The sequence below is a fragment of the Marinitoga sp. 1138 genome, assembly GCF_013363265.1.
In the GTDB taxonomy this organism is placed as follows: Bacteria; Thermotogota; Thermotogae; order Petrotogales; family Petrotogaceae; genus Marinitoga; species Marinitoga piezophila.
In genome coordinates, this window is sequence record NZ_LBFA01000024.1 from 1 (window position 1) to 57,671 (window position 57,671).

The 57,671-nt window shown below is 30.6% G+C and carries 53 protein-coding genes, 2 tRNA genes, 1 pseudogene and 1 other annotated feature (1 of these 57 running past the window's edge); of the genes and pseudogenes, 42 read left to right on the forward strand and 14 right to left on the reverse strand.

Annotated elements, in window-relative coordinates; genetic code table 11:
- Positions 1–39: 39 nt before the first annotated feature.
- Positions 40–1,911 carry a DUF1858 domain-containing protein gene (locus XO11_RS08150; protein ID WP_175418479.1) on the reverse strand — a complete coding sequence of 624 codons (1,872 nt, stop codon included), beginning with the start codon at positions 1,909–1,911 and terminating at the stop codon, positions 40–42.
- 302 nt (positions 1,912–2,213) lie between these two features.
- Here XO11_RS08150 and rplU point away from each other — a divergent pair, with 302 nt between their 5' ends.
- The 9 genes from rplU (at position 2,214) to XO11_RS08195 (ending at position 9,592) form a co-directional block, all read left to right on the forward strand.
- On the forward strand, positions 2,214–2,525 hold the full coding sequence (gene rplU / locus XO11_RS08155; RefSeq protein WP_014297125.1) for a 50S ribosomal protein L21: 312 nt from the start codon (positions 2,214–2,216) through the stop codon (positions 2,523–2,525).
- Positions 2,526–2,533: 8 nt separating this feature from the next.
- A complete protein-coding gene (locus XO11_RS08160; protein ID WP_014297126.1) occupies positions 2,534–2,830 on the forward strand; it encodes a ribosomal-processing cysteine protease Prp in 297 nt (98 codons plus the stop codon).
- Positions 2,827–3,102 (forward strand): 50S ribosomal protein L27, encoded by a 276-nt coding sequence (rpmA, locus tag XO11_RS08165; protein WP_014297127.1) that lies wholly within the window; start codon positions 2,827–2,829, stop codon positions 3,100–3,102. Before XO11_RS08160 ends, rpmA begins: the two co-directional genes overlap by 4 nt.
- Before the next feature lie 12 nt (positions 3,103–3,114).
- Positions 3,115–3,645, forward strand: a complete 531-nt coding sequence (locus XO11_RS08170; RefSeq protein WP_041638581.1) for an ECF transporter S component — start codon at positions 3,115–3,117, stop codon at positions 3,643–3,645.
- 17 nt (positions 3,646–3,662) lie between these two features.
- Positions 3,663–4,109, forward strand: a complete 447-nt coding sequence (rplM, locus tag XO11_RS08175) for a 50S ribosomal protein L13 (protein WP_014297129.1) — start codon at positions 3,663–3,665, stop codon at positions 4,107–4,109.
- Positions 4,110–4,123: 14 nt separating this feature from the next.
- Complete coding sequence (gene rpsI, locus XO11_RS08180) at positions 4,124–4,531, forward strand: 30S ribosomal protein S9 (protein WP_014297130.1); 408 nt, start codon at positions 4,124–4,126, stop codon at positions 4,529–4,531.
- Positions 4,532–4,619: 88 nt separating this feature from the next.
- Complete coding sequence (gene dnaG / locus XO11_RS08185) at positions 4,620–6,344, forward strand: DNA primase (RefSeq protein ID WP_075780696.1); 1,725 nt, start codon at positions 4,620–4,622, stop codon at positions 6,342–6,344.
- Entirely contained in the window at positions 6,344–7,603 is a 1,260-nt protein-coding gene (gene rpoD, locus XO11_RS08190; protein ID WP_014297132.1) for an RNA polymerase sigma factor RpoD, read from the forward strand. The genes dnaG and rpoD overlap by 1 nt, the downstream gene beginning before the upstream one ends.
- 12 nt (positions 7,604–7,615) lie before the next feature.
- Positions 7,616–9,592 carry an ATP-dependent helicase gene (locus tag XO11_RS08195; protein WP_175418480.1) on the forward strand — a complete coding sequence of 659 codons (1,977 nt, stop codon included), beginning with the start codon at positions 7,616–7,618 and terminating at the stop codon, positions 9,590–9,592.
- 44 nt (positions 9,593–9,636) lie between these two features.
- On the opposite strand, the gene XO11_RS08200 is transcribed toward XO11_RS08195, so the two are convergent.
- Both XO11_RS08200 and arcA read right to left on the reverse strand, forming a co-directional pair.
- Positions 9,637–11,046, reverse strand: coding sequence for a basic amino acid/polyamine antiporter (locus XO11_RS08200; RefSeq protein WP_075780698.1), 1,410 nt, complete (start codon positions 11,044–11,046; stop codon positions 9,637–9,639).
- Between the two features lie 28 nt (positions 11,047–11,074).
- Entirely contained in the window at positions 11,075–12,289 is a 1,215-nt protein-coding gene (gene arcA / locus XO11_RS08205; protein ID WP_041638584.1) for an arginine deiminase, read from the reverse strand.
- 293 nt (positions 12,290–12,582) lie between these two features.
- Between arcA and XO11_RS08210 the strand changes: the two genes are divergently transcribed.
- The 10 genes from XO11_RS08210 (at position 12,583) to XO11_RS08255 (ending at position 25,548) form a co-directional block, all read left to right on the forward strand.
- Positions 12,583–15,003, forward strand: a complete 2,421-nt coding sequence (locus tag XO11_RS08210; RefSeq protein ID WP_014297136.1) for a hypothetical protein — start codon at positions 12,583–12,585, stop codon at positions 15,001–15,003.
- A 287-nt stretch (positions 15,004–15,290) separates the two neighbouring features.
- The gene (locus XO11_RS08215; protein WP_014297137.1) at positions 15,291–16,157 is read left to right on the forward strand and encodes a xanthine dehydrogenase family protein subunit M; all 867 of its coding nucleotides are present in this window, start codon (positions 15,291–15,293) and stop codon (positions 16,155–16,157) included.
- Position 16,158: 1 nt separating this feature from the next.
- Positions 16,159–16,629: a (2Fe-2S)-binding protein gene (locus XO11_RS08220; RefSeq protein ID WP_014297138.1), complete on the forward strand. Its 471-nt coding sequence runs from the start codon at positions 16,159–16,161 to the stop codon at positions 16,627–16,629.
- Positions 16,629–18,977, forward strand: coding sequence for a xanthine dehydrogenase family protein molybdopterin-binding subunit (locus XO11_RS08225; protein WP_075780699.1), 2,349 nt, complete (start codon positions 16,629–16,631; stop codon positions 18,975–18,977). The genes XO11_RS08220 and XO11_RS08225 overlap by 1 nt, the downstream gene beginning before the upstream one ends.
- Before the next feature lie 99 nt (positions 18,978–19,076).
- Positions 19,077–20,324, forward strand: coding sequence for a uracil-xanthine permease family protein (locus tag XO11_RS08230; RefSeq protein WP_041639044.1), 1,248 nt, complete (start codon positions 19,077–19,079; stop codon positions 20,322–20,324).
- Entirely contained in the window at positions 20,317–21,048 is a 732-nt protein-coding gene (locus XO11_RS08235) for a DUF2877 domain-containing protein (RefSeq protein WP_014297141.1), read from the forward strand. Before XO11_RS08230 ends, XO11_RS08235 begins: the two co-directional genes overlap by 8 nt.
- Entirely contained in the window at positions 21,011–22,552 is a 1,542-nt protein-coding gene (gene fdrA, locus XO11_RS08240) for an acyl-CoA synthetase FdrA (protein WP_014297142.1), read from the forward strand. The genes XO11_RS08235 and fdrA overlap by 38 nt, the downstream gene beginning before the upstream one ends.
- Positions 22,549–23,952: a DUF1116 domain-containing protein gene (locus XO11_RS08245; RefSeq protein ID WP_014297143.1), complete on the forward strand. Its 1,404-nt coding sequence runs from the start codon at positions 22,549–22,551 to the stop codon at positions 23,950–23,952. The genes fdrA and XO11_RS08245 overlap by 4 nt, the downstream gene beginning before the upstream one ends.
- 12 nt (positions 23,953–23,964) lie before the next feature.
- Positions 23,965–24,759 (forward strand): cyclase family protein, encoded by a 795-nt coding sequence (locus XO11_RS08250; RefSeq protein WP_014297144.1) that lies wholly within the window; start codon positions 23,965–23,967, stop codon positions 24,757–24,759.
- 66 nt (positions 24,760–24,825) lie between these two features.
- On the forward strand, positions 24,826–25,548 hold the full coding sequence (locus XO11_RS08255; RefSeq protein ID WP_014297145.1) for an N-acetyltransferase: 723 nt from the start codon (positions 24,826–24,828) through the stop codon (positions 25,546–25,548).
- A gap of 99 nt (positions 25,549–25,647) precedes the next feature.
- On the opposite strand, the gene trxB is transcribed toward XO11_RS08255, so the two are convergent.
- The 7 genes from trxB to XO11_RS08290 form a co-directional block, all read right to left on the reverse strand.
- A complete protein-coding gene (gene trxB, locus XO11_RS08260) occupies positions 25,648–26,601 on the reverse strand; it encodes a thioredoxin-disulfide reductase (protein WP_014297146.1) in 954 nt (317 codons plus the stop codon).
- A 3-nt stretch (positions 26,602–26,604) separates the two neighbouring features.
- A complete protein-coding gene (locus tag XO11_RS08265) occupies positions 26,605–27,285 on the reverse strand; it encodes a thioredoxin family protein (RefSeq protein WP_014297147.1) in 681 nt (226 codons plus the stop codon).
- A 20-nt stretch (positions 27,286–27,305) separates the two neighbouring features.
- Entirely contained in the window at positions 27,306–27,665 is a 360-nt protein-coding gene (locus XO11_RS08270) for a PadR family transcriptional regulator (RefSeq protein ID WP_014297148.1), read from the reverse strand.
- Between the two features lie 158 nt (positions 27,666–27,823).
- Positions 27,824–30,256 carry an HD domain-containing phosphohydrolase gene (locus XO11_RS08275; RefSeq protein WP_014297149.1) on the reverse strand — a complete coding sequence of 811 codons (2,433 nt, stop codon included), beginning with the start codon at positions 30,254–30,256 and terminating at the stop codon, positions 27,824–27,826.
- Between the two features lie 12 nt (positions 30,257–30,268).
- Complete coding sequence (locus tag XO11_RS08280) at positions 30,269–31,927, reverse strand: GGDEF domain-containing protein (RefSeq protein ID WP_014297150.1); 1,659 nt, start codon at positions 31,925–31,927, stop codon at positions 30,269–30,271.
- 10 nt (positions 31,928–31,937) lie between these two features.
- Positions 31,938–32,954: an alpha/beta hydrolase gene (locus XO11_RS08285; RefSeq protein WP_014297151.1), complete on the reverse strand. Its 1,017-nt coding sequence runs from the start codon at positions 32,952–32,954 to the stop codon at positions 31,938–31,940.
- Positions 32,944–33,927 carry an alpha/beta hydrolase gene (locus tag XO11_RS08290; RefSeq protein WP_198029610.1) on the reverse strand — a complete coding sequence of 328 codons (984 nt, stop codon included), beginning with the start codon at positions 33,925–33,927 and terminating at the stop codon, positions 32,944–32,946. Before XO11_RS08290 ends, XO11_RS08285 begins: the two co-directional genes overlap by 11 nt.
- A 48-nt stretch (positions 33,928–33,975) precedes the next feature.
- On the opposite strand from XO11_RS08290, the gene XO11_RS08295 reads away from it, so the two are divergent.
- The 9 genes from XO11_RS08295 to rpsO all read left to right on the forward strand — a co-directional run bounded on the left by XO11_RS08295 (position 33,976) and on the right by rpsO (position 40,892).
- Entirely contained in the window at positions 33,976–34,965 is a 990-nt protein-coding gene (locus XO11_RS08295) for a hypothetical protein (protein ID WP_014297153.1), read from the forward strand.
- A gap of 39 nt (positions 34,966–35,004) precedes the next feature.
- Entirely contained in the window at positions 35,005–36,228 is a 1,224-nt protein-coding gene (gene pepT, locus XO11_RS08300) for a peptidase T (protein WP_014297154.1), read from the forward strand.
- Positions 36,229–36,397: 169 nt separating this feature from the next.
- On the forward strand, positions 36,398–37,534 hold the full coding sequence (locus tag XO11_RS08305; RefSeq protein WP_014297155.1) for a sodium ion-translocating decarboxylase subunit beta: 1,137 nt from the start codon (positions 36,398–36,400) through the stop codon (positions 37,532–37,534).
- 28 nt (positions 37,535–37,562) lie between these two features.
- The gene (locus XO11_RS08310) at positions 37,563–37,784 is read left to right on the forward strand and encodes a ferredoxin family protein (RefSeq protein ID WP_014297156.1); all 222 of its coding nucleotides are present in this window, start codon (positions 37,563–37,565) and stop codon (positions 37,782–37,784) included.
- On the forward strand, positions 37,777–38,937 hold the full coding sequence (locus XO11_RS08315; protein WP_014297157.1) for a 2-oxoacid:acceptor oxidoreductase subunit alpha: 1,161 nt from the start codon (positions 37,777–37,779) through the stop codon (positions 38,935–38,937). Before XO11_RS08310 ends, XO11_RS08315 begins: the two co-directional genes overlap by 8 nt.
- 134 nt (positions 38,938–39,071) lie before the next feature.
- Entirely contained in the window at positions 39,072–39,368 is a 297-nt protein-coding gene (locus XO11_RS08320) for a stage V sporulation protein S (RefSeq protein ID WP_014297158.1), read from the forward strand.
- A gap of 17 nt (positions 39,369–39,385) precedes the next feature.
- Entirely contained in the window at positions 39,386–39,640 is a 255-nt protein-coding gene (locus XO11_RS08325; RefSeq protein ID WP_014297159.1) for a hypothetical protein, read from the forward strand.
- Complete coding sequence (locus XO11_RS08330; RefSeq protein WP_014297160.1) at positions 39,618–40,502, forward strand: DUF1385 domain-containing protein; 885 nt, start codon at positions 39,618–39,620, stop codon at positions 40,500–40,502. The genes XO11_RS08325 and XO11_RS08330 overlap by 23 nt, the downstream gene beginning before the upstream one ends.
- A 114-nt stretch (positions 40,503–40,616) precedes the next feature.
- Positions 40,617–40,892, forward strand: coding sequence for a 30S ribosomal protein S15 (gene rpsO, locus XO11_RS08335; RefSeq protein WP_014297161.1), 276 nt, complete (start codon positions 40,617–40,619; stop codon positions 40,890–40,892).
- 31 nt (positions 40,893–40,923) lie between these two features.
- Here the strand turns inward: rpsO and XO11_RS08340 are convergent, their stop codons facing one another.
- The 4 genes from XO11_RS08340 to XO11_RS08355 form a co-directional block, all read right to left on the reverse strand.
- Positions 40,924–42,213, reverse strand: coding sequence for an amidohydrolase family protein (locus XO11_RS08340; RefSeq protein WP_175418481.1), 1,290 nt, complete (start codon positions 42,211–42,213; stop codon positions 40,924–40,926).
- Complete coding sequence (locus tag XO11_RS08345; protein WP_175418482.1) at positions 42,207–43,520, reverse strand: dihydroorotase family protein; 1,314 nt, start codon at positions 43,518–43,520, stop codon at positions 42,207–42,209. Before XO11_RS08345 ends, XO11_RS08340 begins: the two co-directional genes overlap by 7 nt.
- A 19-nt stretch (positions 43,521–43,539) precedes the next feature.
- On the reverse strand, positions 43,540–44,535 hold the full coding sequence (locus XO11_RS08350) for an ornithine carbamoyltransferase (protein WP_014297164.1): 996 nt from the start codon (positions 44,533–44,535) through the stop codon (positions 43,540–43,542).
- A 64-nt stretch (positions 44,536–44,599) separates the two neighbouring features.
- Positions 44,600–45,796 carry a YgeY family selenium metabolism-linked hydrolase gene (locus XO11_RS08355; RefSeq protein ID WP_014297165.1) on the reverse strand — a complete coding sequence of 399 codons (1,197 nt, stop codon included), beginning with the start codon at positions 45,794–45,796 and terminating at the stop codon, positions 44,600–44,602.
- 223 nt (positions 45,797–46,019) lie between these two features.
- On the opposite strand from XO11_RS08355, the gene XO11_RS08360 reads away from it, so the two are divergent.
- From XO11_RS08360 to XO11_RS08425, 14 genes and pseudogenes are all read left to right on the forward strand, one after another.
- Entirely contained in the window at positions 46,020–46,706 is a 687-nt protein-coding gene (locus XO11_RS08360) for a cytochrome c biogenesis CcdA family protein (RefSeq protein WP_014297166.1), read from the forward strand.
- Positions 46,707–46,711: 5 nt separating this feature from the next.
- Positions 46,712–47,383 (forward strand): thioredoxin fold domain-containing protein, encoded by a 672-nt coding sequence (locus XO11_RS08365; RefSeq protein WP_175418483.1) that lies wholly within the window; start codon positions 46,712–46,714, stop codon positions 47,381–47,383.
- An 84-nt stretch (positions 47,384–47,467) separates the two neighbouring features.
- Positions 47,468–49,054 (forward strand): annotated as a pseudogene (locus XO11_RS08370) (AAA family ATPase).
- An 18-nt stretch (positions 49,055–49,072) separates the two neighbouring features.
- On the forward strand, positions 49,073–52,039 hold the full coding sequence (locus XO11_RS10750; RefSeq protein ID WP_175418484.1) for a DEAD/DEAH box helicase: 2,967 nt from the start codon (positions 49,073–49,075) through the stop codon (positions 52,037–52,039).
- Between the two features lie 120 nt (positions 52,040–52,159).
- Positions 52,160–52,235, forward strand: a tRNA-Thr gene (locus XO11_RS08380).
- Between the two features lie 25 nt (positions 52,236–52,260).
- A tRNA-Tyr gene (locus tag XO11_RS08385) sits at positions 52,261–52,347 on the forward strand.
- Positions 52,348–52,383: 36 nt separating this feature from the next.
- Positions 52,384–52,548, forward strand: coding sequence for a 50S ribosomal protein L33 (rpmG, locus tag XO11_RS08390; protein ID WP_014297169.1), 165 nt, complete (start codon positions 52,384–52,386; stop codon positions 52,546–52,548).
- 70 nt (positions 52,549–52,618) lie between these two features.
- Positions 52,619–52,846, forward strand: a complete 228-nt coding sequence (gene secE / locus XO11_RS08395) for a preprotein translocase subunit SecE (protein ID WP_014297170.1) — start codon at positions 52,619–52,621, stop codon at positions 52,844–52,846.
- 21 nt (positions 52,847–52,867) lie between these two features.
- The gene (locus XO11_RS08400; protein WP_175418485.1) at positions 52,868–53,926 is read left to right on the forward strand and encodes a transcription termination/antitermination NusG family protein; all 1,059 of its coding nucleotides are present in this window, start codon (positions 52,868–52,870) and stop codon (positions 53,924–53,926) included.
- A 45-nt stretch (positions 53,927–53,971) separates the two neighbouring features.
- Positions 53,972–54,400 (forward strand): 50S ribosomal protein L11, encoded by a 429-nt coding sequence (gene rplK / locus XO11_RS08405; protein WP_014297172.1) that lies wholly within the window; start codon positions 53,972–53,974, stop codon positions 54,398–54,400.
- A 14-nt stretch (positions 54,401–54,414) separates the two neighbouring features.
- Entirely contained in the window at positions 54,415–55,116 is a 702-nt protein-coding gene (rplA, locus tag XO11_RS08410; protein ID WP_014297173.1) for a 50S ribosomal protein L1, read from the forward strand.
- A 19-nt stretch (positions 55,117–55,135) separates the two neighbouring features.
- Positions 55,136–55,278 (forward strand) — a sequence feature (ribosomal protein L10 leader region).
- Between the two features lie 11 nt (positions 55,279–55,289).
- Complete coding sequence (rplJ, locus tag XO11_RS08415; RefSeq protein WP_014297174.1) at positions 55,290–55,838, forward strand: 50S ribosomal protein L10; 549 nt, start codon at positions 55,290–55,292, stop codon at positions 55,836–55,838.
- A gap of 28 nt (positions 55,839–55,866) precedes the next feature.
- Positions 55,867–56,250 (forward strand): 50S ribosomal protein L7/L12, encoded by a 384-nt coding sequence (rplL, locus tag XO11_RS08420; protein WP_014297175.1) that lies wholly within the window; start codon positions 55,867–55,869, stop codon positions 56,248–56,250.
- Positions 56,251–56,360: 110 nt separating this feature from the next.
- On the forward strand, positions 56,361–57,671 hold the beginning of the coding sequence (locus tag XO11_RS08425) for a DNA-directed RNA polymerase subunit beta (protein WP_014297176.1). 2,298 nt of this gene lie beyond the right edge of the window; only the first 1,311 of its 3,609 coding nucleotides appear in the window; its start codon is at positions 56,361–56,363; its stop codon lies off the right edge, out of view.

Sequence of the window (57,671 nt, forward strand, 5' to 3'; positions counted from 1 at the left end):
TTTCTATTTTTTTATTTACACACTTTTTATTATACTACCTTAAATTCTAAATATCTCCATTAATTCTTCATCGAGTGTAGCGTTTATAATATCGTTTTTTATGAGGATATCGTAGAAGTTATATACTTTTTCTTCCAATTCTTTGCCAGAAACATATTTAAAGGTTACCCTTTCAAGGAATTTTTCTACATTCTTTATAGGTGCTCTCATCATGTCAAATGAAAGTTTTGCAGCTTCTTTTCTATTTTCATTTACCCAGTTTATAGCAGCTTCCAATTCTTCCAATAATACCTTTGTAATTTCAGGATAGTTTCTAACTAAATCGCCTTTTAATACCATTCCAGCATTTGGTAACAAACCAAAACCATCATTAATTTCATTCCAGATCTTTCCGTAATCAAGTTCAGAATATTCTATATTACTTTCTTCAAGTGCCTGCATAACAAAACCGGCTTCTGGTTCTCTTAATAATACGGTATCAACTTTCCCTGAAAGGAAATCCATCATAATTTCCTTTGGCCTTCCAAAAGGATTACCGTATGAGAAGTTGAAATCTTCTATATTTAACCCTTTTGCCTGAATTAAGTATTTTGTTATTTTTGCTGGTGGTGCATCTTCAAAAAGAGGTAGATGTATGGTTTTGCCCTTTAAATCTTCAAGGCTTTTAGCCTTATAACCGCGAGTTATAATAGAAAAATTATCCCATACAAATACAACAGGCATTTTTACATCAACGTCTCTTAATTTTGCTGCAGTAATTAAAGCAGAAAAACTAATATCAGCTTTGCCATTTACAATCCAGCCAAGATGTTTTTCCGTTTCTTCCCAGATTTTTAACTCTTTAATGTTTACAACCTTTTTTAATCGTTTTGACTGTAATAATCTCATTATTATCGGATATCCCACAGGTGTTGCAGATTGAATAGTTACTGTTGGTTTTCCATTATCTTCAACATTTTCTTCTTCATCTTCAATTCTTCGTTTGAAATAAACCTTTACTTCATATGGATTTACCTGTTCTATTTCCGCATCAAAACCCATTCCATCAAGCATGTTAATTAATGGCGTTGGAACAAAGGTTTGAACAAGAACAAATCCTTCTCCTGGATTTAACGAATAAGCTTTCTTGATAATTATATCAAATGGATCCTGCTGCATCATTCTAACGTCAAGAACCTCATAATCTTCAATATTTGTGCTTTCTTTTGAAGGATTATATACAGAAACTCTAACTTTAAATGTATTGTATTTTTTTATGTTATATAGGTATTCCATATCTTCGATTATTTTTATAACGGGTTCTAAATCAATATTACCTTCAAAAACAACGGATTCACCGGATTTTAAGTCTTTTAATTGCTCAATTACAACACCAAGATTTTCAATATTACTTTCAGGAATTTTTATAACTTCTTCAGGTTCTTTCCAGGTAATTTCAGAGCTATTAAACTCTTCTTCTGATTCCCTAATACATTCAGGAAAAAGCTTGTATAATTCTTTTTCAAGACCTAATTCCTTATTTACAGTATGTAATATTTCACACAATGAAACGCCTGTCATTTTAGCAGCATTTTTAAATGTTGCAAATTTTGCAACAGTATTCCACATTACAGGATTTTGCATGGTTTTGAATTTTGGCGAAATTTTTACAAGTATTTCTTTTAATTGTGGATATTTTTCTATTGTCTCTTTTACATTAGAATTTCCCGTAATTGGTTCAGGCTTTTCATATAATATAGCTCCAGTAGGACAAATTTCCATAGCTTTCCTGGATTTGATTAACTCTTCATCATTTTCAGGTTGTTTAAAAACAACAGCCTTTCCATCTTCGATTCTGAAATTCTCGGGTGCAGTTCTAACACAGGCCTTACATGCAATACATTTTTCTTTTATTACCTTATATTTTTCCATAAAGATCACCTCTTATATATTTTTAAATTAATTCCGATAATTTTTATCTAATTATATTATATACTATTTGTATATATATTTGTGTGAAGAAATACTCAGGGAATTGAAATTTATGTTAAGAATTTATTTCTAAAAGTCGAACAACAAAACTGGAATAATATTTTCATTCTTTATTTAAAAATTAACATAACTTTAATTAATTAGGGTGAGAAATATGATAAAATATTTCGGAACGGGTCTAAGGTCTTAAAGCCAGAATGGTACCTTAGCCCACTATTATTATTCCAAGAGGAGGTGACTTTATGTACGCTATTATTGAAGTTGGCGGAAAACAGTACAAGGTAGAAGAAGGAATGGAACTTTACACAGAAAAGCTCGTTGGATACGAACCAGGAGCAGAAGTTGTTCTTGACAAAGTTTTATTTGTAAAGGGAGACTCAGCAAAGATAGGAAAACCTTATGTAGAAAACGCAAAGGTTGTTGCTGAGGTTGTAAAACATGGAAAAGACAAAAAAGTATTAGTTGTAAAGTTCCAGGGTAGAAAAAACTACAGAAGAAAGAAAGGACATCGCCAACACTACACAGCTTTAAAAATTAAAAAGATTGAAGCTTAATACCAAAAATGATTAAAGTAAGTTTTAATCTAAAAAAAAGGGAAATTGAAATCAAAGGACATGCAAACTTTGATGAATATGGAAAAGATATTGTATGTAGTGCTGTAAGCGTATTAACGCAATTTATTGCAGAGATAGTGAAAAGTGAAAAAGTCGGTAAATACATAAAGAAAGACGGATATTTAAAAATCAATTGGTCAAAAGATGAGATGATAGATAAACTCGCTAATTATCTTTATTATGCACTGATTAGCATTGAAGAAAGTTATCCTGATAACTTGAAAGTGGAGGTGAATAGCAAATGAGAATAGATCTTCAACTCTTTTCTTCAAAGAAGAGTGGAGGTACTGCAAAAAATGGAAGAGACAGTAAACCAAAGTACCTCGGAGTTAAAAAAAGTGATGGACAGAAAGTAATTCCAGGAAACATCATTGTAAGACAAAGAGGAACACATTTCCATCCTGGAAATAACGTGGGAATGGGAAAAGATTATACAATTTTTGCTAAAATAGAAGGTTATGTAAAGTTTGAAATGAAGAATAACAGAAAATACATCAGCGTTTATCCAGAAAAGTAAGCTGGTGAGAGAATGAGCCGTGTAAAAATGTTATCCACGGCAGGGATATTGGGAGCGTTATCTGTATTGTTGATGTTTATAGAAATTCCTATATTCCCTTTTGCAAGTTTTTTGAAATATGATCCAAGTGCTCTTTTGATAATTGCATCATTATTGCTTTTTGATTGGAGAACAGCTGTATTCTCATTATTAACCAAAGATATAGTGTTTTATTTTGTGAAGTCCGGAGATATTATAGGAGTTTCGATGGATTTTGTAGCTATTTTAACCTTTATTTCGGTTTTAGCCTTTTTAAAATTAAATATGAACAAATATATTAAATATATAATTAGTTCTATAATGGTTGGAATAGCGATGGTTTTAATGAATATGGTAATAATCCCAATCTATTTTAAGATGTCTTTTAGTGATGCAGCAAAGTATTTTGGATTAAGTACCTGGACATTGATAATTACAATAATCGCTTTTAATATGATAAAGTTTATTGCCAATGGCATTTTAGGAGACTTGTTATATAATAGAATAAAAAATTTCTTTTCCTAAGAAAGGAGGACAGTAAAATGGCTTCAATTATGACTCAAAAGAGTTATTTAGCTAAAAATGAAGAAGTTGAAAGAAAATGGTATGTTGTAGATGCAGAAGGTAAATCTTTAGGTAGATTAGCTGCACAGATTGCTAGAATTTTACAGGGAAAACACAAACCTACATATACACCTCATGTTGATACAGGTGATTATGTAATTGTTATAAATGCTGAAAAGGTGGTTTTAACAGGTAAAAAATTAACACAGAAAAAATACTACAGACATTCTGGATATCCAGGAGGATTAAAAGAACAAACAGCAAAAGAAATTCTTGAAAAATACCCTGAAAGATTAATCGAAAAAGCAGTTAAGGGTATGCTTCCAAAAACAAAATTAGGAAGACATATGTACAAAAAGTTAAAGGTTTATGCTGGTTCTAATCACCCTCATGAAGCACAAAAACCAGAAAAGTTGGAATTATAAGGAGGGATTAATAAATGGCTGAATTTATAGATTATTACGGAACAGGTAGAAGAAAGGCTTCAGTTGCAAGAGTTCACTTAAGACCTGGTGAAGGAAAAATAAGAGTAAACAAAAAAGAATACGCAAACTTAACGGAATACTTTAACAATAATCCTGTATGGTCAAAACACGCACTTGAACCATTAACAGTAACAGAAAATGAAGGTAAATTCGATATTGTTATTACAGTTAATGGTGGCGGAATGAATGGACAGGCTGGTGCTATAAGATTGGGTATTGCAAGAGCATTACTTCAATTTGATGAAAATTTAAGACCAGTTTTAAGAAAACACGGATTATTAACAAGAGACCCAAGAGAAGTAGAAAGAAAGAAATACGGTCTCAAGAAAGCAAGAAGAGCACCACAATTCTCAAAGAGATGATTTTGTTCGCTGCTTGAGAAGAATTTTGTATTTAATAAGGGAACGGTTTTTACCGTTCCCATACTTTTGATTATCTGGAGATGGTATTTTGATACCAAGAGAAGTTATTGATGAAATAAATTCAAGATTGGATATAAAGGATATAGTTGGAAGTTATCTTTCCTTAAAAAAGACTGGAAAGAATTATACTGCTTTATGTCCATTCCACCCTGAAGATACTCCATCCTTTTTTGTTTTTCCAGCTACAAATACCTTTCATTGCTTTGGTTGCGGAGCGCATGGAGATCCCATAACATTTATTCAAAAATATGAACATCTTACCTTTATAGAGGCTGTAAAAAAGGCAGCTGTTATGGCAGGTATAGATGTATCTAAATATTTGAAAAAAAGAGAATTGCCTCTTGAATTGCAAATTTTCGAAGATTATCATAAAAGATATCATGAAATCCTGTTAAACCTTCCAGATAACCATGTAGCCTGGAAATATTTAAATAAAAGAGGAATAAATAGAGATAATGCTATAAAGTTTGAACTTGGTTTTTCAAATGGCAGTATTAAATCTTTGATATTAGATAAAATGGATATTTCAAGAGATATAGGAGCATCTCTTGGAATTATCAGAAAAGACGGTAGCGAAGTTTTTTCAAATAGAATAATAATTCCTATAAAAGATGATTACGGTCGCATTGTAGCCTTTGCAGGAAGAAGTATAAACAATGAAAAACCAAAATATTTAAACAGTCCTGAAAATAAGTATTTTCAAAAATCTAATTTGTTGTTTTTATTTGATAAATCCAAAAATATAATAAAAAGAGAAAAATATTCTATTCTTGTTGAAGGATATTTTGATGCAATTCAAATGCATATAAATGGATTTGAGAATACCGTTGCTGTTTTAGGTTCATCTTTTACTCAATTGCATGCAAGAAAATTAATAAAATATACAGATAAAATAATTACCATGTTTGATATGGACGAAGCAGGGAGAAACGCGACATTACGTTCATTGGATTATCTCATATCCTATGGATTTCAGGTTGCTATTGCGCAATATACTGAAAAAGATCCTGATGAATTAATTCAAAAACATGGTGAAAATGGAATTTTAAATACATTGGAACAGTCGAAAAAATTTTATGATTTCATACCTGAATATTTTAAGGATAAATACAACCTTGAAGATGAATTTGGTGTGGAACAATATCTTGAAAAAATGGCAGAATGGTATATAAAATTTCAACGATCAAAACATGTTGCAGTAACAGATGCGTTTATAAAAAGAATAGCTATAATACTTTTGAAACCTGAAAATACAATAAAAAAAGCAATAGAAAATATCTTAAAATATAAAAAGTTCAATAAAAAGGTTATTCCATATATATCTGTTGAAGCTGAAGAAAAAAGCGAAAAAAATTATAATGAACTTGATAAACAGTTAATATGGTTATGGATAAAACATAAAAAATATAGAGATATGTTATTAACGCATTTGAAAGCAGAAGATTTTGAAGGGCTTGGAAAGGAATTTTTTTCTTTTGCCGAAAACGGAGAAGATCTTTCTTATATACTTGAAAATGGAAGTGAAGAGTTAATAGATTTAATCAAAATTTCATGGAATTTTGATTATGATATAGAACCAGATAAAGTTTTTTCAAGTCTAATAGAGACAGTGGAGAGGTTGCGTAAAGAGCGAGAGGTTAAAGCGCTAAGACAAAAACTAAAGAATACCACAGATGACAGAGAAAAAAAAGAAATAATGAAAAGAATCTTTGATTTACTCGCTACGCTCAAAAAGCGAGGAGGTGGTTTTTAGTGGCAGATAAGGATTTGATGAAGACCATTGAGGAAATAGGAAATCTGGAGATTGGCGAAGTTAGCGAAGGGCAGGAATATGTAAAAGCCCGAAAGAGAAAATCCTCAGACAAAAAGCCAAAAACCTTTGAAAAAATGGTAAAGGATCTTGTTAAAAAAGCTAAGAAGAACAATATGGTATTAACGTATGAGGATATTGATAAATCACTTCCTGCTGAACTGGATACAGAATTAATAGAAAAGATATATGAAGCACTTGAAAATGAAGGAATAATGATAGATGATGGTACCCAGCTTGATGATGAAAGTTTAAATGAAATAGAAGAAGTAATGGCAGCTGAAGGAGCTGCTGCAATTGATTTAATGGATTATTTAGGGGATGGAGAAACTCAGATTTTTGACAATATGTCATTAAAAGATCCTATAAAGGTTTATCTAAAAGAAATAGGGAAGATTAAGTTGTTAACACCTCAAAGGGAAAAACGATTGGCAAAAAAAGCTCAAGAAGGTAATAAAAAAGCAAGAGATGAATTGATAAAAGCTAATTTAAGGCTTGTTATATCTATTGCAAAAAAATATATAGGAAGAGGATTATCCTTTCTGGATTTGATTCAGGAAGGAAATATAGGATTAATAAAAGCGGTAAATAAGTTTGATTATAAGAAGGGATTTAAATTCAGTACATATGCAACATGGTGGATTAGACAGGCTATAACAAGAGCTATTGCTGATCAGGCAAGAACTATAAGAATCCCAGTGCATATGGTTGAAACAATAAACAAATTCAATAAAATTATCAGAGAATATTTGCAGGAACATGGTGAATATCCTTCACCAGAAAAACTTGCAGAATTAACAGGAAAACCAGTTGAAAAGGTAAATGAAATCCTTTTAACAGCAAGGGAAACAATATCTGCTGACTCACCGCTTGGAGCATCAGATGAAGATGATTCAACAATAGGTGATTTTATAGCAGATGATACATTGGATAAACCAGCAGAAGTTGCTATGAAAATGTTATTGAGAGAAGAACTTGAAAAAATTCTTGATACATTGCAGCCAAGAGAGGCAATGGTATTGAAAATGAGATATGGCCTTCTTGATGGTAAGGTAAAGACTCTTGAAGAGGTTGGACAGTATTTTAATGTAACAAGAGAAAGAATAAGACAGATTGAAGTTAAGGCATTGAGAAAGTTAAGACATCCAAGCAGAAGCGCTCAATTAAAAGAATTAAGTTCTATGCTTGGAAAAGAGTTATAATGGAGGATTCATATGGACGAAAAAGTGTTTAATATAAAACGTGAATATTCTATACCAGAATTCTTCAAAGAAGAGTTAGATAGTGAACAGCTTGATGCCGTTATAAACTCCACAGGAAGATCATTAATAATTGCAGGCCCGGGTTCAGGAAAGACCCGGGTCATTACATATAAAATCGCATATTTGCTTTCTCAAGGCATAAAACCGGAAAATATTTTATTGGTTACTTTTACAAGAGCTGCTGCTCGTGAAATGGTAGAAAGGGTAAGAAATGTAACCAATGTAGATACATCTTCACTAACTGCAGGTACCTTTCACCATGTGTGTAATATGATTTTAAGGAGATATGCAAAGGTTATTGGATATGAAAATAACTTTACTATTCTCGATTCAGAAGATGCGAAGGATTTAATGAGAATAGCAAAAAATGAATATAAGGAAACATTAACAAAGGAAGAAGCCAAACAAATTCCAGGTGAAGGGGTTATTTTAAAGATTATAGGATATGCCACAAATACGTTAAAATCCATTCGTGAAGCAATATTGGATATGGCTGCATATTTAATTGATTATCAAGAGGATATAGAAAGAATATATATGAATTATCTTGAAATGAAGAAAAAAATAAATGCAATGGATTATGATGATATGCTAATAAATACATTGCATCTTTTAGAAACAAATGAGGATATAAGAAATTATATAGCTTCAAAATATCAATGGGTATTGGTAGATGAATTTCAGGATACCAGTCTTGTTCAATTGAGAATAGTTGAATTTTTATCCAGTGTGCATAAAAATCTTATAGTTGTTGGTGATGATTCGCAAAGTATATATTCATTTAGGGGTTCAAGATTTGAAAATGTTGAAGAGTTTCAGTCACATGAAGATGTAAAATTATTTAAAATTCAAACAAATTATAGAAGTGTTCCTGAAATAGTTGAATTAGAAAATTATCTTATTCCAACACACTCTATTCCAAAAAAATTAAAACCATATAGAAGTTCCTATCATATGAAACCAGTAATAGTGAAAACATATGATGAATTAGAACAGGCAGATTTTATAGTGCAACTTATAGAAAATAAATTTGATGAAGGTGTTTCTCCAGAAGAAATAGCTATATTATACCGTTCCCATAGTTTATCAATGGTACTACAACAAAAATTGGACGTAAAAAAGATTTCATATAAATTATTATCTGGTAAGAGATTTATAGAAACAAGACATATAAAAGATATAATGGCTTTTTTAAAGATATTAGCAAATCCATATGATAATATTTCATGGACACGTGTATTAAAGCTGTTTCCAGGTATAGGTCAAAAAACACTTACAAAAATCGTTAACGAATTTTATGCAAACCTTATGGAATATCCAACACCATATGGAGCATTTGAACAGATTAAATTTAGAAAGTATCCAAAAGCCAAAGAAATAATATTATATTTGTTTGAAAATAGCGATGAAAATCCACAGGATTTAATAGACTATATATATAATGAGTTTTATAGGGAATATCTGGAATTAAATTTTAAAGATGCATATTCAAGAAAACAGGATATAGAAAGATTAGGGGAAATTGCTTCAAGATATAAGTCAGTAGAATCCTTTCTTGAAGAATTGGCATTAAGTGAAAATATAGAAATACAAAGTGCCGAGAAAGATAGAAAAAATGAAAGAATTACATTAACTACAGTTCATGGTGCAAAGGGATTGGAATGGAAGGTTGTAATAATAATTTCTGTAAACCCTGGAGATTTCCCAAACGGAATGGCATTAAAAGAAAAAAAGATAGATGAAGAGGAAAGATTGTTTTATGTTGCTGTAACTCGAGCAAAAGATGAGTTGTATATAGTAAAACAGCTTACTGGAACGACAAAGCCGTATTACGGCAATTCATTTTACATGAGGCAGAAATTACCAGATTTTACAGATAAAATTCCAAAAGAACTTGTGGAACACTGGAAAATTGGATATTCAGATTAAATAAAAAATGCGAGAGAAAGAAATCTCTCGCATTTTATTTATTATTATACAGATAATTTTCCTGTTGCCACGAGGAATATAACAACTATAGAAATAACCCACATTACTCCATATGTAAGTTTTTGCCCACCTGTTAAACCTTCGCCTCTTTCCTTTTTGGCTATAGGATATGCAAATATACCAAATGAATAAATTACCAATGCAGTTATTATATATATCCATCCAACTGCATAAATTACCCATGCTGTATAAATTACAGCAACCCACGCAAAGAATTTATACAATCCGCTATTTTCTTCTTTTGCTACTTTAACTCCAAATACAGCGGAGAAGAAATATGGTAATAATATTGTTGTTGTAGCAATATAGAATATAGTATTATAAACATTTTGTAAAGTATCTGATAATAAAGATAATAAGAAAATCTGAGTGATGATATTTGTAATTGTCAATGAAAATACAGGTGTGGCATTTTCATTTTGCTGAGCAAATTTTTTAGGGAATACATTATCTTTAACTGCGGCAATATACGGTATCTCTGCAGTAAGTAATAACCAGCTTAGCAAAGCACCAAAAACAGAGAATAAAAATCCAAAGTCGAGAATATATTGTCCAGGTTTACCCATAACTTTACTTAAAACAGTACCAAGAGGTGAAGTTGAATTAACCAATTCGCCCGGTGGTACAACACCCATTGTAAAAACAGAAACTGAAATATAAACAATAAGTGTAATAATAAAGCCAATTATAGTAGCTTTTCCGACGTCTTTTTGTGATTTCGCCTTATTTGAAAGAACAACTGCGCCTTCTATACCAATAAATGCCCATAACATAGTTCCAAAACTATCATTTACCTGCTTGAAAATAGATGCTGTTTCTCCAGTTGCAGCAATTTTGGTTGAAAAGAATATATCTTTTACGAGATCAGGATTAAACGCAAAAATTGAAACTATAGCAACAAGAAATAGAGGAATTAATTTTAAAACAGTTAAAATAGCATTTGTGGTACCAGCTGTTCTAATTCCGCTAACAATTAAAAAGTGATAAACCCATAGAATAATACTTGAAAAAACAAGTGCGATAATTTTATTTTGTTCTAAAATTGGGAAATATCCACTTAGAATTTTCATTATTACAGCAAAGAAAGCAATATTCCCGAGCAACGCACTCCACCAATATCCCCACGCAGAATTAAACCCTACAAATTCTCCAAATTGTTCTCTGGCATAAGAGTAAATACCACCTTCTAATTCGGGACGTTTATAGGATAAAAACTGAAATACCATTGCCAGAGAAAAAACACCGAATCCTGTAATTAGCCAACCAATTAAAATTGCTCCAGGGTTTGCAACGCTACCAAGATCAGCTGGTGAGTTGAAAATCCCGGCGCCAATCATTGAACCAATAACCAGCATGGTAAGTGCAAATAACCCTAAAACTTTGTTGTTGCTCATACTTCACCTCCAATATTTATAGGATAAATTAATCCCCCCTATTCATAGGCATTGACATACATCGTGGTCCTCCACGACCTCTTGATAATTCACTTGAAGGTATTTCAATAACGCTAATGCCATTATCTCTTAAAAGAGTGTTTGTAACATAATTTCTATCATATGCGATAACAACACCAGGTTTTACGGCTAAAACATTTGAACCGTCATTCCATTGCTCTCTTTTTGCTGCAATTTCATCTTCTCCACCACATTTTAATATTTTTACCTGACCATTTTCAAGGTATTTTTGTAATATTTCTTCAAGTGATTTGTTCTCTTCAATAACTTCAAGATCACCGTCTTTTCCTTTTTTAATTACATATACCAATAAACTGGATTCTAATTGCGAATGAGCAAGGAATTTATCTGTATCAACCATTGTAAAGATAGTATCAAGATGCATGTATGCTCTTTTCTTTGGGATATTAATAGCAAGAATAGTTTCAAATGATTCATCTGTTTCAAAGAATAGTTTCTTGGCAAGGATTTCTACAGCTTCGGGATCTGTTCTTTGTGAAATACCTATAGCAAGAACTTTTTCGGTAAGAACCAATACATCTCCGCCTTCAATAGCAAAAGGCAATGTCATATCGTAGTAAATAGGAGTATTTTTGAAGTCGTTATTATATTTTACAACATATTTCATAAATAATGATTCTCTTCTTCTTGCTTTTGTTCTCATCCTGTTTATAACAATACCTTTACCAACAAAAGCAACAGGATCTCTCTGGAAATAAAGGTTTGGTAATGGCAATAAATAAAACTGTTTGTTAAGCCTTACCTTTGTTGAAAAATTCTCTTTCTTTAATTTAAATTCATTAATTCTAACTCCACCAACAATTTTATTTATCATTTCCTTTGTTTCAAAGCTTAAAAGATATTCTTCAAGAGCTTCCTTTATATATTCATTTTTAACCTCGCTTAATTCAAGATATTCTTTTACAAATTGCTCTTTTATAGAATCTTCGCTTAAAGATGTAGCCAATAAATCAGTTACATATTCTACATGAACACCATTTGTTCTTAATACATCAGCGAAATAATCGTGTTCCTGCTGAGCTTTCTTTAAAAATGGAATATCTTCAAATAATAATTCTTCAAGTAAATCAGGTTCCATATTTTCAAGTTCTAAACCTGGTCTGTGTAATAACACACGCCTCAATCTTTTAACTTCTGAATATACATTTATTCCCATGATCATACCTCCCGTAGATATTTTATTATCCAGTAATATTATACATTTTTAAAGTATTTTTTAAAAATTCCAATTTTAGCCAAATTTTATTGCTAAGAAAAATTTTTCATGGTTATTATAAAATTTTATCAGTATGCAGGAGTATGCGTGAGTATGCGTAAGTATGCGTGAGTATGCTCCTTTTTAACGTGAAAAAAATTTCACATATTATTATTTACATTCTCTTCTAATATGTGTTATTTAATGTATTTAAAATTTGCTATAATATAATAGAAAAAATATAATTATGGAGGTGTAAAATGGGTAAAAAAATTCTTATTGTAATAATTGCTTTATTAAATGTAATGATTTTTTCGACAAACATTTATAATTTCGAATATTCTTTAAAAAACAATTCAAGAGTTGCAGAAACAAAATATTTTAAATTTATATTTGAGAAAAATTTATCTTATATCTTTCCTGTATTAAATAAAGTAGCTGACAAATTATATGAAAATTATGAAGATTTTTATGAAACGTCACCAGGAAGTATAACAGTATTTGTATATGATGATGTAGACTTTGTAAATTCATTTGCTATTCCGCATTTGAATATTATAAGATTATATGTAAATCAACCAGATTCTTCAATAGGGTTAACTGAAAATGTACGTACATGGCTGCCGTTTGTTTTTTCTCATGAGCTTAATCACGTTTTTTATGGCAATATGAGGAATAAATATATAGACTGGATTCCATATGATTTTATCAAAAAAGGATTATTATCAATGAATTGGCAACCAAGTTATTTGCATGAAGGACTTTCAATATATATGGAAAGCAAATATTTTAAGGGAAGATTTGAGGATAGTATATTTAATATGTATTTAATGGCAGAAATTATTTCAAATAAATATCCAGAATATTATCTTGGTTCTGGTTCAATGACAGATAAATGGTCACCAGCAGGATTTAATTATATGTATGGTGCAATATTTACAAAAGAGATTTCTGAAAAATATGGAGAAGAAACATTAAAAAAAATCATACAGGATATGAATTCAAAATTGTTTTTTAACACGATAAAATATTCTTTTGAAAAGGTCACAGGAGAAAAATGGAAAGACTTTTTATTATATATAAAGGTGAAATATAAAAATCTTTATTTAGGTAGATCTGAAAAAGGATATAAAGATAATTATAAACCTTTAAATAATGCATTTCATTATACCGGAAATCTTAATACAGATGGAGAAAAGCTGTATTATTATGGAGAATTTGAAAATAAAATTAAAGGGGTATATAAAGGTGACGAATATGTAGGCAATTATAGAAAATTTAGCATATCAAAAGATGGAAAGCTATTATACCTTTCAAGTATTACTAATAATAATGAAAATAGAAATATTCTTTATTTAAAATGTGATTGTCCGTTATCTGATAAAATAATTGCAAACAGAGTTAGATCCTTTAATTTTATTGATAATAATAGAGTGGTATATACAACAATAAAAAATGGTTTTACTACTACATATATAATGGATTTAAGAACAGGAAATAAAGAAAAAATAATATCAGAAGGATATTATGTAATAAATAATTTTACATCTAATGGTAAAGAAGTATATTTTTCAGCTAACTTTGACAATACCACTGATATATATAAATATGAAATAGAAACAGGAAATTTATTGAGATTAACAAGAAACCAATATACTGAGAGAGATTTATTTCTGTATAACGATTACTTATATTTCTCAGCGGATTATGAGGATAATATATACAACATATATAGGTATAATATAAAAAATAAAAAATTGGAAAAAATAACAAATCACATATACGGAACATTTAATCCTGTAATCATAAAAGAAAAATTATATTTCATTTTTTACGATGAAAATGGGTATCATATTTCAACATTAAATCTAGATAATTTATCAAAAAAATTAATTGAGACTGTTGAATTTAATGAATATATAGCTGTTTCACCTTTAATTTATCATATGAAACCTGACAAATATAGTAAATATGAGGAAAAAACAAAATATAATTATATAATACCATTAGTTTATAATAATAAAATAGGTGTGGGATATATATCTTTAAGCGAAGGTTTGAATTACGGTTTTGGTGCAGGTGTGTTAACGGATATCAATAATACTTCAATGATTGTTGGAGGATATTTGAATTTATATACTAATAATTTTATTTTATCTACAATAGGAAATGAAGGAATATATACGGACATTTCAATATCCAAAGATTTTCAATTTTATTTAAAATCAAAATATTATCTGACAATTTCAAATAATCTTCAGTTGCATAATATATCCCCTGTATCAAATACCTTTAGTATAAATATAACAAATAATCCGTATTATATAAACAGCATTCAGTTATATAATTATAATGTATCAATGAACATTAATAATGCATATACATCAATAAATATTTCAAAGCCATTCTATGTATTTTCATTTGTTACAACACCATATGGATATTACGATACATCTGGAAATCTTGTTTTAGGAACATCTTTTTCAAAAAAAATATGGAATCCTGATATTTCAATATTTGATGGAAAATTTAGATTTGATAATTTATATTTAACAGGTAATATATCCTATAATATTCCTTTTCACAAAACAACATGTGGAATATCTCTGATATTTAATTTTACAGAATTTTACTGGGCAAATGTTCCAATTCCAATAAAAATAATTGATTTTTCAAATTAATAGATATAAGTATTAATTAGCTATAATCCCCCGATATTGGGGGATTATTTTTATTTTAAAAATTATGAAAATGATTTCTTGGAAAGATTACGGATAATTAACGAGAGTTATGGTTGATTATTGTTAGTAGGTTATTTTTTTTATAACATAATGTTACTTGTAATATTTCGAAAATAAATATATAATATGATTAAAGATATTGAAATTAAGTTAATAATTTTTTGAAGAAAACTTGAAAAAGTTTTAAATATATTATGTATGTCTATTCTTGTAAAAGGAGGGGAATTATGATAACGTTTTCTTATGATTACGCAAAACCCAAAACGCTAGATGAAGCCCTTGAATTATTGCAAAAAGACGGGGCTTATCCTATGTTAGGAGGAACTGATTTAATTGTAAAAATGAGAGCGAATCGAATTAAACCAACAGTTGTAGTAGATTTAAAAGGAATTGATGAATTATTTAAAGTAGATTTTTCCAAAGAAAATGGATTAACCTTTGGTGCTGGAATAAAACTCAATGTATTGGTTGAAGAATTTGATTTTGTAAAAGAATATTATCCAACATTGTATCAGGGGGCAAGAGTAGTTGGAGGGTATCAAACCAGAAACAGAGGAACTGTTGCTGGTAATATTTGTAATGCTTCACCTGCTTCAGATACAGCTCCAGCATTATTAACATATGATGCGGAATTAAATCTTGTAAGCAAGGAAGGCGAAAGAACAGTAAAATTAACAGAATTCTTTGTAGGACCAGGAAAAACTGTATTGAAAAAAGGAGAGATTGTAAAATCAATCCATTTGCCTTTTGAAGGTGAAAGTATAGGAAGATATTACAAGATTTCAAGAATTAAAGCAGTTGACCTTTCAACAATTGGAATGGCATTAACTGTAATTGATCCAGAAGGAAAGAGAGATATAAGAGTTGCATTAGCTTCTGTTGCTCCAACACCAGTTAGAATTTTTGAAGCAGAAGAATTTATAAAGGGTAAAGAATTAACAAAGGAAAATGTTGAGGAGTTTGCAAGAATAATACATGATAGTGTTTCTCCAATAACAGATGCAAGGGGAACAGCTGAATATAGAAAAAGAATGGCTAAAATATTACCTATAAAATTGCTAAGAGAATTAAATTTGTTGAAGGAGGGGATATAATATGAAAATTACATTTACAGTAAATAATGAAAATGTAGAAGTTGATGTAAAGCCAAATGAAACCCTCCTTGATGTATTAAGAGAAAAATTATACCTTACAGGTGCTAAGGAAGGTTGTGGAAATGGCGAATGTGGTGCCTGTACAGTTATATATAATGGAAGACCTGTAAATTCATGTCTTGTTTTAGCACCAGAAGCAGAAGGCGCAGTAATTGAAACAGTAGAAGGCTTAACAAAGGATAATAAATTACATCCTATTCAGGAAGCATTTATTGAAGCTAATGCTTTCCAATGTGGATATTGTACACCAGGATTTATTATGTCTACAAAAGCAATGTTAGAAAAAGTTCCAAATCCAACAAAAGAAGTTATTGTTGAAAGATTGGCAGGTAATTTATGTAGATGTACCGGTTATACAGTAATTATTGATGCTGTGAAATTAGCTGCCCAGAAAATGGGAGGTGCAAAATAATGAAATACGAATATCAACCACCTATTAAATTTGAACATGTAGGAAAACCTATGAATCGTGTAGATGGTTTTGAGAAGGTTACTGGAAACGCTAAATATGTAACAGACATGTTTTTCCCAAATATGTTATATGGTGCAGTAAAAAGAAGTCCAATACCTCATGGAATTATAAAAAAGATAGATACCTCTAAAGCTGAAGCTTTGCAGGGTGTAAGAGCAATAGTTACAGGGAAAGATGTTCCATATAGACAGGGAATTTATCTTGTTGATAGACCTGTAATTACTCCTGATAGAGTTAGATATGTTGGAGAACCAGTGGCAGCTGTAGCAGCAGACTCATTGGAAATTGCAAGAAGAGCTGTTGAATTAATAGAAGTTGAATATGAAGAATTACCTGTAGTTCAGGATCCAAGAGAATCCTTAAAAGGTGAAGTATTAATACATCCTGATCTTGCAAATTATGATAGATTACCTATATATAATATAGAACCTGAAAGAAATGTATTTCATCACCATAAAACAAGAAAAGGTGATGTAGAAAAAGGTTTTAAAGAAGCAGATGTTATAGTTGAAGGTGACTATTACTTACCTCAAATGTATCATGCTCCACTTGAACCACATGCAGCAATAGCTTTCTGGGATTATAACGAAAAGCTTACTGTATGGTCAAGTGCACAATCTCCATTTACATTAAGAAATTTAATAGCTCATGCATTTAAGATTCCAAGACATAAGGTTAGAGTTATAGCTCCTTATGTTGGTGGAGGATTTGGTGGTAAAGCTGGTATAAATATGGAGGGTATAGTAATTGCATTAGCTGAAAAAGTAAAAGGAAGACATATAAAGCTTGTTTATACAAGAGAAGAAGATGTCGCAACAGTTGTTAGACAGGCAATGTATGCTCATATAAAAACAGGTGTTAAAAATGATGGAACAATTGTGGCAATGGAAGCTGAATTAATATTCGATGGAGGAGCATATGCAGAATATGGAACAAATGTTGTAAGAGCTGCTGGATATACACTTCCAGGTCCATATTATGTTCCAAACCTTAAAACAGATTCCTTTGGTGTTTATACAAATCACTTTATTGGTGGTGCATTTAGGGGATTTGGACATGGAGAATTGCATTGGGCAACAGAAAGAAATCTCGATGAAGTTGCACAAAAATTAGGTATAGATCCACTTGAATTAAGATTGAAAAATGTATTAAAGCCAGGATTAACAAATTCAATGGGTCAAACTATACATCATGATACTGGTGATGTAGAAGCATGTTTGAAAAAAGCAGCAGAATTAATAGAATACGATAAAAAACCTGAACAACCTGCAGATCCAAAGAAAAAGAGAGGTAAAGGTATAGCAGGTCTTGTAAAGGCTCCAGCTATGCCGACAAATGCAGCATCAGCCGTTGTAATTAAATTTCATGAAGATGCAACAGTAACATTGCAGGCAAGTATTCAGGAAATTGGTCAGGGATTCAATACAGCAGTTACGCAAATGGCTGCAGATGCATTACATATTTCACCGGATAAAATACACTTTGTAATGCCTGTTGATACTGATGTAAATCCATATGAATGGCAGACAGTTGCAAGTAGGGCATTATGGACTGTAGGTAATGCATTATACAGAGCTGCGGAAGATGCATTAAATCAAATCAAAAATATAGCTTCACAGGTATTGGGCGTTGCACCTCATAATTTAGAAGTAGAAGATGATAGAGTATATGTAAAATATAGACCGGAAAAATATTTATTGTTAAAAGATGTTGTAATGGGATACACCTACCCAGATGGGCATGCCATTGGTGGCCCGGTAATTGGAAGAGGTAGTTTTGTTCCTGAAATGCTTACAAATCTTGATCTTGAAACAGGTCAGGGTAATGCAGCAGCTGAATGGACATTTGGAGCTCAGGCTGCAGAGGTTGAAATTGATACAGAAACAGGTGAAATAAAAGTATTGAGTATGGTTGGGGTGTTTGATGCAGGTACTATTATAAATCCAATTACAGCAGGTGGTCAGGTAGTTGGTGGAATGATTCAGGGTATGGGACCAGCATTATTTGAAGGGGTTAAATATAACGATAAAGGTTATCCATTAACTGTATCGTTTACTGATTATAAGATTCCAACAATAGCCGACATACCAGATGAAATAAAATATGACTTTGTTGAAACCTTTGAAGAATCTTCACCATTTGGTGCTAAAGGTGTAGGAGAACATCCAATGATTTCAATACCACCAGCAATAGCAGCAGCTATTTACGATGCACTTGGAGTAAATATAAATGAATTGCCATTATCACCGGATAAAATATTAAAAGCACTTGATGAAAAGAATAGTTAAAGTTTAGATATTGTCTATCCAAATCTTTTTTAGGAGGGGAGAAGCATGGGCGAAAGCGAATATTTGAACATTACGCCTCAAGAAGACAGAAGCGCGAACATGAGTACTGGGGGATTGATTTTGCTTGGATTACAACACACATTTACCATGTTTGGCGCAACAGTATTGGTGCCTTATTTAACGGGTATTCCAGTTAATGTAGCTCTTTTGACAGCTGGGTTAGGAACATTGTTATTCCACTGGATTACCAAATGGAAAGTTCCAGTATTTTTAGGATCAAGTTTTGCTTATATTGCACCAGTAGTAGCAGTAACAACTTATTACATGCAACAGGGAGGACTTGAATACAAGAGTATACAGGATGCAGTTCAAGCGGGGGTAGATCTGAGACCTTATCTGGCATATGCCACAGGTGGTATTGTTCTTGCAGGACTTGTTAAATTTGTATTTGGTTTATTAATAAAATGGATAGGTATTAGAAGATTTGAAAAATTATTCCCACCTGTAATTTCCGGTACAATGATTATTCTTATTGGTTTAATTTTGAGTCCAGTAGCAGTTAATATGGCAAGCGGTAATTGGACAATAGCATTAATCTCATTATTTACTGCAATATTTGTAAGATTATATATGAGAGGATTTAATAGACTTGTTCCAGTTATCTGGGGTATTATAGTAGGTTATGTTGTAGCATTGATTACAGGTAATGTTAACTTTGCAGAATTATCAACAGCAAGCTGGATTGGTATGCCAGAAATGTATTTACCTAAATTCTCATGGTATGCAGCAGCAGCAATTGTACCAGTAGCTATAGCCCCATCAGTAGAACACTTTGGTGATGTATTTGCTATATCAGCAGTTGTTGGTAAAAAGTTCTATGAAGATCCAGGAATGCATAGAACATTAATGGGTGATGGGCTTGCAACATCATTAGGTGGTTTGCTTGGAGGTCCAGCAAATACAACATATAGTGAAAACACAGGTGTTCTTGCATTTACAAAGGCATTTAATCCATGGATAATGAGAATAGCAGCATTTTTTGCAATTTTAATGTCATTAGTACCAAAAGTTGGAGCACTTGTTAGATCAATACCTGTTCCAGTTATGGGCGGAATTGAAATCTTATTATTCGGTATGATTGCAAGTATAGGTGCAAAAACATTAATTAACAATCAGGTTAAAGTAGAAGGTAAAAACCTTGTTATTATGTCATTAATGCTTGTTACAGGTCTTGGTGGAGCAGTATTCCAGGCTGGTAACTTTGCATTACAGGGATTGGGTTTAGCAGCTATAGTTGGTATTTTAGCTAATGCAATATTATCATTAACAGGAGCATCAGATGACTGATATTATTGTTTCAAAAAATGTTTTTGAAAAACATGTAAATGAAGAAGCAAAAATCTTTTTCAAAACAAAACATACAGTATATTATAAATTTAACGATTCGGATATATTGACTCTGACAACTCATTCGAACCGGGTAGGGGCATTGGGGCTAACAGCCCCCTCCCGATTCCTTAAATTCAAAAAAGTATATGTAAACAAAAATAAGGTTTTAGTATTTGATAACGTTTTCTTTTTAAGCAAGTTTAAATTGTATGATCCAACAATAACAAACTTTAGAAAAAACGTAAATATAGATGAAGCTATTAATTATATAAAACAAAATGTTGATAACAGAATATCTTTGAAAATAATAAAAGGTTTATTTGATAAAAAATATGAATCATTAATAGGATTTGGTCCAGGATTAACTCCACTTGGTGATGATATATTATCAGGAGTTCTTTTAATGGAGCATTATTTTAAAAAAGATTTAGTGGATAAAGATCACATTATTTTTATTTCAAGAAAAAAAACAAATGATATTTCTTATTTTCAAATGAAATATGCTGCCGAAGGATTAGCACCATTGCCAGTTAAAGAATATTTAAGTAGCGGTAATAAGGATGATTTATTAAAAATGGGAGCTACATCTGGAAGTGGATGGTTATTGGGGATTACCTATTACTTTGAGTTTGGAGGGATAGCGGATGGTCTATACAATGATAAAACCGAATTCGTATTATGATTCCGTAACCCTTATGTTGATAACCGAAGATATAAAAAAAATGGAAGGTATTGAAGAAGCTTTGGTTGGCATGGGGACGGACACAAATAAGGAATTTTTAAAAGAATTGGATATGATGTCAGAAGAAGTTGAAAATTCTACACCAAATGATCTTTTGATTGTTGTAAAAGGCGAAAATATAGACATGGAAGAAATAGAAAAAACTGTTGAAGAGTTACTAAAAACAGAAACAGAAGAAGATGAAGGGGAAAAATTCTATCCTTCAATGGATTCTGCACTTAACAAAGTAAAAGACGCAAATATGGTATTAATCTCTATTGCAGGTGAATATGCAGGTCTTGAAACTAAAAAGGCTCTTGACAGAGGACTTAATGTAATGTTATTTAGTGATAATGTTTCACTGGAAGATGAAATAAAATTAAAAAAATATGCGCTTAAAAAAGGATTACTTGTTATGGGACCAGATTGTGGAACAGCTATAATCAATGGAGTACCTATGGCATTTTCAAATGTAGTCAACAGGGGGAAGATTGGTATTGTTGCCGCATCCGGAACTGGCGCTCAAGAAGTATCCTCTATCATCTCAAATCTTGGATGCGGCATTTCCCAGCTCATTGGAACTGGCGGAAGAGATGTAAAGAAAGATGTTGGAGGATTAATGTTCCTTGAAGGAATTAAGAGATTAATTGAAGATGATGAAACAGAGATAATAGTACTTGTTTCAAAACCACCATATCCAGAAGTAGTAGAAAAAGCTGTTGAATTATTGAAAAAGACAAATAAAAAACATGTCGTTCATTTTGTAAACGGAAAAGTGGAAGATGACACAATTACAGTTGGACATACTCTGGAAGATGCTGCTATAAAGGCTGCATTGTTGTGTAAAGGCGAAGAAATAAAGAAAGATATTTATACGTATTTTGATTTCCTTGAAGCATTTGATTTTGAAACAAAGGTAAAAGAAGAAGCAGAAAAAATAAAAGAAGGAAAATATATAAGAGGACTATATTCTGGTGGAACATTGGCTGATGAAGCAATGGTATTGCTTGCAAAAGAGATAGGTCCAATATATTCCCCAGCACCATTAGATCCAGAATATAAGCTTGAGAATATAAATGAAAGTAAGGAAAATACAGTAGTGGATATGGGTGAAGACGAGTTTACAGTTGGAAGACCACATCCTATGATTGACTTTACAATGAGAAAGTCCAGACTTGTAAAAGAATATCTCGATAAAGATACGGCAATAATACTGGTTGACGTAGTGTTAGGCTGGGGTTCACATATGGATCCTGCTGGTGAAATTGCAGAAGCAGTAAAGAACGCCAGGGAAGTTTCTGATAAGTATAGATGTGTAATAGCAAATATTTGTGGAACATATGAGGATCCACAAAAATATAATGAACAAAAGAAAAAACTCGAAGATGCTGGTGTTATTGTCTTCCCAAGTAATGCCAGTGCAGTAAAATTCGCAGTTAGCGTTTGGAAGGAGTTGGGAAGATGAGTTTATTTAAAGAAGAATTAAAAATCATAAATATCGGATTGAAATCATTCTATGAAGATTTAAAAAAACAGGGAGCACATGTTGTGCATGTTGATTGGAAACCACCACTTGGCGGTTCAAAGGCTGTAAAAATATTAAATGACTTTTCAAATGTTAAGGTAGATGTTGAAGCAGCAAATGCAAAAGCAGTAGAAAGAATTATGAATTCACAGCCAACCCTTGTTGGAATGGCATTGGCAAAAGATGTAGTTCCAGGGATGAAAGAAAATATGATTTTACATGCAGGTCCTCCAATTACGTGGGATAGAATGTGTGGTCCATTAAAAGGCGCAATAATTGGTGGGCTTATCTATGAAGGAAAAGCAAAAAATGAAAAAGAGGCTATTGAGTTAATAGAATCAGGAGAAATTCAATTTGATCCATGGCATCATCATGATGGTGTAGGCCCTATGGCTGGTGTTGCAACACCTTCCATGCCTGTGTTTATAGTTGAAAACAAGACATATGGTATAAAAGCATATTGTACAATGAATGAAGGTTTAGGAAAGGTTTTAAGATATGGAGCAAATGGACCTGATGTAATTGATAGACTTAAATGGATGGAATCAGTGTTATATCCAGTTTTAAAAGAAGCTATTGAAATAAAAGGCGAAATTAATTTAAAGAATCTTATTGCTCAGGCAGTTCAAATGGGCGATGAATGTCATAATAGAAATAAAGCAGCAACATCTTTGTTTATCAGGGAAATTGCACCTGCAATACTTGATACATCGTTCTCTGATAAAGAAAAGAAAGAAGTAATTGAATTTATTAATTCAAATGATCATTTCTTCCTTAATTTATCAATGCCAGCAGCAAAATCAGCAACATTAGCAGCAGAAGGTATTGAAGGAAGTACAATAGTTACAGTAATGGCAAGAAATGGAACTGATTTTGGTATTAGAGTAGCTGGGTTACCAGGAGAATGGTTTGTTGGTCCAGCACAGGAAGTAGAAGGATTATACTTCCCGGGATTTACAAAGGAAGATGCAAATCCTGATATTGGAGATAGTACTATTACAGAAACAGGCGGATTTGGTGGATTTGCAATGGCTGGTGCTCCGGCTATAGTTAAATTTGTTGGAGGTAGTGTTCAGGAAGCAATTGAAACAACACAGAAGATGTATGAAATTACAGATGCAGAAAATAACACATATAAAATACCATTCTTGAATTTTAGAGGAACGCCAACAGGATTAAATGTTAAAAAAGTTGTTGAAAAGGGTATATTACCAAGAATTAATACAGGTATAGCCCATAAAGAACCAGGTATAGGGCAGGTTGGAGCAGGTTTAACCTATCCACCTATGAATATATTTATAGATGCATTGGAAGCATTTGTAAAAAAATACTCAGATTGAGGGGGGATTATTGTGGCAGGTATTAAAGTGTATGATTTAACTCAGAAGATTGGTATTACAACACCACCATGGCCAGGTTATGAGCCAATGAAATTGTGGTATTTCAAGAGAATGATGCTTCAGAAGGTTAACGGACAGATAGTTCAAACAAGTATGCATAATGGTACACATCTTGATGGTCAAAGACATTTTATGACTGGCGGAAGAGATATAGCTTCATTGCCACTTGATGGTTATTTGTTCGGTGAAGGGGTTATTTTAGATATTTCTAAAGAAGTTGGAGATTTTGATATTTATACACCAGAAACATTATTAAAGGTTGCAAAAGAAAATAATCTCGAGATTAAAAAGGGCGATATTATAATTATTAACACTGGTTATCACAAATATGCATGGGATCAACCAGAAGCAAATGAAAATAAATATTATTACTTCCACCCAGGACCAGATCAAAGATTTGCTGATTGGTTAAAAGAAATGGAAATTAAATGGGTTGGTGTTGATTGTGGTTCTGCAGATCACCCAATGAATACAATATTAAGAGAATACAGACCTGAATTTGCTAAAATGGCAGACGAACACTTTAGAAAAAAATACGGAAAACCATTAGATGAATACTTTACAGATGAAACGTATCAATTAATGCATATTGATTTATTCCCACACTTGATTTTACACGCTGAAAATCTTGGTGGAGAAATTGATAAAGTATTAAATAGAAGAATGTACATAGGTATATTCCCATGGAAACTTGTTGATGGTGAATCAAGTATAGCTCGTGTAGCTGCATTTGAAATTGAAGGATAATTGAAACGATAAAATTGATTAATAATAACAGAAAACGATAAAAGATAAAAATGGAGGGGAAAGATTATGTGGAAAGAAATACCGGAAAAAGTATCACAGGAAAAAATTACATTTGATGTTAGAGAAATAGAACCAATGTTAGCAGGACCGTCATTGAAATTAGAACCATATGAACCAGAAATGGCAAAATTAAAAGATGGAAATTATTTATATATCAGACCATTGAAAAAAGAAGAAGTACCTCAATTATTACCATTTATAAAGAAATTATTAGATGTAGATCATGACTTTTATGATATTGTTGGTGTAAGAGTATATGGCGAATTATTAGGATGGTATAGAGATAGATTAAAGGATCCATATTTCATGATTGGTACAATTAATGGGAAATTAGCAGGTTTTGCAAATGCAAGAGTTATGAATAATGGAATTCATATTAGTTTACACTCAATGGCATATGTAAGAGGATTAAAAGTAGGAGCTATTATGTATTATGCAAAAGCTAAATATGCATTTGAAAAACTGGGAGCAAAAGAATGGTGGTCAACATTTGAAAGTTATAATGGTTGGAAGAGATGGGGTTTAGGTATGGCACAACCATCATATCCATGGCCAGATGTACAGCATGAATTAGGTGGAGCAAAAGTATATTACATTACAAGAGAATATTGGGATTTATCAGTAAAACAATATTTACTCGATTATATAAAGACAGATCTTGTACCTGCAACACCAGAAGTTGCAGAAGCAAACAAAGAATTAATAATCCCCGAAAGTCCTCTCGTTTAAATAGGGCTGGCAGGCCGAAAAGGCCTGCTCTTTTTTTAAAAAAGATAACATAAATAAAAAAAGGAGCTTCCTTATGGAAAGCTCCTTTTTGATTGCTAATTAATTAAAGTATTCTCTTACAGCAAAAGATGCTGCAATAGCACCATCAGCTGCTGCTGTGATAATCTGTCTTAATTCCTTTTGAATAACATCTCCTGCAGCAAATACACCTTTCACATTTGTTTCTCTGTGTTCATCTACAGGGATATATCCATAATCATCAAGTTCTATTTTTCCTTTAAATAATTCTGTTACAGGAGTAAGTCCTACAAAAACGAATACTCCGTCTACATCGAAGTTTGTAATTTCACCAGTTTCTCTGTTTTCAAGTACAAGCTGAGTTACTTTCTTATCACCTTTGATTTCCTTTACTACAGAATTCCAGATGAATTTAATATTTTCTGTATTAAATGCTTTGTCCTGATATCTTTTATCAGCTCTTAACTTATCTCTTCTATGAATAATATAAACTTCTTTTGCTATTTTTGAAAGATAAAGAGCTTCTTCAACAGCTGTATTGCCACCGCCAATAACAGCAACTTTCTGGTTTTTGAAGAAATGTCCATCGCAGGTAGCACAGTATGAAACACCTCTACCAGCAAATTCCATTTCACCAGGAACACCTAATTTTCTTGGGGTTGCACCTGTTGCGATAACAACTGTTTTTGCTTTTACAATACTTCCATTATCAAGTGATATTATCTTTTCATCTTTACTGAAATCAACATTAATAACTTCACCATCGTAAAATTCTACGCCAAATTCTCTTGCGTGTTCTCCAAGTTTTGTTGCTAATTCTTCTCCTGTAATAGATTTAAATCCAGGATAGTTTTCAACATATTCTGTTAAGTTAATCTGACCGCCTTCTAAATCTTTTTCTATAATTAATGGCTGGATTCCGCCCTGAACAGCATAAATCCCTGCTGCAACACCTGCTGGACCACCGCCAATAATTACCATATCATAATATTCTTTTAAATCATGTTTTTTTGATGATCCAAGATCAAAGAACATGGCTTATCCCTCCACAGCTTTTAATACTTCTTCAACGAAGTTTGGTTCAGGATATGCACCAATAAATTCACCTTTAACTACCCATTCACCATTTTCAAATGCTTCAATAACTGTGTGTGGTACAGAACTTACATTGTGTTTCATTGAAATTTCGTAAAATTCGTTAGCTTCTACCATTTCACCGTTTATATTTTCATTAATCATTGCAGCCATCTGTGCTGATAAAACAGCTCTTGGACAGTATGGACATGTTGGAGTTACAAATACTCTTAATCTTATTTTTTTGTTTATACCCTTTAATTTTTCAATTGTGTCTTCTGAGAAATCTACTTCTTCGCCATTTTTGGACATGAGAATTAAATCCTGTAATAATGTGCTGAATTCATGTCCTGAAGGAATTCCGTAAAATCTTACACCTAAATCTGAACCATTTGATGCAAGAATAACTGTTGCTGGAGCTAATGTTTTATCAATTTCATATTCTTCTGCAAGTGGAGAGTCAATATTTTCAACTTCTAAATCAACATTATCTACACCTTCTGATAATTCTGTGTATAATTGTTTTGTTACTTCACAGTATTCGCAATCATCTTTTTCGAATAAAATTATTTTTACTCTACCTTTCATTTCCCCTAATAAATCCTTTACCTGTTCTAATGTTTTGTCATCTAATAATCTTTCCATTTTACTACACCTCCGAAGTTTTATATATTTTCTTTTGCTTTATTAATAAAGTTTTTTAAAACTATTATCTGTTCTTCCATTTCAGAAATAAATCTTTTCATTCTTTCTTTTCCTTTTTCTGTCACCTTATAAATTTTTCTTGGTGGACTTGATGTTGTATCCCAATCAAACTCTATTTCGCCACGTTTTTCAAGATCTGAAAGAGCCCTGTATACTCTTCCTTTTTGCCCAATTCCTTCAGGAATTGTTATACCCATTTCGCATAGCCTATTGGATAGTTCATAGCCATAACTGGGCTTTTCGGCTATTAATATCAATAATAAATCGCATATTAACTTTCCGCTCTTTTGAAATATTTTACACTTATTTGCCGAATTCATTTATTACCCTCCAAATAGTACTAAAAAAGTCAATTTTTCCATCCATGATTATATTATATACATTATGTATATATTTGTCAAGTAAAAAATATAAAGGTTCTATTGTTATTTTTTTAAAATTTGAAGTCAAAAAATTAAAGCACCCATGAAAAGGTGCTTTAATCAGAAAATTTATTATATATATTATTGATTTCATCTGAGTATTGTTTAAATATCTCAAGGATTTTTGGATTAAAATCTTTTGGCGAAGTTCTATTATCACCCTCAATGATTATTTTCATCACTTTTTCGTGTGGAATAGCCGGTTTATATGGACGTTTAGAACGTAAAGCATCGTATACATCTACAATAGATACAATCTGAGCTTCAATAGGTATTTCATCGCCTTTTAAATTATATGGATATCCTCCACCATTATATTTTTCATGGTGATATAATGCAATTTTTAATGCAGTTTCAAAGTATGGGTCATCACCCAATAACCGTTCTGCATAAATGGTATGTTTTTTCATAATTTCATATTCTTCATCTGTTAATTTACCGGGTTTATTTAAAATTTCAAGTGGAATAAAGATTTTTCCAATATCATGTAATGTCGAAAATTCCTTTATTTCAATTATTTTGTCTTCTGGAAGATTTAATTTTTGAGCTATAAAATACGAAAGCTCTCCAACTCTATATATATGTTGTCCTGTAATATCATCATGTGCTTCTGCAATTAAAGCGAGTTTATTGGCAAAATTAAGATAGGCACTTTTAACTCTATCTATGGTATATTTTGAATTAATTACAGTTTTAGCAATATTCATTAAAGCCTGTATAATTGTTTTATCGTATTCAGTAAATGATTTAGGATTACTGGCGTCTATATCCAGTGCAAGATTAAGTATTTTTCCTTTTTCTAATTCTGAGGTTATAATCATTATTTCCTTTATATTTTTTACAGCATTTATAAATTTATTAAATGTTTTTTCATCCATTCCTTTTTTGTCAATTTTAATTAATTCATCTGATTTAAATATTTTTATTTCATCATTTGTTTGAACCATCCAATCTTTTTTAAGATTAAGTTGTTTTAATTTTTCTATATCATGACCTATTGCTGCAATGAAATTCCATTTATCATTTTCAGCAAGTGAAATACTTCCGTAATCACATGCATCAACAAGTTCATTGGCAAATTTTAAAAGATTTGTATAATAATTTTCAATATCCTGTGTTTCAAAATTGGAAATCAGTTCAATCATCTTAAATAATTTTTTGTTTGTGGAATCAAGTATTTTATTTTTTTTCTCAAGTTCAAGTTTTTGCTCTACTTTATCTGTAACATCTATATATAAAACAAGAATTTTATCTTCACCATTTTGTTGCCTTATAGGTGTTTTGAAAACTCTGAAATAACGTATTTTTCCGTCTTTTTTCATTTTAACTTCTAAAACAGTTTTTTCAATATGATTTAATATAATCTGTATATCTTTTATAACAGCATTTTCTTTGGTTTTTTCATCAATAGTATTGCCGATAATATCGTTTAAATTTTTTCCAATAATTTCATCTTTTTCCATATTAAAAAATTCAGCAAAAGCTTTATTAGAAAAAATAATAGTTTGATCTACAGTTTTTATATAAATAGGATTTGGTGAAAGATTAACAATTTTTTCAATTAAATCTGTAGAATTTTTTAATTCTGAAAGTGTTTTTTCGAGATCATTTAAAGCATCTGTTAATTCTGAATTTTTTTTCTGTAATTTTCTTTTAAGTTGATTGGAATTTATATATAGCACAATAATTATAAAAATAAGTATAGTTTCTAAAATAGCAATTGCAGGAACAAGCCAGTCAGGTATTTTTTCAAGAGTTTTTGTATTAAAATATTTATCAAAAATACTATAATAGTATGAATCGGGATCTGATTTTAATTTTTTTAATAATTGATCAAACCTCTGAAAAAATTCATCCAGACTTTTATCTTTTTTATACATCATATAAATACTTATAGGCGTAAAAATAATGGAAGTTTTTTTAATGTTATGCTTGTTCTCAAGATATAAACCAAGAAATTTTGGCATTACACCAGCATCTATTTCATGTTTTTCGAGGGCATCAAGTATTTCCATATAATCATTCATTTCAACAAAATCTACTTTTATATTAAAAGATTTAAGAATTTCTTTTATGCCTCCAGGTCCATCGTAAAATATATCTGTTTTCATTACGCCAATTTTTTTATTTTTTAAATCAACTATATTATCGACATTTTCTTTTCCTGAAACATATATTACTCCCCAGTCGAAAAATAAAGCTTCGCTGTTAAAATTAAAGAATTTTTTTCTTTCAGGGGTTATTGCCAGGTCAGCAACAATATCAATTTCATTATTTTTAAGTTTTTCAATAAGGTTTGCCTGTGTATCAAAAACAAATTTATAGTCAACATTTAAATCTTCAAACATATTCCGTGCTAATTCAACAAAAAAGCCTCTTTTTTCATCAAATACAATAGGTATATCTTTGTATATACCTATTTTAAGTGTTTTTGAAAAAGAAAGGGATATAGAAACGATTATAAGTACAAAAATCAAGAGCCTTTTCATATTTTCGCCCCGCTATAATATAATTTTATTTTTTCCGCTGTTCTTAGCTTCATAAGCTTTTTTGTCTGCTATTTTTATTAAATTTGAGATATCAGTTTCATATGTATCTTCAATACCAACGCTGAAACTTAAACCAGTTTCAATTAATTTTCTTTTTATTCTTTCCAGAATCTTTTTAGCCTGTTTTTTATTTAAATTTTCAAAAATTATTACAAATTCATCTCCACCATATCTATAAACTTTGTCAATATCTCTAACGGAGCTTTTTAAGGTAAATGCAAACTCTTTTAATTTTTCATCTCCAATTACATGGCCGTATGTATCATTTATTTTCTTAAAATCATCAAGGTCAATAAAAGCCAGAGAAATAGGAATATTAGAAATATTATAGAATTTAATATCTTTATTTAACTTTGAAGAATTATATAAAGATGTCAGGTAATCTGTTTCACTTAATTTTTTAATATATTTAAATTGTTTACTGTGTATCAATATTATAGAAACTATTTTTGAAAGAACAGATAGTATTTTCATATCTTCTTCAGTAGGTCTTAAACCATTTTTAGGCTGGTCACATGAGATATATCCAATGATTTCATTTTCTTTATCTCTTATTGTTATAAGCAATAAATCATTTGGATGCCATTGGTTTTTCTTTTGTGTATATGTATTTAAAGTTATATTTGATTCAAACTGAAAATAATAATTCTGTTCGTCAAAATCCCCTTTTTCTGCAGGGATAAAATATACTTCTCCATATCTATATTCATTAGCAAAAAGTTTTAAAATATCTGAAGCCTTAACTTTTGTTTCCTTTAATTTATTGAATTCAATTTCTGATAATCCAGCATATGTAATTCTATTAATCTTATCGTTTTCATAGTCTATTTCTGAGATTAAGACATATTTATATCCAAACTGTTTATTTAAAATGTTGGCAACATCTTTTGAAATCTTTTCTTTTGAAACATTCATAGAATATGAATATAAAATGTTTGAAAATTGAAGCATTATATCATTGAAACGTTTAAGCCTTTCATTTTTGATTTTTTCTTCTTCTCTTTCAGTTAGATGTTTCATTATAAAATAATATAAAATAATAAAAATCAAATTTTGAAAGATAAAATAAATTTTTAAGACATGGTTCTGGCATAAAAGGTAGAAATACATACTTGGCAACAAAGTTAAGAAAAATACATATTCTGTAAGCAGCATATTGAAATCAAAACGATCTAAATCTGTATGTAATGTGTTAATTAGCTTTGAAAAGGTTACAAACAAAAATAGTTTTAAATAAATATTGTCAGTAATTAAATCGGCAAGTACATATCCTCCATAATTCATGAAAAAATAGCCCAGAAATTTACTAACTCTTTTATTTAATCCAAGTCTTTCAAGCCTGAATAAAGTGGTTATTGCAGCAACTAAAATATATTGTCTTCCATAAAGAGAAGCAACTAAAAATCCTGTCATATTTGTAACAAGTCTAATATTGTTTTTCCATTTTACATCAATATTATCGGATATAAATGTAATCAACAATACAGCCAATAATTTTTTTATTTCAAATGAAAAATTAATAGGAAAAAAATAGATTAATACAATTGAAAAGAACAAAGAAATGAAATTCTGTTTATTGAAAAACTTTCCGTTAAATAAGAAATTTTCCATAAAATCACCCCTAAAAATTTTCATCTAAAACTTCATCTATTTCATCAAAACCATATAATCTTGCTCTGATCTTTAGATCTTCTATATCCATTAATTTAATAACATAATTAGCTAACATAAATTCAAATGGTAGCCATATTACATGTCCTGTAAGAGCGTGAATATGTTTTGCACCTTTCTTAAATTCTTTCCATAAAATCTTTCTGCTTCTTACAGAAAGTGTTTTATCAAATATTGCTTCAATAAAAGTAACCTTTTTTGGATTAATTAAATGAGCATAAGAAAGAGGATCTATTCTAAATAATGGATGTATTTTTTTGCTATTTAATATTTCTTCAAGTTTCATATTTTTTACTATCTGGAATTGATCCTCGTATATGTTATAAATCTTTTCTATATTATGCATATCAAAATCTGTTTTAAAACCTTTATCTATCATTCTTCGAACAAATTTTGTTGCAGGAGAATTATATAAAATTTCCGGTAAGTATCCTCCTGTTGTCATTAACAATAATTTATCTAATTGTGGGTTTAAAGCTTCTACAATAGTTCCTATCATTCCTCCTAAACAATATCCAATCAGGATATTGTGTTTTTTCCACAATTTTTTTTGTTTTAAAAAATCAATTGTACTTAATGTATCAACAACCCCATGTTCCCAAAATCTATACATTACACTTATTTCAGGCCAGAGATAATTTCTTCCACTAACAGATTTTTCATCAACACGGGTATAATTACCGGGTAAGATTAAAATAGAGGTATTTATTCCAACAGATGCAAGACGTTTTGCAAGCCATATCATATACTTTACATTTGCACTACCAAGACCGTGTAAAATTAATGCAGAAGCAAGAGTTTCTTCTTTGGGTTCAAAATTATATAATTCTACAGTTTCAGTACCTCTGGCAGGATTTCTGTATAATGTTTTAAATCGAATATAATTACATCTATAATGTTTTCCTTTAAAAATATATCCAGAAATATAATCAAAATCTTTCTTTTCATATGTAAAATCAACCTTCATTTTTAATCAAACCCCTCATGAATTTTATTGTTTCATTTAGAATTTTAATTGTTTGTATATCATTATTTTCAAATTCAAATCCATGATCACCATATTTGTGGACAAAAAACTTAACCTTTACACCTTTTTCTTTTAATTTTTTATACAATTTTACAGAAGACGAAAAAGGAACAACTTTATCTTCTTTTCCGTGAACCAATAATACAGGATTCATATTTTCATTTATCCAGAATATAGGAGAATAATATAAATATTTTCCTGTTTTTTCTTTTACCGGTAATCCTTTTAAAGTTGCAGTAACTGCAACCTTTGCAAAAACCGATTTTACATTTTTATCAAAAAGATCCATTAAATCGGACGGTGCATAGTATGCAATCACGCCTTTAATACCAGAAATTTTATCTTTCTTTTTTAAAAATGTGTTATAAGAATAGTATAATAACGAAAGATGGCCTCCGGCGGATAGTCCCATTAAAATAATATTATTTTTATCAAAATACAGTTTTTGGGCGTTTTTTTTGATAAAATTTAAAGCGTCTGTATAATCTGATAATATTTCATCCATTGTATGTGAAATTCCAAATCTATAGTCAATAGATACTACAGCAAAACCTTTTGAAGCAATAAATTTACACCATGAAACATTATTGGGTTGATTTCTGAACCCGGAAACCCATCCACCACCATGCGCAAAAAATATAACAGGTAATTTTTCCTTATTGTGATTTTTGGGATAATAAATATCCATCTTTAATTGTAATTTTCCTTCAGTTTTATATGTATATGTATAAGGACCTCTAAAATCATAAGCGTCAATGGGCAATTTTTTTCTTAGAAGGTTTATAATATATAATGATGCCCATAAAAAGAATGTAAATACAATTACAATTCCACCCCAGGTTAACGTTCCAATAATTACAAAAAAAGCCAGAATTTTTTTTAAAATATTTTTATTTATAGTACCACCTCGCAACCTCTTTATAATATTATACACCAAATTTTAAAAAAGGAGAAATATTAAATGGGTTTTGGAGAAATAAAGCATATTATAGAAGAAAAAGACTACAAAGAACATAGCGATAGAATTAGAAAAGACGTATTGAAAATGAGAAAATATCTATTGTCTCCAAGAACATTAAATCAGAGAAAATTAATATCTCTATTTAGATTTTTAAGTAAAAATGCAGAAAGAAAAATACTGACAAAACACATTAATGATTTGCAATTTTTATTAATTCATATTGTAGAAAAACCAAAAGAAAATAGATTTAACGATTTGAAAAAATATTATGGATTAAAAGATGAAGATATAGAAATGATAAAATTTATAATGTTTCCCGATAAATTTCCTCCAGGTGGTTATGAAGAAAAATTGAAAAAATATGGTATAGAATTATACACACCAAAAGTTATTTTTAAAAAACTTCCATTTAAGGATTATATAGATCTTTACGCGTTAATGACTTATATTCCTCTTGACGAAAAAAATATTTTTATTCAGAATTTGTTAGATGAAATATTAAAATTAAATCCACTTGAAGATAAAAATGCAACCTTAAAAAGATTTTTGGAAATTTATAAAAGTCTTAGTGATTTTGAACAACATTTACTTAATCTACAGTTAAGGAGTTTTTCATATTATCATTATAGACTATTCAATGTTTCGGGAATAAAAGGGATGGTTATTGATGGAAGCAATGTTGTAAGATATGAAAATAAAAATTCCTTACAGTTTTTGCTGGGAATAATAGAAAATCTGTATACAGAAAAATATGTATTTTATCCTGTTCATATTGTTTTTGATAAAAATATCGAATACATTTTAGAAGAAGAAGAAAGGAAAATATTAAAAAATTTTCTGTTGAAAAAAAGAGTATATTTACATTCTCCGGCAGATGAAAAAATAATAGAAATAGCAAAAAAATATGGATATTTTGTATTATCAAATGATAAATTTAAAGAATATGATTTTGATAAAGAAAAGATATTGGAAATCAAAAGGTTTATATAAATATAATAAATATAGAATACCAAAGAAAGGGGCATTACTATGAAAAAAGTACAGGAAAGATTTTTGGAATATGTAAAATTTTATACCACGTCTGATGAAAATTCTGAAACATGTCCTTCAACACCAGAACAGCTTGTTTTTGCAAATTATTTAAAAAAAGAATTAGAAGAAATAGGGTTGAGTGAAGTTGAAGTAGATGAAAATGGATATGTATATGCAACTTTACCGGCAAATTCAGAAGAAGATATTCCTGTAATAGGTTTTATTGCTCATATGGATACAGCACCTGCATTAACAGGCAAAGGTGTAAAACCGAAGATTATAAAATATGAGGGCGGAGATATTGTATTAAATGAAGAAAAGAATATTGTATTAAGTCCTGAGGAATTTCCAAAATTAAATAATTATATTGGACAGGAAATAATAGTTACAGATGGAAATACATTGTTGGGTGCAGACGACAAAGCCGGTATTGCTGAAATTATCACAGCTATGGAATACTTAATTCAGCATCCAGAAATAAAACATGGAAAGATAAGAATAGGATTTACTCCTGATGAAGAAATAGGTAGAGGAGCCGATAGATTTAATGTGGAAAAATTTGGCGCAAAATTTGCATATACAATAGATGGGGGAGAAATTGGAGAGCTTGAAGCAGAAAATTTTAATGCTGCCACAGCACATTTTAAAATAAATGGAAAAAGTATACATCCAGGAACAGCTAAAAATAAAATGATAAATGCAGCTGAAATAGCAGCAGAATTAATAATGATGTTTCCTCAGGCACAAACTCCACAGAATACAGAAAAATACGAAGGATTTTTTCATGTAGTAGGCATTAAAGGTGATTGTGATTCAGCAGAAGTTGTAATGATAGTTAGAGATCATGATAAAAAATTATTTGAAAATAAAAAATGGTTATGTGAAAAAAATGCGGAGCTTTTAAACAAAAAGTATGGTGGAAATACAGTTGAATTAAACCTAAAAGATTCTTATTACAACATGAAAGAAATAATAGATAAAAATCCAGAAATAATTGAAATAGCTAAAAAAGCCATGGAAAATGTAGGTGTAACACCAATTATAAAAGCTATAAGAGGCGGAACAGATGGTGCAAGACTATCTTATATGGGATTGCCATGTCCAAATATCTTTACAGGTGGTCACAATTTCCATGGCAGATACGAATACATTCCAATTCCTTCAATGGAAAAGGCTGTGGAAGTTATTATAGAAATTTCTAAATTGGTTGCAAGAAACTAAAAGATAAAATCTTCCTGTTAAATCTAATCAGTTAGGATTAGCAGTAAAGTAATCCAAAATCCTGTGCTTTTTAAACTTTAAGTTGTTAATCTTATAAAAAATGATGGTTGAATTAATTAACATAAAGGGTTATAATTAAATTTGAAAATATTTACAAGGAGGATTTGAAATGGATTTGTCTAATTTTGTCGCATTCTTTGCAAACAGTGGTTTTGCCTATTTTACCTGGCAGCATCTATTGATGATTGCTATTGGATCCGTGTTAATTTACATTGCTATTGTTAAACATGCCGAACCGTTATTATTAATACCTATTGGATTTGGAATTATTCTTGCGAATATTCCACCGGAAGTTACCGGTATTTTAAATCCACCTATGGATGGCCAGGTTGGAGGATTATTATGGTATATACAAAGGGGAATGTTTTTAGGAATATATCCACCATTGATATTTTTAGGAATAGGTGCATTAACAGATTTCTCATACCTTATTGCAGATCCGAGATTAATCTTTTTAGGTGCTGCAGCTCAGGTTGGAATATTTGGAACATTTATAGTTGCAAATATGATGGGATTCGATATTCATAGCGCTGCATCTATAGCTATAATTGGTGGTGCAGATGGACCTACTTCAATCTATCTTGCTTCAAGATTTTCACCTGATTTATTGGCAATAATCGCAATTGCTGCATATTCGTATATAGCTTTAATACCGATATTGCAGCCACCTGTCTCGAAATTATTGACAACCAAAGAAGAAAGATTAATAAGAATGAAAAAAATGAGACATGTTACACAAAAAGAAAAGATTATATTCCCAATTGCTACAACAATAGTTGTTGCGTTACTTGTACCTAAGGCTATATCACTTGTGGGAATGTTAATGCTTGGTAATTTGTTAAAAGAATCTGGAGTTACAAAAAGGCTTGCTGAAGCTGCTTCAAGATATATACTTGATTCAGTTACCATATTATTAATGCTTTCTGTTGGAAGTACAGCAAGGGCAGATGTATTTTTAAAGCCAACAAGTTTAAAAATATTCTTACTTGGTGCTGTTGCATTTATTATTGCAATGATGTCAGGGATATTCTTTGCAAAACTCATGAATTTATTTACAAAAGATAAAATAAATCCTTTAATAGGTGCTGCTGGAGTTTCAGCTGTTCCTGATTCAGCAAGGGTTGCACAAACTGTTGCTCAGTCAGAAGATCCAGGAAACTTTATTCTTATGCATGCAATGGGTCCAAATGTTGCAGGTGTAATTGGTTCAGCTGTAGCAGCAGGTGTATTTTTATCAATACTCTAATCCTTTTATAAAGAGGTGAAAATCCTAAATGGCAAAAAAAAGCTATGAGATTACCATTAACTATTCTTACTGTAAAAACTGTGGTATATGTTATCATGTTTGTCCAACAAAAGCCCTTGGCTCAGCAGAAATGGGAAAACCTATAATAGTTGATGAAAGCAAATGTATAGGTTGTTTAATGTGTGAAAGATTATGTCCTGATATTGCTATTGATATATCAGAGAAAAAGGTGGTTGAGGCCAATGGGTAAAATAGTATTCATGCAGGGAAATGAAGCATGTGCATTAGCAGCAGTAAAAGCAGGTTGTAGATTTTTTGCAGGATATCCTATTACACCTTCTTCAGAAGTAGCAGAGGTTATGGCAAGAGAATTACCAAAAGTTGGAGGAAAATTCATACAAATGGAAGATGAAATTGCCAGTGCTGCAGCCATTATTGGTGCATCATTAGCAGGCGTAAAGTCAATGACAGCTACAAGTGGTCCAGGCTTTAGTTTAATGCAGGAAGCTCTTGGATACGCAACGATGACTGAAACGCCATGTGTAATAGTGGATGTTATGAGGGGAGGACCAAGTACAGGTTTGCCAACAAAGCCATCACAGGGAGATATAATGCAGATAAGATGGGGAAGGCATGGCGATCAGCAGATAATAGCTCTTTATCCTTCAACAGTAGAAGAGGTTTATAAATATACAATTACGGCATTTAATTATGCTGAAAAATATAGAACACCAGTTGTGCTTGTAATGGATGAAACATTAGGACATATGAGAGAGAGTTTTTACTTAAGTGATGAATACGAAAATCCTGAAATAGTGGCAAGAATGAGTGAAGAAGAAATAGAAGAAGAAGATTTATTCCATCCTTTTGGATTCCAGGAAGAAAATTATCCTGTAAATCCGTTAATAGAAATGGGAAAGGCAAGATTTCATGTTTCAGGTTTAGTTCATGATGAAACAGGATTCCCGGTGGGGTCTTCTTCAGTAGCAGATAAAGTAATTAAACATCTTGATTCCAAAATCAGATTATATACAGAAGAAATTGCTATTTATGATGAATATATGACAGAAGACGCTGAAATTATAGTTGTAGCTTATGGTTCAGTTGCTAGAAGTGCAATGAAGGCTGTAAAAATGGCACGTGAAGATAGAATACCTGTAGGGTTATTTAAACCCATTACAATCTGGCCATTCTCTGTATCAAAAATGAAAAATCTTTTGAAGAAATCACAGGCTATAATTGTGGCTGAAATGAATTTAGGGCAACTTGCACTTGAAATATCAAGGGTAAATAAATTTGGAAAACATATAGCACTTGTAAATAGAGTAGATGGTGATTTAATTTCACCAAAAGAAATATTGGATTCAATAACACAGGTATGGAGACATATAATAGAATTTTAATAAATCCCCCTTTTCAAAAGGGGGATTTGTTTTTTGGTATATGTATATTAACAATTAAAAATTGTATTTGAAAAAAAAGAAATTTTATGGTAAAATAAAATGTGATAATGATAATAAAGGGGGCTGAGCTATTCATGGAAGTTTTAAAAGTTGGTCATAATTCATCTCCAAACAAAGTTGCTGGAGCTATCGCAGGAGTTCTCAGCAAAACAGACGAAGTTGAAATCCAGGCTATAGGAGCGGGGGCTGTTAATCAGGCAGTAAAAGCTATTGCTATTGCCAGAAGATTCGTTGAAACAAGAGGAAAAAAGATTTTTGTAGTACCAGGATTTGTTGAAGTTACTGTTGGTGACGAAAAGAGAACAGGTATAAAATTCAGAGTTTTTGCAGAAATAACAGAAGAAGAAACAGACGAAGCTACAGAAGAATAATACGAGGAGAATTGTAAGTGATAGATGATAAAATCATCAATGAAATAGTGACCGCGTGTATAAATGACGCGCGGCTTTTTTCTATAGTTGAAGAAATTTCTAAATTAAATATAAATGAAAGATTAAAAATACGAAGAAAGGCTTCCATGGTATTGAAAAAAGAAAAAACTGTTGATAAGGAAGCTCTAACCTTTTATTTTGTAATTACAGAAAATGGTGTAGCAGAGGAAATATTGAGGAGGATAAATAATGAACGAAAAGAAAATGCCTAAATATGTTGGAGGTCAGGCAGTTATTGAAGGCGTAATGATGAAGGGAATACATACTGTAGTTGCTGTAAAAAGGCCAGATGGAAAGGTTCAGATAAAAAAATTAAATGAATTTTCTTTCGGTTTTCTTGAAAAGATACCCTTTATACGGGGTTTTTTTGTATTATTAAAAGCGATGATAATAGGAATGGGAGCTTTAACTTATTCGGCTAATGTATCAGATGAAGAGGAAATAACAAAAAAAGATATGATTATATCAATATTATTAGCTATACTTTTTTCTGTTGGGGGATTTGGATTGGCACCGATGTATTTGACAAAATTATTCAATATAAACAATGAATTCTGGTTTTCATTTGCTGAAGGTGTAATAAGGGCAATATTTGTTATACTTTATATATGGGTAATTTCATTATTTAAGGATGTTAAAAGAGTTTTTGAATATCATGGTGCAGAACATAAAGCAGTTTATACTTACGAAAACAAAGAACAATTAATTGTTGAGAACGCAAAAAAATATACAACATTACATCCCAGATGTGGAACGAGTTTTCTTATAATAACTGTTTTTGCCTCGATAATAGTTTTTTCCATTACAGGAGCTATGGGTTATACAACATTGTTAGAAAAAACAATAACAAGAATAGTTTTATTGCCGTTGGTAGCTGGAGTTGCATATGAATTTCAAAGATTTACAGCAAAAATAATAGATACATCTCTTGGTAAGATTTTAGCTTCTCCAGGATTAATGCTTCAAAAAATAACCACATCAGAACCTGATGAAGAACAATTAAAGGTAGCATTAATATCCCTTGAATATGCTTTAAAGGAAGACTTTGATGGAGAAGAAGTTGTTGAAATTTAAATAAAATATCAATTGACATTTAACATAACTTATAATATAATATAAATACCCTGACTCAGATAATGGCATAGACCTTATCTTGGTCAGAGGAATATATAAACGGAGGGAAAGAAGATGTCAAGAGGATTAGATCCAGAAGTAAAAAAGAACGTTATTGAAGAATTCAAAATTAACGACAAAGACACAGGTTCAGTAGAAGTTCAGGTTGCTTTATTAACAGCAAGAATCAGACACTTAACAGAACACTTAAAAACACATCCAAAGGATTTCCACTCAAGAAGAGGTCTTATGAAAATGGTTGGTAAAAGAAGAAAAATGTTAAAATACCTCAAGAAAGAAAGACCAGAAGTTTATAAAGAATTAATTTCAAAATTAGGAATCAGAGGATAATATCAAACTCCCGCTCAATAGCGGGAGTTTTTTAAATGATATTCCATAATTTTTCAGCAACATCTTTTGCTTCGTTATAAATTTTTTCAACTTCAAAATTTACTTTCCTATTTTCCATTAAAAATTCACCGTCAATAATTGTATCAACAACATCGAGATTATCCCAGATACCAAAAAACACATGCCCAAAAATGTTATTTTCATTTAAAGGTGTAAATGGTGCATATTCAAAAGAAATCATATCGGCTTTGTATCCTTTTTCTATTCTACCAACCTTTATATTCAACATTTTTCCAAACAGGTTATATACATTATCAATATTATTCTTTAAATCATCAAAATTGAAGAATGTTGGATCTTCATATCTATATTTCTGGGTGAAATAAAGGTTTAAATATTCTCTTGTTATATTAAATCCTAAGCCGTCATTGCCTATTATTGTTTTTATATTTTTATCTTTGAGTAATTTATAATTTGGCATTCCTATGGCATTATTCATATTTGAAGTAGGATTAAGTGCAACATATACATTGTAATTTGAAATTATATCAGCTTCATTTTCATCAATATGGACACAATGGGATAATATGGAATTATCAGTTAACAAATTGAATTCTTCTAATCTTTCAACAACACGTTTTCCATATTTTTTTATTGAATCTTCCTCATCCTCTAAACTTTCAGCTACATGAATGTGTATGGGAGCACCATTTAAATTTTCTGATACCTTTTTTAATGTTTCGTTGGATAAAGAGAGTGAAGCGTGTAAACCAAACATTCCGGCAAATTTTTCAGAATTATTCTTTAAAAATTCTGTATTTTCTTCAATACATTCGTCAATATTAAATCTATCACTGGTTTCAAAACAAAAAACACCTCTTACACCAATTTCTTCTGTAACGCTTTCCTTTAATTTGTTCAATGTTCCTTTTATTGCTTGCCCGCTTGCATGATGGTCTATAATTCCTGTAATTCCATTTTTTATAAATTCTATACCGCTCACAAGACCACTATAATATGTAGTTTCAAGATCAATTTTTGAATCCATTCGCCACCATAACTGTTTTAAGATATCAGAAAAACTTTTTGGATTAAATTCAACAGCCATTCCCCTTGCAAAAGTGGAATAAATATGTGTATGTCCGTTGACAAATCCTGGCATAACGAGTTTTCCTTTAAAATCAATAATTTCTTCATTTCCTTTTTTTTTGAAATTATCCATTGAACCTGTTTCAATTATTTCTTTATCAAATCTAATATATTGATTTTCTCTATATGTTTCATAATCAAAGATATTACAATTAACAATAACCTTTACCATCTTATCTCTTCCCTTCTCAGGAATCTTCCCTTTTTCCTTGAACCGATAAATTTTCCATTGTTAATTATTATTTTACCATTTGATATTGTTGTTATAACTTTGCCTTTAACAGGGAGACCTTTATAAACTGTGTAATCTGCTGCAGAATGATGTTTTTCTATTATCCAGTCAACTTCTGGATCGAAGATTACAATATCTGCATCAGCGCCCGGTAAAAGGTTACCTTTACGTGGATATAATCCATAATACTTAGCAACATTAGAGGTGAATTTATCAATAACTTTTTCTCCAAAAAGTGTAAACATTAATGAGAATGAAAATTCCAGTCCACCTATTCCCATAGGCATAATATTTGTATATCGTTTATTTTTATCCTTTGAATTAAATGGGCAATGATCCGTTCCTATTGTTTGCAAATAATCAAAATTTTCGACGAGCAAATCCTTTTCCTTTTCGCTTCTCAAAGGTGGTGTCATTGAGAATAAATATCCGTGTTTTTTTCCATATAAACTGTCATCAAAATAAAAATAATGCGGACAGCTTTCAAGAACCATATTTTTTCCTATGATATCAGAAAATTTTTTCTTTAAGACATCAAGGGAATATCCACTTGATAAATGGACTATATACAGTTGTCCTTCATAATATTCTGCCATTTCAGCTAATTTTACAACTTCTGTAGTTTCAGAAAGAGTAGATCTAACGCTAGAATGCTCCTTCATTTTTATTTTTTCCTTCTTTTCTATTAGCTCATCATTTTCAGCATGTACTGTAACGACAATTCCTTCTTCAGAAGATAATGAAAGCAATTCTGATATATATTTATCCTTTGTCATTCGCTGTCCATACGTGGTAAATAATTTAATACTTGCTACACCTAATTCTTTGCATTTTTTAATTAATTTATGAGGTTCTACAGTTGGATTTGCTATAGTGGCATGAAATGCAAAGTCGGTATGACTTTTTTGGGCTAAATTCATACGAGTTTCAAAAGCTTTTTTCAGTTCTTCCATTGTAGTTATTGGATCGAGAAAATCGATATATGAAGTAATTCCGCCATATGCTGCAGAAATTGAGCCTGTTTTAAAATTATCGACAGAAGTATATTTTCCAACGGTTAGTTCAAAATGAACATGTGGATCTATAAAACCGGGAAGTATAAACTTCCCGGAAGCATTGATTTCTTTCTTTGATTCTAAATATGATGTAGTAATATCAAATATCTTTCCATTTTTAACATAAAGGTTTCCTTCTATAAACTCACCATTTATGTATATTTCGCCATTTAATATCCCAAGATCAAACATGGCAATCACATCCCGATTATTATCTTCCACCCATTAATAATGTCATTACAGCCTTTGCTGTATGCAATCTATTTTCTGCTTCATCAAATATTATTGAATGTGGTCCGTCAATAACAGAATCTACAACTTCTTTTCCTCTATCTGCAGGTAATGCATGCATATAAACTGAATCCGGTCTTGTTAATTTCATTTTTTCTTCATCGCAGATCCAATCTTTATGTTTTGCGGTTTCAGCTTTAATTTCTTCTGGATCATCTGACACAAAGAATCCTCCCCAGTTCTTTGGTATAACAACATGTGCATCAACAAATGCATCTTCCATTTTATGTGAAATATTCAATTTTCCACCATATTTTTCTGCATTTTCCTGTGCCTGTTTTACAATATCAGGCATTAAATCGAATTTTTCTGGATAAGCAAGAGTTACGTCCATACCCAATCTGGTGAACAGTAATATTTGTGATTGAGGAACTGATAAAGGTTTTAAATGACTTTCAGCATATGCCCAGCTGATACCAACCTTTAAGCCTCTTAAATTCTTTCCAAATCTTTCCTGCATTGTCATTACATCGGCCAATACCTGGAACGGATGATAAACATCATCCTGTAAATTCATAACAGGTACCTGTGAAACAGAAGCCATTCCTCTTAAATATTTATTACCTTTTCCGAATTCACATGCTCTAACTGCAATTCCGTGTCCCATTCTTGCTAAAACTCTTGCAGTATCTTCAGGTGTTTCTCCATGAGATAATTGCATTGTACTTGGGTTTAAGAAATTAGCATGACCTCCTAATTGTGCAATACCAGCTTCCATAGAGTTTCTTGTTCTTGTAGATTGATCAAAGAATATTAAGAATAAAGTTTTATATAATAAATATGGTGTTGGTATGTTGGATGCCATTTTGATTTTTAAATCCCTTGCAAGATCTAACATCATTTCTATTTCTTCATTTGTAAAATCCTGTGTTGTAATGAAATGTCTACTTTTTTCTGTCTTAAAAAATGCTGACATAAATATCTCCCCCTTAGTTTTAATTTTTTAATTTGAAAACGTTCTCTTTTTTACTGAAAAAAATTTACTTTTTAAGTTTCTCTACCAATGTTTTTGGGAAATTAGCGTAAAATGCTGCAGCTTTAACAAGATGTTCAATCTTTACCTTTTCGTTTGGAGCATGAGCATATTTTTCATCACCAGGTCCAAATCCAACTGTAGGTATTCCATAAACACCAGCTGTTGCAATTCCATTAGTACTAAATGTCCATTTATCAATAAATGGTTCATCATTAAATGTTTTTTCAAACGTTTCTTTTGCAGCTTGAACTACAGTAGAGTCCTCTTCAACAACCCATGTTGGAAAATATTTTTCAACTGGATATTCTACTCCTGTATAAGCAGGTTTTGAATAGGTTAATTCTACAATTTCAGCATCTATACCGGTCTTTTTAAATATTTCTCTTATCTCTTCAAATGCGCTTTCCTTTGTTTCTCCAGCTGTTAATCTTCTATCAATGTGAATAACACATTCATCAGGTACAGCGTTATGTGAAGGTGATTTAAAGAATATTTGAGAAACAACTATTGTGCCTTTACCTAAAAACGGATCATAATGCAAGTTTTCATTTAATTTTTCTATTTCATTTATAATCTTTGCCATTTTATATATAGCATTATCGCCTCTTTCTGGAGCGCTTGCATGTGCTGAAAGCCCCACTGTTTTTACTCTAAATTCTATTCTTCCTCTATGGCCTCTATAGACATTTAAACTTGTAGGTTCTGTAATAACTACAAAATCAGGTTTTAACTTGTCTTCTTCTACAATATATCTCCAACATAATCCGTCACAGTCTTCTTCCATAACTGTACCAGTTACATATACTGTAAAATCATCAAGTAAATTTAAATCCTTAAGTATTTTCATACCATATACCATAGAACACATACCGGCTTTTTGATCAGAAGCACCACGACCATAAACCCATTCTTCATCCCAATCACCACTAAATGGATCCTTATCCCACAAATCAGGATTTCCTACTTCAACTGTATCAATGTGTGCGTCCATAGCTATAACAGTTTTTCCACTGCCAATCCTTCCGAGAATATTTCCCAGACCATCGATTTTTACTTCGTCAAATCCAACCTTTTCCATCTCTTCTTTAATTACCTGAATTACTTCTTTTTCATCACCAGAATAACTTCTGGCTTTTATGAGTTTGCTCATAAATTTAACTATGTCTTCTCGGTATTTTTCTGCCAATTCTAAAGTTGTCAATCCTATCCCTCCCATATGAAAATTCTTTATATAACATTATATAACTTTAATATTAAAATTTAAAATCCATAAAAACTAAATTAACATTACTTTAGCAATTGGAATTTTTAAATATTTTTAATTATCTCAATTATTCAAAGATTTTTGAGGGAGTATAATTTATAATTGTAATTATGATATAATTAATCTACTATTAGTTATAATCAATAGAAAGGAGATGAATATGGAGAATTTAGCTGTTGCTGTTCAACCAACAATAGGATATTTTGGTGCCTTTTTAGGTGGGATAATCTCATTTTTTAGTCCCTGTATATTGCCGTTAGTTCCATTATTTTTTGGAATTCTAATGCCAGATTTGAAGGATTTTAAACTTACCTTGAAACGTGGATTAGCTTTTTTTCTTGGTTTATCGATATTCTTCTCGATGCTGGGTGTTTTAGCAGGAAGTTTGGGAACTTTTATCTCAAAATATCAAGACGTCTTTAATCTGGTTGCAGGAATATTTATTATAATAATGGGTATTTATTATCTCCTTGATAAAGAGATCTTCAAAGGATTTAAGCTGGATTTATCAAAATATAAGGGAACAACTTTTTTAGGTGCTTTTATAATGGGAATTTTAATTTCATTTATATGGATTCCATGTTCAGGACCTGTTCTCGCAGCAGTATTGACCTTTGCATCTACAACAACAAACATATTTAAAGGTGGATTTATGCTTTTCTTATATTCATTGGGGATTTCTATTCCATTTTTATTTTTCAGCGGTGTAGTAAGTAAATTATTATCCAGAATTACATTTGGGACACCAAAATGGCAAAAGATTTTAAAGGTTTCAGGGAGTTTATTATTGGTTTTAATGGGGATTCTGGTAATACTTGGAAAGTTCAATAATTTACAGGGAGTGTGAGGATAATGAAAAAAATAAGTCTTTTTATTTTATTAATAATATCAGGTGTAATTATGTATGGTTCAATCCTTCCAGATAAATTTATTGTTCATGATTTTAATGTGGCATTGAAAATTGGTGAAATAACAGGGAAAAAGGTTATAATTATGTTTTCTTCAGGAAGTTGTTATTATTGTAATAAGTTTAAAAAAGAAACTTTATATGATGAAGAGGTACAAAAGTGGTTAAGAACTGAATATATCTTTGCAGAGATATATGCTGATAAGAAAAAGATTGCCAATTATAAAGGGAAAACATTAAATTACAGGGATTTATTTGGAGCATTTGGAGTAAGAGGGACACCGACATTTTTCTTCTTTGATAGTAAAGGAGAAGCTAAAGCTCAATTGCCAGGATATGTAGATCCTACAACTTTTATTTCTATCTTAAAATACTTTAAATACTCTTCAAATCACAATATAGATTATAGTACATTTGTAAAAAAGAATATAAAAGTTTCAATAGAAAAAAGAGTTTTGAACTTAACAGATGAAGAGATAAAATATTTGCTTGAAAATGATCCAAATACAGTGGAATATCAAAAAGGTGATTCTCTAGATAATTTTGTAAATGTTATTGTTAAAGAAAAATCAAAGGAAATAGAAAGTAAATTTTATGTAGTAATTTATAGTAAGTAGAATCAAAACGCTTCAGCAATAGCTAATATGCTGGAGCGTTTTATATTATAAATATGATATAATTTTGATATGGAGGTGGAAGTGATGAAAAAATTACCGGTAGGAATATCAGATTATAAGGAGTTAATAGAAGAAAATTATATATATGTAGATAAAACAAAGTATCTATATGATTTAATAAATAGTGGAAAGTTTTATTTTATGTCAAGACCTCGAAGATTCGGAAAGAGTTTAACTATATCGGCATTCTATTATTTATTTAAAGGGGAAAGAGAATTATTTAAAGATACATATATATACGACAAATTGGAGTTTAAAGAATATCCAATAATAAGATTAAATCTATTAAAAGCAAAATCAGAAAGTATAGAGAAACTTAAAGAAAGCCTCACAAAAATGATAGTTCAGGAAGGAAAAAGAAATGGAGTAAAGATAGAAGAAACAGATTATAGTTTCGCATTTGATGAATTAATAATGAAGCTATCAGAAAAAGGAAAGGTAGTAATACTGGTAGACGAATATGAAAAACCAATATTGGATAATATAACAAACAAAAAAATGGCAGAAAAATGCAGAGAAGTATTAAGAAATTTCTATTTAAATATAAAAGCAAATGACGAGCATATAAAATTTGTATTCATAACCGGAATAACAAAATTCACAAAAACAGGAGTATTCTCAGCATTAAACAATTTAAGCTATATATCCTTAAACAGAAAATATTCACAGATGTTTGGGTATACACAGGAAGAATTGGAATATTACTTTAAGGATTACATAAAAGAATTATCAAAAGAAATGGGAATAACAGAAAAAGAATTGCTTGAAGAAATGAAAAGATATTATAATGGATTTTCATTTGACGGAGAACATACAGTATATAATCCATATTCAATATTGAGATTTTTTTCAGAAAAAGAATTCCAAAACTTCTGGTTTGAAAGTGGCTCACCAAGTTTTTTGTATGAATATATAAAAGGCAAAAAGATAGAGTATGAAGATTTAGTAAAAACACCAGTAAGTGCAGAAGATTTCTCAACAAGAGAAATAGAAGATGCAAAAGCAAATATCTTCTTTACGCAGGCAGGATATTTAACCTTTAAAGGAATAAAAAAATATGGATTAAAGAAAAAATATATACTGGACTATCCAAATTTTGAAGTGAAAGAAAGTCTTCTTAAAATACTTGAAGAGATAAATAAAGATAATAAAAAAGCAAATGAGTGAAAACTTGAAAATTCCTGAAAAAATTCGAAGTGGAGCCGGACAAAATCACACGGATGTGATTTTGAGTGAAGACGAACATGGATGTGAGTCTGCAACGGCCGGCGGGAACAAGAATTTTTGAGGATTAGAATTTTCTACTTGTTTGAACGAATTTGCTTTTTTATTATCTGAAATGTATTGATATTTACAATAATAGCCTCAGCAGGAATAGATGTAAAAGCAGAAGAATTGACAAATTTAGGAAGAAGCGATTTAGTAATAGACTTTGACGACAGGATATATTTATTTGAAATAAAACTGGATCAAAGTAGCGACGAAGCATTAAAACAGATAAAAGAAATGAAGTATTATGAAAAATACAGCGGAAAAGAAATATATCTCATAGGAATAAATATAAATTCAGAAAAAAGGAATATTGAGGAATATATAATTGAGAAGTTGTAAATTAAAAAAGGTGATAAGGTGAGAAATATATATAAAATAATAGATAAATTAAATGAAAAGATATTAGAAGCTAATGATTTTGAATATAGAACGGGAAAAGACTTTTATGAAAATAATTTAGTAGAAGAGTTTTCTGTTTTTAAAAGCAATAATAAAACAAATTTTACCGCCATTATCAATGATGGCGGAAAATTTTTTAGACCTATAATTAGTATTGATGAGGAAACAGAAGAAATATATTTTTCCTGTTCATGCAATTATGGAAAAAGCACATCATGTATGCATCTTGTATCATTAAGCTTAAAAGTAATAGATTATTTAAATAATGAAAGTAAAACACAGAGTAGTATTCATGTGGAAAGCGATATTGCGGAATTTCTTGGAATTTATGATTATGGAGAAACCTATTATCTTGTATATCCTGATGAACAATATACAAAAATAAAATTAGCAGAAAAAATTGACGGTAAAATAAAATTGAGAAAAGATATTGAAACATATAATGATATATTGAAATTTCTAAAAACAGCTGTACCGGAAGATGAATATGAGATAAAAAAACTAATAGTGCCTGTGAAAATAGATAATTACTATGGAAAACACGATTATGAATTAAGATTAATGAGTTTTAGAGAATTAAAAAAAATAAAAAGCAGTAAAATACTTCTTCCAAATAAAAAAGAATTAAAATGGGGAGAAGATATAAAAATAAAGATAATTTTAGAAGGTGATTTAGAAAGTAAAAAAGGTAAAATGAAATTATTTCCCATACCAGAGAAGGAAAGGATTGTGAAAACATATAGCGATATGGCATATTTTAATAAACAAAGTATATCAATAATTGATATAAAGACTCAGTTAAATATCCCCTTTTATTTAAAGAATATAGAAAGTGAATTTTCATTTGAAAATAAAAGTAACCTTGAAAATTATATAAAAGATGTTCTTTTACCTTATGAAAGATTTGGATTTGAAATAGATATAGATGAAAGATTTGAAATAAAAAAAGAGATATTTATTCCAAGATTAAATTTATACATTAATTTTCTTCAGGATAGATTTGTATTTCGAGGAAGATTTTTATATGGAAAAGAAATCAATTTTTATGATGAATACAAATATAGAAATTATGATTTAGAAAGAAAGTTATTAAAAAATCTTGAAGAGGTTAATGTTTTTCTCGATGAAAAAGGGCAATATTCAATGGAGATAAATGATTTCTTTGAATTCCTTGAAAATGGCATGAAAAAGCTGGATAAAAATATTATTATAAAAATGAACAGGAATATTAAGTTCCATGAAGTTGAAAATATAAAAATGCAGTTAAATATGAAAAATAGCTGGTTTGATGTGGAAGGTAGTCTTGAATTAAAAGGAAATAAACGTATAGATATAAGTTATTTGAGAAACAGAAAGAATAACTTTATAGTCCTTAAAGATGAAACCTTTATTAAAATTCCAGAATATATACTGGAAAAGCTTGAAGATTTAAAGGTAAAAAAGGAAAAAATTACAGTTGAAAGTTATAACATATATTCATTATTAAATTCTGAAAATATAGAAATAGATACTCTCGATGAAAAAACAAAGAAATATATAGAAAAAGTAAAGAGTTTTGAAAAAATAAAAGAGTATGAAATTCCTGAATTGAAAATTCCCATGAGAAAATATCAAATTGAAGGTTATAGATTTTTAAGATATCTTCAAGAATATAATTTCAATGGTATTCTTGCTGACGATATGGGGCTTGGTAAAACGCTTCAAACTATAGCTTTAATTCTATCATTAAAAAGAAAAGACAGAAAATTCCTTATAATTGCTCCGCGTTCAGTTATATACAATTGGGCAAATGAAATAGATAAATTTACATCGAATATAAAATATTACATTTATCATAATTCTCAAAAGGATATACCTGAGGATACAGATGTAATTATAACCACTTATAATACATTGAGAAATTCCATAGAAGAATTAAAGAAAACAAAATATTTTTATATTATCCTTGATGAAGCACAATTTATCAAAAATGACGAAACTAAATTATATAAGGCAATAAGAAAACTCAAATCAAATCATAAACTCGCACTTACAGGAACGCCGCTTGAAAATTCATTGACGGATTTATATAACATATTTGAGTTTTTAATGCCGGGATTTTTTGGAAATAAAAAGGATTTTTTGAGAAAATACAACTATGCAAATAAAGAAAGTATTGAAAGATTAAAAAAGAAAATCCATCCATTTATTCTAAGAAGAACAAAAGAAAATGTACTCAAAGAATTACCGCCAAAAACAGAAGAGTATATTTTCAATGAAATGACACAACATCAAAAAAAGATTTATCATCAAATAGCAGAAGAATACAGGCAAAAAATTGCAATGTCACAGGGGACCATAAACTTTAGCGTCCTTGAAGGACTTCTAAGACTAAGACAAATTGTAAATCATCCTAAATTGCTTGGTGTAAATATAGAATCCTCAAAATTTAATATGTTTAAAAATTTTATAAAAGAAGTATTGGAAGAAAATCATAAAATAGTGATATTTTCACAATTTGTGAAAATGATTGAAATAATGGAAGAATGGCTGGAAAAGGAAAAAATTCAGTATCTTAAAATAATTGGAAAAACCAAAAAACGTGTGGAAATAGTGGAAGAATTTAATAATACAAATAATATAAAAATACTTCTTGTAAGTCTAAAAGCCGGTGGAACAGGATTAAATATTACCGGTGCAGATTATGTTATTCATTACGATCCGTGGTGGAATCCGGCGGTTGAAAACCAGGCCACCGATAGAGTCTATAGAATTGGTCAGAATAAACCTGTATTTGTATACAAGTTTATAACAAGAGAATCAATAGAAGAAAAAATAATGAAATTAAAGGAAGCAAAGGAAGATTTATACAATCTTGCAATATCCACAGAAAAAGGTGTTCTAAAGAATTTGAGTCGGGAAGATATTTATCAGTTATTCGAATAATTTATCAAACATAAAAGGGTAACCACCGGATGATGTTTCAAAGGAGTAATAACTTCTTAATCATTAGGTAATTGACAGAAGGTTGATTATCTGTTATAATAAATTCCGGAAAGTTGAGATGCCGACGTAGCTCAACTGGCAGAGCGGCTGACTTGTAATCAGCAGGTTGGGGGTTCGAGTCCCTTCGTCGGCTCCAAATTTTTTTTCTTTTTTTTATCGGTGGTGAGGTGCCCGAGCGGCCAAAGGGGGCGGACTGTAAATCCGCTGGCGGATTGCCTTCGAAGGTTCGAATCCTTCCCTCACCACCATTTTATCAATTATAATGGCATGTGAGGTGAAATAAAATGGCAGCTAAAAGTCCTGTTTTAACTGTATCATTAAAATGTACAGAATGTAATAGAAGAAATTACTACAAAACAAGAAAAAGAACATTTAAAAAGAAATTGGAATTCAGAAAATACTGTCCACACTGTAACAAGCACACATTACATGTTGAATCAAAGATATAAACTAAAAGAAATTTCGAAGAAAATTAACCCCCTTAACAGGGGGTCATGATTAAATTCTGGGGGTGTTTTGATGTCAAAGTTCTGGATATTCCTTAGCTCAGTATGGCAGGAAGCAAAAAAAGTAAAATGGCCAAATAAAAAAGAAGCATTAACATCAACATTAATAGTTGTTGCGATATTGATATTTGTATCAGTTTATTTGTTCTTAATTGATTATGGGTTCTTAAACTTATTTACTAAATTCATATATCCCTTAATTGGTATAAAGACAGGAATGGGAACCGGATCAACTCAATGATAAAAAAGCAGGTGGATAATAATGCGTAAAAAATGGTATATTTTGCAAACTTTTTCAGGAATGGAGAATAAAGTAAAAGAATTAATTGAAGAAAAAGCCAGATTGTTTGAAAAGGAAAAGTTCTTTGGTAAAATTCTTATTCCTGAAGAAAGTGAAATAGACTTAACAAATAAAAAAGTTGATAGAATTGTTGTTGAAAAAGATGCGATAATTTATGTAAAAAATGGCGATAATGTCAAAAAAGGTGATATTATTGCTGAAGAGCCGGAAGTAATAGTAAAAAGATCAGGAGTTATTTCTGAAATAAAAAATTTTAGAAGAATAATTATTGAAACAAAAGATAGAAAGTATTTAAAAGATTATACAATACCAGAAAGTGCAAAAATAATGGGAGGATTAAAAATTAATACTCCTGTAGAGATAGGAATGCCTCTTGCAGCAGAGGGAGGATATGAATCAGCTTTTGATGGTACTGTTGTAGCTGTTGAAAAATTAAAAAGAATAGTTGTAAGTACTGATGATCATGGTGAAGATTTATACTATATATATAAAGATAATTTTGATTCAGCTGCTTTTAGAAAAGGGACATATGTAGAAAAAGGTCAAATGTTATCAAATAAAAAAGAATTTAAAGCAAAATCTTCTGGTAAGGTTGAAATTAGAGATTTTGGATCATGGAAACAGATAATTATATTAAAAACAAGAATATCCAGGTTATTTCCGGGTTATATGTTTATTGAAATGATTTTAAACAAAGAAACACAGGAAATGGTAAAAAATATTCCATATGTAATAAACTTTATAAATATAGGCGGAACGCCTGTGCAATTGAAAAATAAAGAAGTAAAAGCTTTATTAAGATTAACAGGTGAAGAATCATATGAAGTAAAAGAAAGTAAAATAAGAGTTGATTATGAAGTTGGAGAACATGTAAGAATAATAAATGGTCCATTTGAATTCTTTACAGGTAAAATTACAGAAATTGATTTACATAAACAAACTGTTAAAGTAACAATTAATATGTTTGGTAGAGAAACAGATGTAGAATTAGGTTTAACTGAAATAGAAAAAATTAGCTAATAAGTGGGAGGGTTATCCCGCTAATACCACGAAGGAGGGAACATTATGGCAAAAAAAGTTGCAAGGGTAGTTAAATTGCAATTACCTGCAGGTAAAGCCACACCTGCGCCACCAGTTGGTCCTGCATTAGGTCAGCATGGTGTAAACTTGATGGAATTCTGTAAAAAATTCAACGCAGCAACAGCTGATAAAGCTGGAATGATTATTCCTGTTGAAATTACAGTATTTGAAGACAGATCATTTACATTTACATTGAAAACCCCCCCAGCTTCCTTCTTGATCTTACAGGCAGCTGGACTTAAAAAAGGTGCAAACAACCCAGGAAGAGAAATTGTTGGAAAGATCACAACAACACAGGTAAAAGAAATCGCAGAAATCAAGATGCCCGACTTAAACGCAAGAACAATTGAAGCTGCAATGGAAATAATAAAAGGTACAGCAAGAAACATGGGCATCGAAGTAGTAGAAGGTTAAGGGGGTGTATGTGAATGTCAAGACATGGTAAAAGATACTTAGAAGCAAGAAAATTAATTGATAGAGAAAAATTCTATTCACTTGATGAAGCATTAGAATTATTACCAAAAATTGCAACTGCAAAATTCGATGAAAGTGTTGAATTACATATAATTCTTGGAATTGATCCAAGAAAAAGTGATCAGCAGGTAAGAGGTAACATCTCATTACCACATGGAACAGGTAAAAATGTAAGAGTTCTTGTTTTCGCTAAAGGTGAAAAAGTTAAGGAAGCATTAGATGCTGGTGCTGATTATGCAGGATCAGACGAATTAATTCAGAAAATCAACGAAGGTTGGACAGACTTTGATGTTGCAATTGCAACACCTGATATGATGAGAGAAATTGGAAGATTAGGTAAAGTATTAGGTCCAAGAGGATTAATGCCATCACCAAAAGGTGGAACAGTAACAAATGATGTTGCTGATGCAGTAAAAGAATTTAAAGCTGGTAAAATTGAAGTTAGAAACGATAAAACAGGTAACTTACATGTTGCTGTAGGTAAAAAATCATTTGAACCAGCAAAATTAAAAGAAAATATCGTTGAAGCATTACAACAAATAGAAAAAATGAGACCATCAGCAGCTAAAGGTAAATTTATCAGAAAAGTTTCTTTAGCACCTACAATGGGTCCTGGAATGAAAATAAACGTTTCAGAGTTTTTAACTGAAAAGTAATAATTATTGGTTATAATACCTCAGGAAATAAATAGTACTGAAGACAGCAGGTAATATTATAATGTGGTGAAAACCCGCCTGCCGAGGTACGCTGAAGATAAAACAATAAATGTTTTAGTCCTTCTGCGGTCCTCGTCAGGACCGCAGATTTTTTTTGGAGGAGGTGCGATTCGGTGTTAACAAGAGCTCAAAAAGCAGAAATGCTCAAAGAATTAGAAAGTGCATTTAAAGATTCTTCAATAGTTGTTTTCGTAGATTTTAAAGGTATGTCTGTTGCTGAATCAAATGATTTCAGAACAGATTTGTTCAAAAAATTCGAAGACAAGGTTGTATTCAGGGTTTATAGAAATGCATTGATAAAAACAGCTATTAAAAATGCAGGTTTAAACCTTGAAGACTATGAAGAATTCTTAAATGGTAACACAGCTTTACTTTACACAAAGGAAGCTGATCCAATTGAAACATTAAAAGTATTGGTAGAATTCAAGAAAAAATTAAAGAAGGATACACCAGCTATTAAAGCAGGTATTCTTGAAGGAAAACTCTTCACACCAGAAGAAGCAGAAGAATTGGCAAAACTTCCATCAAAGGAACAGTTGCTTGCTATGCTTGTTGGTGGCTTAAATGCTCCTATTTCAGGTTTGGTTGGTGCATTAAGCGGTATCTTGAGAAAGTTCGTATATGCTTTAAACGCTATTAAAGAAGAAAAAGAAAAACAATAATTTAAATATTTTCAGGAGGTGTTTTGGAATGACAAGAGAAGAATTAATTCAAGCAATTAAAGAAATGACAGTAGCAGAATTAGCAGAATTAGTAAAGGCATTAGAAGATGAATTTGGAGTATCAGCAGCAGCACCAGTTGCAGTTGCAGCAGCACCAGTAGCAGGTGGAGCAGCTCCAGCAGCAGAAGAAAAAGATTCATTTGATGTTGTATTAAAGAGCTTCGGTGCAAAGAAAATAAACGTAATTAAAGTAGTTAGAGAAATTACAGGATTAGGTCTTAAAGAAGCAAAAGACTTAGTAGAAAAAGCAGGAACACCAGACGCAGTAGTTAAAGAAGGAGCTTCAAAAGACGAAGCAGAAGAATTAAAGAAAAAATTAGAAGAAGCTGGCGCAGAAGTAGAATTGAAGTAATTTCTTAAAGAAAAATAAACTTTTATATGATATAATTGTTCCGCATCAGACTAACGTCTGATGCGGTATTGTTTTGCTAATAAAATTTCAGGAAGACGAGGTGATTCTTTGTGAACACCCGGGTGTTAAAAGTGGGTAAAAGAGAAAGGCATTTTTTTGGTAAGGTAAAGGAAGATTTAAACCTTTATCATGATTTGTTGGAGATTCAGCTTAACTCCTATGAATGGTTTATTAAACATGGAGTTAAAGAGGTGCTTGATAAATATGCACCAATTACCGTTGAATTAAAAGGGAAGAGAAAAGCAAAAATCTCGCTTGAATTTACAGATGTATGGATTGAAGATCCGCTTTTTGAGGAAATGGAATGTAAGGAAAAAGGACTTTCTTACGTAGTTCCTCTAAAAGCAAAAATAAGAATAACAGATCACAGTACTGGGGAAATCATTGAACCCAGTGATTCGTTATTTTTTGGGAATATTCCAAAGATTACAGATAGAAGCACCTTTATTATCAATGGTGCGGAGAGGGTAGTAGTTAACCAGCTTGTTAGATCGCCTGGTGTATACTTTGTTAGTGAAGAACAAAAAAGCGTGAAACAAACAAGACCACATTTTGTAGCTCATTTCCTTCCTGTAAAAGGGGCATGGCTTGAAATAATATACAATCCAAATCCAGGTAAAGATTTCTTACAAATTAGAATCGATAGAAAAAGAAAATTCAATTACTTCCTATTCTTAAGGGCTTTGGGTTACGACTCAGATTTAGCTTTGTTAGATCTCTATCCAGAAACAATTAGTTTAAATTATGATCTAACAGAATATATTGAAAGAGGCGTAACAATCCTTTCAGATATAAAAGTTCCAGAAGGCTCAGAATTATACAAAGAAACAAAAACATTTAGAGGAGTAAAATTAACAGAAAAAATAGTTGAAATGCTCTTAGATTTAAATGTAACAGAAATAAAAGTTGCACATATTGTAGCGCAAAATACACTTGAAATGTTTAAAAAATCATATGAATCAGATGGAAATTTATTAACTCCTGAAGAAGCTTATAAAGAATTATTCAAAAAACTCAGACCTGGTGAAATTCCAAGAGTTAATATAGCTACAGATTACATAAATAATCTCTACTTTAATCCTAATACATTCGATTTCTCATTAATTGGTAGAAAGAAAATCGTCAACAGAATGGGCGATGTATACAGGAAATATTTAATAGAAGTAGAGGGAAAAGATATAGATAAAAGTGAAGATGTAGAATATCCTCATAAAGATGAAAAAACATTAACAAAACTCGACTTAATTCTTGCATCAAGACATTTACTTGAAATGAAAAATAACCCGGAACTCCTTGATACAAGAGATCATCTTGGTAATAAACGTGTAAGATCAGTTGGGGAATTAATGCAAATTGAATTT

Bases quoted from the DNA above. Each gene is read 5' to 3' on its own strand.
- rplU (WP_014297125.1), top strand. From the start codon at position 2,214: ATGTACGCTATTATTGAAGTTGGCGGAAAACAGTACAAGGTAGAAGAA.
- XO11_RS08160 (WP_014297126.1), top strand. From the start codon at position 2,534: ATGATTAAAGTAAGTTTTAATCTAAAAAAAAGGGAAATTGAAATCAAA.
- rplK (WP_014297172.1), top strand. From the start codon at position 53,972: ATGGCAAAAAAAGTTGCAAGGGTAGTTAAATTGCAATTACCTGCAGGT.
- rpsO (WP_014297161.1), top strand. From the start codon at position 40,617: ATGTCAAGAGGATTAGATCCAGAAGTAAAAAAGAACGTTATTGAAGAA.
- XO11_RS08275 (WP_014297149.1), bottom strand. From the start codon at position 30,256: ATGAAAAGGCTCTTGATTTTTGTACTTATAATCGTTTCTATATCCCTT.
- XO11_RS08365 (WP_175418483.1), top strand. From the start codon at position 46,712: ATGAAAAAAATAAGTCTTTTTATTTTATTAATAATATCAGGTGTAATT.
- XO11_RS08330 (WP_014297160.1), top strand. From the start codon at position 39,618: ATGAACGAAAAGAAAATGCCTAAATATGTTGGAGGTCAGGCAGTTATT.
- XO11_RS08315 (WP_014297157.1), top strand. From the start codon at position 37,777: ATGGGTAAAATAGTATTCATGCAGGGAAATGAAGCATGTGCATTAGCA.
- XO11_RS08170 (WP_041638581.1), top strand. From the start codon at position 3,115: ATGAGCCGTGTAAAAATGTTATCCACGGCAGGGATATTGGGAGCGTTA.
- rpmG (WP_014297169.1), top strand. From the start codon at position 52,384: ATGGCAGCTAAAAGTCCTGTTTTAACTGTATCATTAAAATGTACAGAA.
- rplM (WP_014297129.1), top strand. From the start codon at position 3,663: ATGGCTTCAATTATGACTCAAAAGAGTTATTTAGCTAAAAATGAAGAA.
- XO11_RS08150 (WP_175418479.1), bottom strand. From the start codon at position 1,911: ATGGAAAAATATAAGGTAATAAAAGAAAAATGTATTGCATGTAAGGCC.
- XO11_RS08305 (WP_014297155.1), top strand. From the start codon at position 36,398: ATGGATTTGTCTAATTTTGTCGCATTCTTTGCAAACAGTGGTTTTGCC.
- rpsI (WP_014297130.1), top strand. From the start codon at position 4,124: ATGGCTGAATTTATAGATTATTACGGAACAGGTAGAAGAAAGGCTTCA.
- XO11_RS08340 (WP_175418481.1), bottom strand. From the start codon at position 42,213: ATGGTAAAGGTTATTGTTAATTGTAATATCTTTGATTATGAAACATAT.
- XO11_RS08400 (WP_175418485.1), top strand. From the start codon at position 52,868: ATGCGTAAAAAATGGTATATTTTGCAAACTTTTTCAGGAATGGAGAAT.
- XO11_RS08195 (WP_175418480.1), top strand. From the start codon at position 7,616: ATGGACGAAAAAGTGTTTAATATAAAACGTGAATATTCTATACCAGAA.
- XO11_RS08245 (WP_014297143.1), top strand. From the start codon at position 22,549: ATGAGTTTATTTAAAGAAGAATTAAAAATCATAAATATCGGATTGAAA.
- XO11_RS08285 (WP_014297151.1), bottom strand. From the start codon at position 32,954: ATGAAGGTTGATTTTACATATGAAAAGAAAGATTTTGATTATATTTCT.
- XO11_RS08280 (WP_014297150.1), bottom strand. From the start codon at position 31,927: ATGGAAAATTTCTTATTTAACGGAAAGTTTTTCAATAAACAGAATTTC.
- trxB (WP_014297146.1), bottom strand. From the start codon at position 26,601: ATGTTCTTTGATCTTGGATCATCAAAAAAACATGATTTAAAAGAATAT.
- XO11_RS08345 (WP_175418482.1), bottom strand. From the start codon at position 43,520: ATGTTTGATCTTGGGATATTAAATGGCGAAATATACATAAATGGTGAG.
- rplA (WP_014297173.1), top strand. From the start codon at position 54,415: ATGTCAAGACATGGTAAAAGATACTTAGAAGCAAGAAAATTAATTGAT.
- XO11_RS08320 (WP_014297158.1), top strand. From the start codon at position 39,072: ATGGAAGTTTTAAAAGTTGGTCATAATTCATCTCCAAACAAAGTTGCT.
- pepT (WP_014297154.1), top strand. From the start codon at position 35,005: ATGAAAAAAGTACAGGAAAGATTTTTGGAATATGTAAAATTTTATACC.
- XO11_RS08310 (WP_014297156.1), top strand. From the start codon at position 37,563: ATGGCAAAAAAAAGCTATGAGATTACCATTAACTATTCTTACTGTAAA.
- secE (WP_014297170.1), top strand. From the start codon at position 52,619: ATGTCAAAGTTCTGGATATTCCTTAGCTCAGTATGGCAGGAAGCAAAA.
- XO11_RS08230 (WP_041639044.1), top strand. From the start codon at position 19,077: ATGAGTACTGGGGGATTGATTTTGCTTGGATTACAACACACATTTACC.
- rplL (WP_014297175.1), top strand. From the start codon at position 55,867: ATGACAAGAGAAGAATTAATTCAAGCAATTAAAGAAATGACAGTAGCA.
- XO11_RS08200 (WP_075780698.1), bottom strand. From the start codon at position 11,046: ATGAGCAACAACAAAGTTTTAGGGTTATTTGCACTTACCATGCTGGTT.
- XO11_RS08210 (WP_014297136.1), top strand. From the start codon at position 12,583: ATGGGTAAAAAAATTCTTATTGTAATAATTGCTTTATTAAATGTAATG.
- XO11_RS08220 (WP_014297138.1), top strand. From the start codon at position 16,159: ATGAAAATTACATTTACAGTAAATAATGAAAATGTAGAAGTTGATGTA.
- XO11_RS08270 (WP_014297148.1), bottom strand. From the start codon at position 27,665: ATGAATTCGGCAAATAAGTGTAAAATATTTCAAAAGAGCGGAAAGTTA.
- fdrA (WP_014297142.1), top strand. From the start codon at position 21,011: ATGGTCTATACAATGATAAAACCGAATTCGTATTATGATTCCGTAACC.
- XO11_RS08255 (WP_014297145.1), top strand. From the start codon at position 24,826: ATGTGGAAAGAAATACCGGAAAAAGTATCACAGGAAAAAATTACATTT.
- arcA (WP_041638584.1), bottom strand. From the start codon at position 12,289: ATGATCATGGGAATAAATGTATATTCAGAAGTTAAAAGATTGAGGCGT.
- rpmA (WP_014297127.1), top strand. From the start codon at position 2,827: ATGAGAATAGATCTTCAACTCTTTTCTTCAAAGAAGAGTGGAGGTACT.
- XO11_RS08225 (WP_075780699.1), top strand. From the start codon at position 16,629: ATGAAATACGAATATCAACCACCTATTAAATTTGAACATGTAGGAAAA.
- XO11_RS08235 (WP_014297141.1), top strand. From the start codon at position 20,317: ATGACTGATATTATTGTTTCAAAAAATGTTTTTGAAAAACATGTAAAT.
- XO11_RS08295 (WP_014297153.1), top strand. From the start codon at position 33,976: ATGGGTTTTGGAGAAATAAAGCATATTATAGAAGAAAAAGACTACAAA.
- XO11_RS08350 (WP_014297164.1), bottom strand. From the start codon at position 44,535: ATGTCAGCATTTTTTAAGACAGAAAAAAGTAGACATTTCATTACAACA.
- XO11_RS08215 (WP_014297137.1), top strand. From the start codon at position 15,291: ATGATAACGTTTTCTTATGATTACGCAAAACCCAAAACGCTAGATGAA.
- XO11_RS08265 (WP_014297147.1), bottom strand. From the start codon at position 27,285: ATGGAAAGATTATTAGATGACAAAACATTAGAACAGGTAAAGGATTTA.
- XO11_RS08360 (WP_014297166.1), top strand. From the start codon at position 46,020: ATGGAGAATTTAGCTGTTGCTGTTCAACCAACAATAGGATATTTTGGT.